Source organism: Pseudomonas sp. MEJ108, from assembly GCF_030208985.1.
GTDB lineage: Bacteria > Pseudomonadota > Gammaproteobacteria > Pseudomonadales > Pseudomonadaceae > Aquipseudomonas > Aquipseudomonas fragariae.
Genome location: NZ_JARVSW010000079.1, coordinates 1 through 57,671, shown reverse-complemented (window position 1 = coordinate 57,671; position 57,671 = coordinate 1). Strand labels below are relative to the sequence as shown.

Sequence of the window (57,671 nt, the reverse complement as noted above, 5' to 3'; positions counted from 1 at the left end):
AGGAAACGCGGTTGCCTTCGCGCTTGATCTTCTCCAGAAACAGATCCTGATTGTCGCCCTTGACGTTGCTCATGCTCCACGCCAGTTTGCCGTTGAAACCGCTGAGTACCAGTGGCATACCGGCGATGGTGACACCGGACACCTGGTATTTCGGTGCACGGATCTGCACGAAGCTCCAGGCAGAATTGAGCCCGGCGGGCAGTTGCATGTCACTGGCCAGCAGACTTTTGCCGTTGCGACTGCGTTGTGGCGCGATGGCCCAGTTGCTGGAGGCCGCGACGCCGAGCATGTTCAGGTCCGAGAGCTGCAGGGCGATCCTGTTCAGATCGCTCAGGCCGGTGACCTGATTGTTCAGGTTCAGGCCCTTGAGCTTGTCGGCTTCGGCAAATGGTAATTCTTCGTCAGGGTAGGTCGGCAGTAGCCAGGCGAGCTTGTCCGCGCTGACTTTCTGCGCCAGGACCAGCGCCGACAGCTCCTCCTGCAGGTTGACCGACAGGCTGAAGTTGAGCAGGCTGAAGATCAGCGCCGAGTCTTCCGGCTTCCAGTATTCCGGCTTGTAGCCCGAGCTGGCGATATCGGCAGGCAGCTTGTCGCGATAACGGAACAGGTAGGCGTTCACGCCGCGCGCATAGACATCGAAGAAGCGTTTCAAACGCGGCGAAGCAGCGTTGTACAGGTCGCTGGCATTCTGCTTGAGGTTGACCGAGCGCATCAGGCGGTCGACGTCCAGCGCATCCGCGCCGGCCATTTCCGACAAACGGCCCTGCGCCAGCAGGCGCATGCCGAGCATCTGACTGATTCGATCACCGGCATGAACGTAGCCCAGCGTGAACAGCGCATCGTGGTAGCTGCTGCTTTCTATCAGCGGCATGCCCATGTTGTTGCGGCGCACGGAAACGTTCTGCGCCAGCCCCTTGAGCGGGAACGTCCCGGAAACAGGCAGCACGGTCTCGGGATCGTTGCCGCCCAACTGGCAGCCGGCAAGGCTCAGGAAGCTCGCCGCAGCAGCGGCAGCGCCGAATCGGGGTAGAAAATGACGAAGGGCTGGCGAGGCCATGGGCAAGCTCCTGGAGGGGTAACGTACAAAAGTCGCTACGTTAGAGAGCAGGCAAGCCGCACGCAAGCGGCACGGGGTAGTTTATTTCAGGATTTTGCAGAGGCTGGCCAGACGCCTCTCGCTCGCCACGCTCTGCGCCACATTGCAGCCATGGCTACATGCCCTGGATCACTACCTGAAAGCATGCAGCACACTCAAATGAAAACGGCCTGCAATGCAGGCCGTCGTCAGAATGCTCCGCGCCTTACGCGCCGTGGCATTTCTTGAATTTCTTGTCGCTGCCGCACGGGCAGGGATCGTTACGACCGACATCCTTAAGGGTATTACGCACCGGCTCCTGATGGGCATGACCGCAGTTCGGGCCGTGTACATGGCCGTGCTGCTGGTCGTGGTGATCGTGATCATGGTTGCAATCGGGGCCATGCACATGGTCTTGCTGGTTCATCGGTTTTACTCCGCAATTAAATCTGGCGCGCATTATCCCGTAAATCATGGCCAAGCAGTATCGGCATATTGCGATTCGCACAGCGCCATTTTTTAAGTATGCTTAGTTTCAGTCGAGCGTTTTTCAGCGTTCTTTATTCCCCTATGCAGAGCCGACTCATGACCCGACAGGAACGTATCGCCAGGGCAATCGCCGCCAGTGGCTTGAAGAAAGGTGAAATTGCCGCCCAGTGCGGCGTGGCCAACTCTGCCGTTACCCAATGGATCAGCGGGGAAAGCAAAAGCCTGCGGCCGGAAAACCTTTACGCACTGGCGCGGGCCACGGGCTTTCGTGCCGAATGGCTGGCGATTGGCGAGGGACCGGAAAAAGCGCCTGCCTTCGACGCCAACGTTGCGCTGATCGATCAGCCGGACATGTCCTTCCGTTATCCGGTGATCAGCTGGGTGTCGGCAGGCTCTTGGGAGGAAGCGGTTCAGCCTTACCCCGACGGTTTTTCCGACCGCTATGAAATCTCCGACTATGACTCCAAGGGGCCGGCGTTCTGGCTGGAGGTCAAGGGCGATTCGATGACCGCGCCCACCGGCGTCAGTGTGCCGGAAGGAATGATGATTCTGGTGGACACGGAGGCCGATGTGCAGCCCGGCAAGCTGGTGATCGCCAAGCTGCCCGCCAGCAACGAGGCGACGTTCAAGAAGCTGGTCGAGGACGGCGGCACACGCTACCTGAAGCCCTTGAACCCGGCGTACAAAATGATCGAATGCGGTGCCGACTGTCGCATTATCGGCGTGGCGGTGAGGATGACCGGCAAGCTGTAAGCCTTGTTTGACAAGGCTTGCGGGCGTTTTCACCGAAAATGCTCGTCAGGAAGCGTCCTACGAAATGCTTGCGAGGTTCCTACAGCTGGAATACTGTATTTATATACAGTCATGCCTCGGAGGCTGTCATGGCTGGCAATGATAATGGATCGGCAGGCAGGTCTTCCTACGAGCAGATCGGCAAGCGCATTCAACGGCTGGTATCCGCGCCCAATGTTCAAAAGACCCAGTGGGTCATCGTCGCCCGTCGTGATGATGAGCCCGTGGACAGCTGGAACGTGGTGCTGCAGGAAATCGAAGAGACCGAAGGCATCGAGATTGACCGTCAGCCAGACGGTTCGGTAAGGATCGGCTGGCAGCGCTACATCGATAACTGACCTCAAGCCTCCGTTGCTCTCCCGATAGCCCGGTGGGTTGATGGTGCACGTTTGCCTGTGATTTTAAGCATGCTTAATTTTTAGTTTTTTGAACGGTGCCGGCGCCGCGGCAATCCCCCGGCAGGTCCCCCAGTGTCTGAATTTTTCTGTGTTCGTGAACGGCTGTATTTCTTGAACGGAGTCAGAAGTGATGGATATCTTGAATGGTTTGGCAGACCGAGGCGAATGGCTGGTAGCCGGTCTGGTGGGTGCGATCATTTCTGGCTGGTGGCATAAGGCAGGTCTGCTTGACTGGCGTGCCTGGCTGGTTTTTCTGGTGACCGGTGTGGCCTGTGCGGTGTTCCTCACCGGCATCGCCAGTGACTACCTTGGCATCGCAGATCCGCGCAACACCACGGGCGTGGGGTTTCTGCTGGGCTCGTTCGGTGGTGCGCTGATCAGTGCCGTCAACCGGGCATTGTGGGCCGCGGACATCTGGAAGTTTCTTCTGGAACTGATCAAGGGCAAGCTGGGCGGATAGGCTGAATGATCATCGGCGCTGGATCAGGTCTTGCGGCAGCACATCGCCTGATGTGCCGACGCGGACGTTGTGCCTGAACACGATTCCGGTCTTGAGCTTGCCGTCCAGCTGATAATGGATCAGCTCATCAGGTTTTTTCAGCAGTTGAGCGATGTACCGTGCGTAGCGCCAGAGGTTGGTGCGAATCGGCACCACGAAGGTTTTGCGGCTATTACCGTCGACGACAAACCAGTCGCTGAACGTGTCATCGACAAGGACCATGTCATTGAGGGTGATCTTGTACTTCAGGCCACGCACCAGCAAGCTGTCTTCGTTGGGGTTATCAACTTCGAAGTACAGCTTGAAATCCTGCTGTGTCAGCCTCGCCTTGACCACCTGGACCTTCAGCAAATGCACTTCCGGTTCCTGAGCGCGGTCAAAGCTCAGGAGCGAGCATCCGCTGAGCCCGAACAGGATCAACGCAAGGCTTATGATTCTTGTAATGTGCGCCTGAAAAGACATGGATGTGCTCCCTTTGACACCTGAGTCTACCAACTCGACGGTCGAGGGCAACGCGCTTGTTGCGCTGTCTGACGCTACGCCATACTTTTACTGACGTGCATATTGGTGTCTTCTTCCATGAATCTCTACGAAATTGTCTTCAGCGCCGAACTGGTCGCTGGAGCACAACCCGAGAAGGTAAGGGCTAACCTTGGCAAGCTGTTCAATGCAGATGCCGAACGTCTGGACCTGCTGTTCTCGGGGCGCCGACTGGTTCTGAAAAACAATCTCGACGCGGCAACCGCAGAGAAATACCGCGCCACCCTCGAGCGCGCAGGCGCGCTGGTGCGTGTGCTGGAAATGAACACGCCACCGCCCATGGAAGAGGTCGAACTGGCGCCACCGCCCGACGCACCGAACTGGTTGCGCAAAGCCTCGGTAAGTCCGGGGCGTTTGCAGATCAAACCGCGCGACGCTTACATGGCGGCTTTTGTGGACGTCGATGCGCCGGATTACTCGGTCGCAGAAGCGGGCGTCGAGTTGCTGCCCGGCAAGCCTCAGCCTGTTGCGCCGCTGCTGGATCTCTCGCGTTTGAGCCTGGCCCCGCTGGGCAGCGACATGGGCCAGGTCGAAAAAGCCGAGGCGCAGGAGGCGCCCGATACGTCGCACCTGAAGATCATCCCGGAATGATGCTGCCAGTCAGCTGATTCCTGAAACGGAATTATTTTCAATCAGCCCTGTTACTTTCGAGCGTTCGTCCGGCTAACAGGCATTGAGAAGTATTCCATCAGGAGTTGCCCGATGTCCCGTTCGTTAGACACCCTTCTGCGTCCCAGTCTGTTGGCCGTGGCGATCGCCCTGTGCACGCCTCTGACCAGCCCGCTGTCGATGGCGGCGCAGCAGGCCAGCGTGGTTGCCTATGATCTGCCCGCAGGCCCGATGGCCACTACGCTGAATCAGATCTCCAGCCAGGGTGGCCTGGCATTGAGTCTTGACCCGGCGCTGGTCGCCGGCAAGACCAGCTCGGCGGTGAAAGGCAATTTCGATGCGGCCACGGCCTTGCGCGAGGCTCTGCGTGGCAGCGGCCTGCAACTGGTGCAGAGCAGCGCCGGGACGTACACGCTGATGGTCATGGAACAGAACGCCTTGAACCTGTCGGACGTGAACATCAACGCCAACAGCACGCCCCTCGAAGGCTCGGAAGCCGCAGGTTATCGCAGCGAGAACGTCAGCAGTGTCGGCGCGCTGGGTGGCATGCGGCTGCAGGACGCGCCTTATTCCATCAGCGTAACGCCTCAGGCGCTGCTGAAAAACATCCAGGCCACCTCGCTGGACGATGTCATCAAGCACAACCCGTTCACCCAGATGTACTCGCCGACCAGCGCCGGTTATGCCAGTGCCGTCAACATTCGAGGCTTCAGCAGCGCGGGCAGCCTGAACATCGCCAATGATGGCCTGCGTTTCACCAACGGTGCCGACGGCAGCAACTACATGGAAGAGATGGAGCAGCTGGAAGTCATCACCGGTCTGACCGGCTTCCTGTATGGTCCGGCCTCGCCGGGCGGGCTGGTCAATTACGTGCTCAAGCGCCCGACCTATCAACGCTACAACAGCGTCACCCTGGGCAATGCCGGGGGTGAGAATTACTACCTGCATGGTGACTTCGGCGGGCCGATCGACAGCGAGGGCAAATTCGCCTATCGCCTCAATGTGCTGACTCAGGATGGCGAAACCGCTGTCGATCTGAACAAGCGTCGCCGCGAGATGATTTCCCTGGCGCTGGACTGGAACGTGTCCGACGACCTGCTGGTGCAGTTCGACGCCTCGCACAAGAAGACCGAAATTCGCGGCCTGACCAGTTACTGGTATTTCGGTGACCAATCCCTGCGCCCCGGCGCGGCATCGCTGGACAACGACAAGCTCTACAGCCAGAAGTGGTCGTTTTCCGATTACGAGTCCGACAAGGCCGGCGTGCGTGCCAAGTGGCGCTTGAACGACACGTTCACCTTGCGCGCGGCCTTCGCTGCCCAGCAGTACACCTCGGAGAACACCTACACCGGGCCGACGGTCTACAGCGCGGGCCTTTACTCGCAGCCGCTGTATGCCTTCGCGCCGATTGAAACCGAAGAAAAGACCGGTTCGCTGTTCCTCGATGCGGCGTTCGATACCGGCTTTATCGGTCACAAGGTCACTGTGGGCTATCAGGGCAATACCTCACGGCAGAAACAGTACGAGGATCACATTCCGTACACGCCCGATCAGCCAGGCCCGCAATACACCTCGCCGGTGGGCACGATACCGCTGGACCAGACGCCTCAGGTCGGTAAACCGTCTTACTCCATCGGGCATGGCGACCAGCGCCTGGCCAACAGTTCGGAAAGCAATAACGTCCTGATCGGTGACGTCATTACTTTCAATGAGCAGTGGTCGGCGATCCTGGGTGTGACCAACACACAGATCAAAACCTACGCCAACGAGTTCGTCTACGCCAAGGCGTTCGGTTCCGCCGAAACCGAGACCACCTACAACGAGAGCAAGACCTCGCCGAACATCTCGCTGGTCTATAAACCGCTGCCGTGGCTGACCACCTACGCGACGTATATAGAAGGCCTGCAATCGGGCGGCGTCGCGCCTGGCGGCACCGCCAATGCCGGCCAGGCGTTTGCGCCTGAAATCAGCGAACAATACGAAATCGGTGCCAAGGCGACACTGGGCGAAACCCTGCTGACCCTGGCGCTGTTCAACATCGAGAAGCCCAACGGCTACACCACAGGCGCGAACATCTACGTCGTGGACGGACGTCAGGAGAACAACGGCCTGGAATTCAGCGTCACCGGCAAGGTCATCCCGGAACTGACCGTGGTGGGCGGCTTTACCTTGCTCGACCCGAAAATCAAGAAAACCGGTGTCGCGGCGGATGAAGGCAACGTGCCAACCAACGTCGCCAAGCAACTGGCCAAGGTCTATGCCGAATACGACATCAACCCTGTACCAGGCCTGGCCATGACCGGCGGGGCGTTCTACACCGGCAAGCAATACACCGATCAAAGCAACGAAAACGACCTGCCGTCCTTCACCACCTTCGACGCCGGAGCCCGCTACCGCCTGCGCCTTGCAGAAAACGACCTGACCCTGCGCGTCAACGTCAGCAACCTGACCAACAAAGAATACTGGCTCAACAGCAGCTACCTGGGCGACCCACGCACCGTCGCGTTTTCGGCACAGCTGGAGTTTTGATCGCGGCATCACGCCGACCTGACTGCTGACGCGTGCGGAACGAGAATCCCGACTATCGCAGGACGCTTTGCGTCGTATGCCGTTCTGGACGCTCTGCGTCCCTACCGAGTGTGGGCAGTGCGGTTCGGATTTAGGACCCGCTCAAACGACATACCCGGAGCAACACTTCTTGAATTTCTGCTCACTGCCACACGGGCACGCATCGTTGCGGCCGGCTTTAAGGGGGACGGTGGAGTCGATGAAGTACCAGCGGCCCTGATTCTGCACGAACGACGAGCGTTCCTTGTGGCTGTGTTCGCCGTTGCCATCGTGCCAACGAGCAGTGAAGGTCACAAATGCATGCTCAGGCTTGCCGCCAAACACTTCCGCGCTTTCCACCTCCAGCCCCAGCCAGGTGCTTTGCGCGCTCCACTGAGCGATGGCTTCACGGTCCAGTGCGCTTTGCTGCACCGGCAGCGTGGATTCCACCAGATAATCGGTCAGTCCCAGCACGTAAGCGCTGTAACGTGAGCGCATCAGCTTTTCCGCACACGGCGCAGGCTGGCCAGCGTGATAATGGCCGCAACAGGCCAGCAACAGATCACCGCTGCCGCACGGGCAAATAGCACTACTCATGATTCATCACCAGTATTTTCCAAAATTCTCCGGGTTGGCCCCAGAACCGAGAGACGACTGATGGAGGCCCTGGCGTAGTGGGGTTCATAGGGGACCTCAAGGTTTCTGGTGACGACATGGTGACAGCGTTGGTGACAGTTGGCGAGTCTCTAAGGTGCCCATTGGGTCGCCTTCTTGGGGGCCTTATTAGCCCGCGCGGACCTGCGCGAGGGCACACGGGAGTAGAAGCAATTAGGTGATCACTCCCAAATATTCTGTATTTTTCGTCAAGGCCGTTTGAGGTGCCCGTAAAGCCACAAGACCAGATGGGCAACCACACAGACCAGACAGGCAGCCGGCAGGGTGTCAATTGGGGTGCTGAAAAAAAGGCGTCTTTCGGGACGCCTTTTTTGTTGCAGGACCAAAATTTCGTTATGAATTTCTGAATAAGCGAAACTGTCCAGGATTCATTCCGGATGAGTCCAGATGAATGTCAGGTCTAATCTCCAGTTGGTTCATTGCCTGTTGGAATGCTAAATACTGGCCTTTGTCTTCAGCTACCTTGACTTCGGCCGGAATCGACTCATCGTGACCACGATTAGCTCGTCTTTTAACTGTTTCTTCGAACTCACAGTCGAGGCGCACTACGACATGCGCCGCATCCTTGATCAAATGAGGTGTGCAGATGCCTTCAATTAAATAAGTGTCACAGACAGGCAATCTAATTTCTTTATAGGGTCCATCAGAATCGCGCTCCCCTCGCGGAAAGCCTCCAATCATAACCCCCTCGCGATAGGTGCTCGGCAGGCTGTAAGTGGCGCCTTTGCCACTCAATATATTGTCCATCACTCGCGTTGCCAGCTCTCTGTTGAAGGAGTCGACATGCCCGTGAACGACCGCCCAGTCTGTCACTGGACCTCGATTGCCTGGGTGCTTACTCAGCTCCGAGAAAGACTTCAAGAAGTGGTCAGTTTTGATCGACTCAAATGTCAACTCTGCTTGTTCCAGCGCTTTAGTCAGCGTTGACTTTCCGGACGCCGAAGGTCCGGAAACGAAGATGATGACTGGCTTGCCAGCTTGTCGTTTTTCCTGGACTTTTTTTAGAATCAAGCTTGCGACCTTTTCAGTGGTCACTGTTCGCTCTGTTGAAACACTCTTGTGTACTCCAGAGATAACTATCGTGTTTTGCAATGAGGTTTTTTGTGCTGCGCTAGCCTGTTTTGTCACCCCCCCGGCCATGGCCTTGGTAGCACTATTCTGTTGCTCGTCAGTTTCAAAATTCACGTAGTTTTCCGGGAAATTGAAGTGCGTCTTCAACGATGACCAGAAGTCTTTGTTTTGAGATAGATCCTGCCCCCAGATACGTTCCGATAACGACACCGCGTCGTCACGCATCAACGATGACAGCCCCTGCGCCTTACGTATTACCGCATCGACGTGACCGCGCAATCCGTTAGGGCCGGTCGCTTCAATCGTGCTTTTATTAGGACGACTGAAATACCGATCCCCTCTGAACTCATTGCCTTTCAGACGTTTGTAGTCCTCACCTATTTTATCGATAAAGTCGGAAAGCATTTTACTGCCAGGGTGTGCCGCAAGTAACGCGTTCGCAAAATAGGGGGTCGTGCTACCGGACGCCTCGCTCTTGGCTTGCGCCAAACCTACTAACATTAGGTCCGGGTGCGCGTGCAATACTCCACTTAGCGGCCGCATGCACTCCAGATCGATATCTGCATACACACCTCCGTATTCGTGCAATATCTCGTAACGAGCAATGTCGGATGCGGCTGGGTAGGCACCATTACGCCCGATGATTTCGTGCTGATAAGCGTCCTTGTTCTTGAGTCGGATGTCTTTCGAATTGCTCAAATCGCGAATCTGAACGTTTTTAATACCCTGGAATTTTTTCTGCAACTCATTCAACGTGACAACGTCACGGGTTGCATTTGTTGTCAGTCGATCCCATGACTTGACGGTTTGGTCTAGAATAATCCTCTCAGCCTGAAAAAAATTATCATCATGCCTGGCGGTGTGTTCTTTGAACGCGGCCAGTGCCAATCGTGCATTATGTAAGGTCACTTCCGCGGCGTGAGGTAGCACGTTTTGCTTCAAGGACTCATTACCTTCGGCCAGGAGTTCTTTGTTCAATTCACTCAGAGCCTGTTTTTGTGCGCTTAGATTCGACACGCTGCCGGACGTATCAAGCGTCGTCTCAAGTTGACTGAACAGACCACGCATCAGCTTCTCTGACTGATACTCCGGGAACACGTTCTCTGCTTGCTGCCGAGTGATTTTATTGGTTTCGTAAGCTTTGAACTGCGAGGCATCAACCCATAGCATGACGGTACAATCCGGATTTTTTTTTGCCCATTGGCGTACATACTCTTGCTGTTTGTCGCCGGGTTGAGAACCGACCCAGACCATATGAATATTTGACGGAACGACCTTGAAGTCTTTCTTGGGATATACGTCCATCAACGCGTTAGACGTTTGAGATTTTTCGATGCCCGAGGTTGAGGGCTGGGCAGGCGCGTACACACCCAGGTTGTTCTGGATTTTCATTCAAATTCCTTAACGTATTTTCAAAAAAGAGAGGCAATGATTTCTGACAAAAAGTTGTTGTAACGACGCGCGCGTGATTCAGCTACAGGCGCACCTCAACAAGATACTCATATGAACATACACTTCGCTGATGCGCTCACGATACAGGACGCGATTCACCCGTCTTGAGTGAGTTGGAGGAAGAAGATACTGATGGGTGTTGAATATTTTTACGAGCCAAATCATTGCTTAAACGCAAGATGATTCGCTCGACGATACAGGCTGCCACATTATAGGATTCGTCACTTGGATGTGAAGAGATCCAGCCATTGGCTTCAAATTTCCTCAAGAGGGTGTCAAGGTTGATGTGTTGACCTTCAAATTCAATCATTATATTTTTTTCAGCATCGAAGAGTGCTTTTAGAGTATTGATTCGACCCTTATCCCAGTAAGGGTTCGGCCTGTCTGCAGGCCCTTCTAGTTCCTTTTTAATAATCATTTCTTGCTGCAAAGCTACGTTACGGTGATCGTTACTCAACTTCAATTGCTTACTCATTAGCATGTCTTCTCCGCCGGCCACCATGTAAGGGGGGTAGATGCCATCTCCTTCTCGGAGGAAGGGGGCGCGAATGGACACAAACTGCTCAGCTGGGCCATCCAGATCCGAAGGTCTGGGCGTGGGTGTCTTGCTGAAGGGTGAAGGCGTTGCTTGTCGCGTCGGGTAGCCGACACCGTAGCCCACGATAGGCTGCTCTATCGTTTGGTGCAGACTTTCCACCTTGTTTTTAATGATTGGATTCGTGTGCCTGGTCTGTTCTGTCTTCACGACATCCTGGTCGATCATCATTATCCGCTCAGGGCGGTAGGGCAGCGTATCGGCAAAGGCCAAGGCCGCTGCTCGAGCGGCACCAAAACCTGTCAAACCTCCACCATCCCAGCCAATAAGATGCAGATTCGGATAGTGTTCGATCACCTCTTTCATCGTGGAAGCGTAGGTCGGGTAATCCATTTTATGAACAAGAAGATAGATAGGTTCCGCCCGCCGCCCACGCGCCCCACGCATGTTTTTGGGATGCCATGCCAAGCTATAGTCTTTGGTAAGCTCTGCCGCCAGCTTATGCGCGCTGCCGCCGCTTATAACAAAAGCAGGAACAGTAGCTTTATTAAGATGTGGCTCGTGCAGTTGAGGCCCTCTTATAAACGAGAACCAACTGCCGTCTCCCGGAATGGCTCGGTCCATGGCCAGTTTCCTGCATTCGTTTATCCGATTGTCAAGCACGGCCTGCATACTGTCCATGGTCTCCTTGCTCGTTGATTCAGAGACTTTGACAGGTGAATACTTACACGCTGGCCTTGTTTCAGGATTGGCCCATCTGGGGTTGCACTTCAGTTGAATGGGAGGGTTATTTACCTGTAGCGGGGCCCTTGCAGGGTTGACGTGATCGAGTGACATAAGAGGTGAAGCGCCAGGTTGAATAGATGTACTTATAGAGTCGTACTGATTAAGTAAGTTTTTGTACAGCTGCTCCTTAAATTCCGTAGCTTGCTTAGGGCTTATGGTATCTGTCGGTGCATCCGCCTTGACAGCAAGCATAACTCTAAAGAAAGCGTCTTCTCCCGAGCTCTCCCATTTTTTTTCCCTTTGACTTACTGTGTATGTCTCTTTGCCTTCACGGCACACCTCAATGCACTGAAATTTTTGCTCTTCTGATAGCGTATCGTAGTTTCCCCGGCTTTTTTCCTCGTCGGGTCTGAAGACCGCACACGGCGTGGTATCAGGATAATGCTTCCACACCAGAAAAGCGTTTTTGGGCCAGTCGTCATCTTTAACAATTACCAAACTGAGGAGCTCAAGAAGGCTGCCTTCCAGTTCGCAGTCTGGGTCTTTTAGCTTTTGAACCAGGTTTTCTAGCTTATTTAACATCACCCTCGAAGGGGTGTATTTAAATATGGAGTTGTCGGGTAATCGTCTTGTTTCAGAAGGGTGCTCTACGCCTGATACAGTCATTGCCGTATCGACAAGATTAAGCGCTGGCAGAGAATGACTTCGAATCAGCATCATTATGTCCGTGTTTATATCTGGTTGTACGATGGGTGGAAAAGACACGTATGGCGGTACCCATGCATTCAATGCTTCTGCCCGGCTGGGCTCCAGGCTTTGTAGGTAAAGTGGGTGTGCCTTGCTTGCCTGCTCAAAGTCAGCATGTCGCAGTGCTTGAGTGGCTCGGCGGATGGATCGGGTTCCACGCAAACGTAAAGCGGTGTCCAATCTATATTACGTTCGCCTAGACCCATGAGCTTGGTCGTAACTGGGTCTACCGCACCGTGGTCGAGCAGCCAGTTGTGCTTCGAGCGTTGACGGCCCGGTATCCGCAACTCTTCGTTGATGAGCTTCAGGATTTGGGCACGTTGCATCAGGCTATCTTGAAGTGACTCATAGACGCCGGAGCAACCGTTTCCCTTATAGGGGATGTAAACAAGAGGATGTCCTTGGAGAATGGCATGGCGGTCTGCGTCTGCCTATCGGTAGATCCAAGAGAGAGGGTAAGGCTACGGGCAGAGCAGCCCATTGGACATACCCTTAGGTAGTAGATCCCTGAGCGCCTGTAATGCCAGATGGAAAGGTGCTGATCGGGTCGTTGGTGACGAGGCTGGTGACAGTTGGCCCTGCACTGGCATATTGACGTTGCTAGTCATGTTTGGGTAAGCCCTTTATATTCAAAGGGTCACCACCAATACTTTCCAAAATTCTCCGGGTTGGCCCAGTACTTCGCGTTCAACCAGTCGGGCACCTGTTTGTACTCACGCAAGTCGTACGTAAACAGGTTCAGCACCTGCTCGTCGCGGGCGAAGCGTTCGCTGCATTGCAGCGCCAGCGAGAAAAAATCGGTCTCCTGCCAACCGCAGGCCTGCAAATCGGCAAGCACCGCGATGCGGCTGGCGTTGAGGTTGCGGATGCCACCCAGCAGTTCCAGGCCAGTGCGCTTGGGGATGTGTTCCAGACAATCGACCACCAGCGCCAGATCGAAACGTTGCGCCGCCAGATGGGCAGGCAGCGCACCGGGTTCGGCCAGCGCCACCTCGGTCTGCGGGTGGGCCTCCTGAAAGGCTTGCAACGCCGGGAACGCCTGAGCGCCGATCAACAGCAGGCGTTGCGGCGCATAGCGATCGAGCAGGGCGGCCAGCGCTTGTTGGGGCGTACGGTTCGAGTAGCCGACGGTCATTGAAAGTCCTCTGGTTGACGAACAAGACTAGCCTGCCGGGCCGGCTCTGAACAGCCGTCAGTCCAAGGCCGGTGTCCACAGATGCACGACAACGATCTATGCTTGATCTTTTTCAACACACCGCTGGCATATTCGGCGTACAGCACGTCTACTGTGCGGCGACGAAAAGCATGCGAAGACTGCAATTTCGTAACGGATCATGACAAGGGGTGGGCAGGCAATGAAGGTGTTTTGGGGGCTGGGAAAGATATTGATGCTGGGCTTCTGGCTGGTGGTGCTGGTCAACGCGGCGATTGAGGCGCCCAGCCCGCTTGGCGTGATGATCGACATGGCCGGCGCGGTACTGCTGTTGACTCATTTGCTGGAACTGATCCTGTTCAACGGCAGCCTGCGCGGTCGCCGGCATCCGTGGCGCGACCGGGGCAAAATCATCCTGTTCGGCATCTTTCACGTTCAATCCATCGGCCGTCCGGTCAGGGGACACACTCATGCGTAAGCTCGTTCTGCTGGCAGCATTGTTCAGCCCTCTGGCCATGGCCCAGGCAATTATCGTTGCACCGCACTCGCTGATGCGTCTGCCTGGCAACAGCAGCGTTCTGCAGGTCGAGCGCCTTGAAGTGGCCGATTACGGCACTCTGCTGATCCCGGCCGGTATCGATGATGTGAAGATTGGCGAGCTGGTGCTGGGGCACGAAGCGCGAATTGCCATCGTCCCTGGCGTGCAGGCGTTCAATATGGTGGTGCTGCATGGTGAGTTCGGCACCGGCAGCCAGATCACCGCACGGGGCGCGCCGGGTACGTTCGAGAAACCGGCACGGCCTGGACGCAACCTGACCCTGCGCCTGCAGAGCCTGGATGCCGAAGAACTGTCGATTGACGCCCGCGGTGGTGCAGGCAGCCCAGGCTATGCCGGGCTGGACGGCGGCACGGGCGAAGACCCTGGTTGCACCTGGGGCCAGGCCGGGCGTGGTTATAACGGCGACAGCGGCGGCAATGGCCACGATGGTGCTGCGGGCGCGCAGGTTCGTCTCGAATTGCCACAGAGCTATCCGGCCGAACGCATCAAGGTGAATGTCGCGGGTGGCGCAGCGGGCAAGGCTGGCGAAGGCGGCAAGGCAGGCAAGGGCGGTGCGTCCAAGGGCTGTATCGTCTACCGCGCTGAAGGCGGCAAGGCTGGCAGACAGGGTGAGCCCGGTCTGCCAGGTGCTCCGGGACCGGCAGGCGCGTTGATCCTGCAACGTCTGTAATCTGCGAGATGTCCGGATCAGGTGCAAGGCCATGATCCGGACAGTCGCGAATCGCTTCACATCATATTATTGCGGTACGCCTTTTTCCCAATTCTTCCAGTCGCCGACAATCGCCTGCACCAGCGGGTTACCGGTGCGGTAGAGGTTTTCCAGCGCCGGGACGAAGGCACCCTGATCGGCGTACTTGAGCAGGTTGTCCACCTCGCTGTAACCCGGATACGGACGATCGAAGTCGGAGCCCGCACGCACGACAGCCAGGCGATTGACATCGACCTTGCCGGCCTTGCTGGCTCGCAACAGAGCCTCGTAGGTGGAGTTATCCTCCTGCTGGGTGGTGCAATACTCGCCTTTACCGTCGGTCAGCAGCTTGGTCCAGACTTCCGCACGCTCGCTCAGACGCGTCCCGGAAAACCAGGTATTGCCTGCCAGCGTGTCGCACTGCGTGACCTGCGGCGGCTGGTTGGCCGGCGCATAAGGGTATTTGACGCGCCAGGCCGCGGATTCCTTGCTCTCGCTGAGCGTCACCTTGTGCGACAGGGCAAACGCCTTGGCCTGCAGCTTGGGGTTGAGCTCGAAGACTTCGGTCTTGTAGTCCAGCGGCGGCTTCTCGTTCGGGCCCTTGGTGTTGATGCCCAGATAACCGGTCGGCCAGTCCTTGGGCACATCGCGGGAGTCGATTTCCCACTGCGTGCCGAACTCCACCAGATAATGCGCCCAGGCCGTGGTGCCGAGTGTACCGCGGTGCGGGTTGATGCCGGCAATGCCCGCGACAATGAAGTACGTCTTGCGCAGGTCGAATTGCGGCGACAGGGCCAGCGCCAGGGTCGATGCCGCAGCGTTGGTCTGGCCCATGCCGGTGACCAGCAGGCACACGTCCTGATCATTGCAGCGTATGGCCGGGTACTCGGCGGCAAGGCCGGGCACCTGGATTTCCTTGGTCAGGTGCAGCCGGTCGATCCAGTTCTGTGCTTCGGGCGCAAACATCGCGATCAGCATGACCTTGGGTGTGACCGGTGCCACCGGTGCGGTAGCCGCCCAGACATCAGAGCTGAGCAATGCCAGCGTGGCGCAGAGCGTGTTGCGAGTGGTGTGTTTCATGAAAACTCCTGTCGTCATAATAAGGTTCAGAACTGGTAACCCACGCCTGCGTAATAGCCCCAGCCGTCGGAGCGCGCGCGGAAGTTGCCATCGCCGAAGTTCAGCTCGCTGCCGTCCTGCCAGTTGCCGCCGTTGTGGAAGTAACGGCCAACCAGGGTGAAGCGCAGGTGCGTGAAGGCATAAAGCAGCACATTGGTGGCGACCGTGGAGTTGCCGGTGCGTGCCGGATCGTTCTTGAGGTCCGAGCCGAAATCGAAGTTGGTGAAGCCGATGTAGGTCAGCGACGCACCGTTGTCGAAGGTGCTGATCGGTACGATGTATTTGAGCTGCGCGCGGTAGCCGTCCCACGAGTACTCGTTGCTGGCGCCGTAGTTCTCCCACTGGTAGCGGCCATAGAAGTTGGCCGACAGATTGACCCGCGAGTGGGTATCGATGTCAGTGCCCAGGCCGCTGTACAGGGTGTTGGCCCGGTTGGCCGTATTGCTGCCGTGGTCATAGATCCAGTCGAAGGCGACGTACCATTCTTTGAATGGGCCGATGGCCAGGCTGCGTCCGGCGAGGTAGTCGATCGAGACGCGTGGCTCGTGCTCCATGAACAGCGGCGAGCCATGGTCCCAGACGCCTTTGTCATTATCATTGCCGATGCCGAGGATCTTCGGCACGTCGACATAGCCATACAGCTCGAACGGCCCTTTGCGGCCGAAGTATTCGTACTCCAGATAGATGTCATCGTTGGGCTTGGGGCCGAAGCTGATGTCCTTGCTGCCGATCAGCGTCAGGTCCTGGTTGAACCAGTCTGAAAAATACGCGCCTTTACCTTCCTTGGGCGAGGCGGGCGGGCTGAGTGCTTCGCCTTGCGCCGAGTCTTCGGCGGTGGCGGGTGCTGCCAGGACGCTGGTACAGGGCAGCGCCGCGGCGGCGGCGAACAGCAGAGGCATGAGAAATCTTGAGGGCGTTGCGGGTCGAGTGAATGGCGGCTGTGGCATTGAAGCTCCTTTTCGTGGGCGCGTACTGCTGATCGCAAGCGTTTGCACAGCCCATGCCAAACTGTTTCAAGATGTTGAATGCCTTGGATATCAGGTGCAGAAGATGACCGATCGGGCAGGAAAACGCCCGCAAGCTGTGCGCGGTGTCACCGCCAGTGCCCCGTGATGTTCCGTTTTACCTCAAAGGCCCGGACGAGCAGCGGCGAGTATGACCACGGCCAGACCGATCATCAGGTTGATGCCGACCAGGCGGCGGATATTGCCCAATGCTGCCGCGCCCTCGGCCCACTGTTCGGCTTCCACGGCGCGACGCAGCTCAGGCAGTTGCAATGACTGGATACGCAAAAACAGCGCAACCATGACGACGTACAGGCCCATCATGATCTGCACATAACGCGGCGCGGTTTCAAAGCCGGTGAAGTTGAGCTGAATCATGCCGATGCCGGTTATCGGCAGCAGCACCACCGCAGCCCAGACCCAGGCGAAGAAGCGCGGAAACACCTGGACCCACACTTTCAAGCGAGAAGGGCCTTCAAGTGCTGCAATGACTGCCGGGCGCAACACCATCCAGGCGAAAAACATGCCGCCAACCCACACCAGGGCAGCCAGCAGATGCAACGTATAGACAGTAGAAAAAGCGGTCATCGGACACTCCGTTCTGCGCGGATGGATTTAGCGCGCTATGATAGCGCCCACTCAGAACTACTGAAAATTTATCCAGCCTTTTTAGCCGTGCCCCCGAACCGAAGCCAATGATCAGTACCGAACTCAAAACCCAGATCCAGGGCGCTTACTCGCGTTTCCTCGAAGCCAAGAGCCTCAAGCCACGCTATGGCCAGCGATTGATGATCGCTGAAGTCGCCAAGGTGCTGGGGGACATTGACACCGATGAAGAGGGCCGTCGTTCGGGCGATCCTGCGGTAGTGGCCGTCGAAGCCGGAACGGGTACCGGCAAGACCGTGGCTTACGCCATCGCCTCGATCCCCACCGCCAAGGCGGCAGGCAAGCGGCTGGTGATCGCCACCGCGACCGTCGCCCTGCAGGAGCAGATCGTCTACAAGGACCTGCCGGACCTGATGCGCAACAGCGGTCTGAATTTTACCTTCGCCCTGGCCAAGGGGCGCGGGCGTTACATGTGCCTGTCCAAGCTCGACGCATTGCTGCAGGAAAGTGACGCGACCAACGCGACCGCGCAACTGTTCGAGGAAGAGGGCTTCAAGATCGAAGTCGATGAGGCCAGCCAGAAGCTTTTCACCAGCATGTTGCAGAAGCTGGCGGGCAACAAGTGGGACGGCGATCGCGACAGCTGGCCGCAGGAACTCGCCGATCAGGACTGGGCGCGTCTGACCACCGATCACAGCCAGTGCACCAACCGGCACTGCCCCAACTTTCAGCAGTGCGCCTTCTATAAGGCGCGTGAAGGCATGGGCAAGGTCGATGTGATTGTCACCAACCACGACATGGTGCTGGCCGACCTGGCACTGGGCGGCGGTGCGGTGCTGCCGGACCCGCGTGACACCCTGTATGTCTTCGACGAAGGTCATCACCTGCCGGACAAGGCCATCGGCCACTTTGCCCACTACACCCGATTGAAATCGACCGCCGACTGGCTGGAACAGACCGCCAAGAACCTCGCCAAGCTGCTGGCCCAGCATCCGCTGCCCGGCGATCTGGGCAAGCTGATCGAGCAGGTGCCGGAGCTGGCCCGCGAGATCAAGGGCCATCAGCAGTTCATGTTCGGTGCCTGCGAGCAACTGGCGGATTTCCGCGCCGGTGAGGACATGCAGGGCCGCGAGCGTCCACGTCACCGCTTTGTCGGCGGCGTGATTCCCGAGCACATTCGCGAGATGGGCATCGAGCTCAAGAAGGGCTTCGCGCGCCTCGACGACCTGTTCACGCGCCTGACCGAGCTGCTCAAGGAAGGCATGGACGGTGAGGTCAACATCGGCATCGCCAGCCATCAGGCCGAAGAATGGTATCCGCTGTTCGGCAGCCTGCTGGCTCGCGCGCATGGCAACTGGGAATTGTGGACAGCCTTCACCGCGGAAGACCCGGAAGACAGCCCGCCAATGGCGCGCTGGCTGACCCTGGCCGACAGCGGTGCAATGTTCGATATCGAGGTCAATGCCAGCCCGATCCTGGCGGCGGAAATGCTGCGTCGCAACTTGTGGAACATCGCCTACGGAGCGCTGGTCACCTCGGCGACCCTGACCGCGCTGGGCAAGTTCGACCGCTATCGCATGCGCGCCGGCCTGCCCAAGGGGGCGGTGACCGCGGTGGTGCCAAGCCCGTTCCATCACGCTGATGCCGGCGTGCTGCGCGTACCCGACCTCAAGGCCGACCCGCGTGACTCGGTGGCGCATACCGCCGCGATCATTCGCGACCTGCCCGGTCTGGTGGAAGGTTCGCGAGGCACGCTGGTGCTGTATTCGTCGCGCAAGCAGATGCAGGATGTGTTCGACGGCCTGGACCGTGACTGGCGCAAGCAGGTGTTCATTCAGGGCAACCTGTCCAAACAGGAAACCCTCAACAAGCACAAGGCACGCGTCGACAGCGGCGAGTCCAGCGTACTGTTCGGGCTGGCCAGCTTCGCCGAGGGTGTGGATTTGCCCGGCGCCTACTGCGAACACGTGGTCATCGCCAAGATCCCGTTCGCGGTGCCGGATGACCCGGTCGAGGCTGCGCTGGCCGAGTGGATCGAAGCGCGTGGTGGCAACCCGTTCATGGAGATCGCCGTGCCCGATGCCTCGTTGCGTCTGGTGCAGGCCTGTGGCCGCTTGCTGCGCACCGAAGAGGACCGCGGCACCATCACGCTGCTGGACCGGCGGGTGGTCACCCAGCGCTATGGCAAGGCGATTCTCAATGCGCTGCCACCGTTCCGCCGGGAAATAACGTGAGCCAAAGATGAAGAGCGTTTCACATCTGTTCCCAAAGCGCTCGATCACTGAAACAATACGGGCCGTTTAGCCTGTCGTCGGGCTCATGTTGCAGTCAGGAGTCAGCCGTTGCAGATCCAGGGTCATTACGAACTTCAATTCGAAGCAGTACGTGAAGCCTTTGCGGCGCTCTTTGACGACCCCCAGGAGCGCGGCGCTGCCTTGTGCATTCAGGTCGGCGGCCAGACCGTCATCGATCTGTGGGCGGGCACTGCCGACAAGGACGGTGCCGAGGCGTGGCACACCGACACTATTCTCAATCTGTTTTCCTGCACCAAGACCTTCACCAGCGTGGCGGTTCTGCAACTGGTCGAAGAGGGCAAGTTGCAGCTGGACGAACCCGTGGCCAGGCTCTGGCCCGAATTCGCTGCGGCGGGCAAGGCTTCCATCACTCTGCGCCAATTGCTCTGCCATCAGGCCGGCCTGCCCGCGTTGCGTGAACCGTTGCCTGCCGAAGCGCTTTACCAGTGGGACACCATGACCGCCGCCCTGGCAGCCGAAGAACCCTGGTGGACCCCGGGCCAGGGGCATGGTTATGCGGCGATCACCTATGGCTGGCTGGTGGGCGAGATGCTGCGCCGCGCCGATGGCCGGGGCCCGGGGGAGTCCATTGCGGCGCGTATTGCCCGCCCGCTGGGGCTGGATTTTCATGTGGGCCTGGCCGATGACCAGTTTCATCGCGTTGCCCACATCGCGCGTGGCAAAGGCAATGCCGGTGACGACGCTGCCCAGCGCGTGCTGCAGGCGACGATGCGCGAGCCGGCTTCGATCACCGCCAAGGCGTTTACCAACCCGCCGTCGATCATGACCAGCACCAACAAGCCGGAGTGGCGGCGCATGCAGCAACCGGCGGCCAACGGCCACGGCAATGCGCGCAGTCTTGCCGGTTTCTATAACGGTTTGCTCGATGGCAGCCTGCTTGAAGCAGACATGCTCAGCGAGCTGACCCGTGAACACAGCCTCGGTCAGGACAAGACATTACTGACCTCGACCCGTCTGGGACTGGGCTGCATGCTCGATCAGCCGGGCGTTGCCAATGCGACTTACGGCCTGGGGCCCAAGGCCTTTGGCCATCCGGGGGCGGGCGGTTCGGTAGGGTTTGCCGATCCCGATCACGAGGTTGCCTTTGGCTTCGTTACCAATACGTTGGGGCCCTACATTCTGATGGACCCACGCGCTCAGAAACTGGTCGGGGTTCTGCGTGAGTGTTTGCAGTAAGTATCGGCTATAAGTGCTTGTTTCATACCGACTGTCAGTTAAATGGCTGTAACAGGAACCGTACGACGGTTTCTTTTTCCAACTGCATCTTTATGCATGTTATACCGGCGTAGTTACGTCCTTCTGTCTGATCAAAACCGTTGCGGGTTACCCATGTCGTCTAATAAAAGCCTCGTTCTCGCCCTGTGCATCGCCGTGACCGGCTGTGCCCAAACCCCACAATCCGACTCTGCTGCAACCGGAGGCCATTGGTGGCAGTTCGGTTCCGGCAGCGAGTCCGCTGACGCAGGCACCGCTGCCAAGGCTCCGGCACCGAGCCCGGCGCCCGCTCCGGTTGCCAAGGCTGCTGCAACGCCGCCGCCTGCGACGGGTGCTGAAAACAGCGCGCCGTGGTACTGGCCGTTCGGCTCCAGCGACAGTGCTCAGGCCAAACCTGATGCCGTTGCCGACAAACCGGCAGCCAAGCCAGCGGCGCCTTCGATGGTCGCCAAGTCGGAAACCGACACCAAGTGGTGGTGGCCGTTTGGCAACGACTCCGCCAAGGACGAGCCTAAAGCGCTGCCGATGCCTGATCCGAAAGTGACCCAGGCGTGGCTGGACGAGTACGAGCCGCGCCTGCGCGCTGCAATCAAGGACAGCCCGTTCCAGCTGGAGCGCCGCGAAGACCTGCTGGCAATCACCGCGCCAGTCGACAGCTCGTTCAACCCCGACCGTCCAGCCATGCTGCTGCCCAACACGCTGGGTCCGATCACCCGTCTGGCCAAGGTGGTCGAAGGCGATCAGAAAACTGCCGTGTTGATTCTCGGTCATGCCGACACGTCGGGTCCTACCGACGCCAACCAGAAGATCAGCCAGGAACGCGCGCAGTCGGTTGCCGCGATTTTCCGTCTCAGTGGCCTGGAGCGTAACCGCCTCAGCCAGCGTGGCATGGGTGCGGTGATGCCGCGCGCCGCCAACGACAGCCTGCAGGGTCGTGCGCTCAACCGCCGGGTCGAGATTCTCATGACGCCGCAGGACACCATGCGCGCGCTGATGAGCCGCTATGCACTGCCGCCAGTGGCGCCGACCATGGTTGCTACCCAGGACGTCAAGCCGGTTGCTCCGGCACCTGCCGCCGCACCGGCGAAGAAAGCCGCTGCGAAGAAAGACACCGCCAAGAAAGCTGCACCGGCCAAGGCCAGCACCGCCAAGAAGGCCGCGCCAGCCAAGACCACGGCAGCGGCCAAGAAGCCGGCAGCGACCAAAGCGGCGGCCAAGGCTCCGGCCAAGAGCACAACGCCCGCCAAGAAGGATGACAGCCAGGCCAGTAACTAAGCCTGTCAGCACCCACGCGGATCGTCACTGACGCTTCGCGTGGAGTCGATCCGTGACCTCGCAGGAACCAGACCATGACCCAGACCCTGGCCGATATGCGCCGTGATTACACGCGCGACGGGTTGACCGAAGCGCAATCGCCGGACGAGCCCTTTGCACTCTTTCATGCATGGTTTGCCGACGCGGTGAACACCGAGCAGCCGCCTGTCGAGGCTAACGCCATGACATTGGCGACGGTTGATGAGGAAGGACGTCCACATTGCCGCGTCTTGCTGCTCAAGGGCCTCGACACTCAGGGTTTCACGTTTTTCACCAACTACGAAAGCGCCAAGGGCCAGCAACTGGCTGACCGTCCATTTGCCGCGATGACTTTCTTCTGGCCGACACTGGAGCGCCAGGTGCGTATCGAGGGGCGGGTCGAGAAAGTCTCTGCGCAAGAGTCCGACGCTTATTACCAGGTGCGCCCCCTAGGCAGTCGTCTGGGGGCATGGGCCTCGCCACAGAGTCGTGTAATCGCGGATCGCGACGAACTGGAAGGCCTGATCAGACAGACGGAACAACGCTTCGCAGACACCCAGCCACACTGCCCCGAGCACTGGGGTGGCTATCGTCTTTTGCCCGAGCGAATCGAGTTCTGGCAGGGTCGCTCCAGTCGACTTCACGACCGTTTGAACTATCGTTTGATAGACGACAGATGGACACGTGAGCGCCTTGCACCCTGATTGAATTATTCGTTTGGCCAATCGTCTGAGCGTTATACGGGCTATGGCTGTATGAGGCCTGAATCAATTTAATTTGCAGGCTCGGGGCCGTGACAGCACCTTTGTCGGGTAGTCTAATGGCCACTGATTCCTCTGGAGATTCCTTTTATGCGCAAGTCTGCTCTTCTGGTTGCTTCGTTCACTGCCATGGCTCTGATGCTGGGCGGCTGTACCTCGAATCTGACCGGTGATTCCTATTCCCGTGACGAGGCCAGGACCGTACAGACAGTTCGCATGGGGACGATCGAATCCTTGCGTCCGGTCAAGATCGAGGGCACCAAGACCCCGATCGGCGGCGCGGCGGGTGCAGTCGTTGGTGGTGTGGGCGGTAGCGCCATCGGCGGTGGTCGCGGCAGTATCGTGGCAGCGGTGATCGGCGCAGTGGCCGGTGGTTTGCTGGGTTCGGCGACCGAGGAAGGCCTGACCCGTACGCAAGGTGTTGAAATCACCGTGCGTGAGGATGACGGCAGCATGCGTGCCTACGTGCAGCAGGTTCAGGAAAACGAGATTTTCCGGGTCGGCGAGCGCGTGCGCATCATGAGCGTCAACGGCACCAGCCGCGTTACCCACTGATCTGCAATACCGCACAGCAAAACCCCGAGCCGCAATGCTCGGGGTTTTTTATTGGTGCGCCACGCATGCGCGTGAATATCGTGCCAATGCTCTGCGTTGGCATGCAGTTCTGGACGCTCCGCGTCCGATCCTGACGGTGAACCGCAGCTTTTATGTGTGACGCGGCGCGTCATGAAATACATTCCCGCACGGATCGCGGGAACGATAGTCACCCTGGGCTCAGCCCTCGATCCCCAGCATGTCGCGCACCAGCGCTTCGGCCACCCGAATGCCGTCTACGCCAGCCGAAAGAATCCCGCCCGCATAGCCAGCGCCTTCACCGGCCGGGTATAGGCCTTTGGTGTTCAGGCTCTGCATAGTCGGCCCGCGGGTAATGCGCAGCGGTGCCGAGGTGCGGGTTTCGATGCCGGTCAGCACGGCGTCGTGCAGCGAGAAGCCTTTGATCTGCTTGTCGAACGCCGGCAGGGCTTCACGAATGGCTTCGATGGCAAAGGCGGGTAGGGCCTCGGCAAGGTCCACCAGCTTCACGCCCGGCTTGTAGGACGGTTCAACGCTGCCCAGGGCTGTCGAGGCCCTGCCGGCAATGAAGTCGCCGACCAGTTGCGCAGGGGCCTCGTAACTGCTGCCGCCGAGCAGATAGGCGTGAGACTCCAGACGCTCCTGCAATTCGATACCGGCCAGCGGGCTGCCCGGGTAGTCCTGTTCCGGCGAGATACCGACCACGATGCCCGAGTTGGCATTGCGCTCGTTGCGCGAGTATTGGCTCATGCCGTTGGTGACCACTCGGCCGGGCTCTGACGTGGCTGCCACGACCGTGCCGCCAGGGCACATGCAGAAGCTGTAGACCGAGCGGCCGTTGCTGGCGTGGTGCACCAGTTTGTAATCGGCTGCGCCGAGCTTCGGGTGACCGGCATATTTGCCCAGTCGCGCGCGGTCGATCAACGATTGCGGGTGTTCGATGCGGAAGCCCACCGAGAACGGCTTGGCTTCCATGAACACGCCACGGCCGTGCAGCATGCGGAAGGTGTCACGGGCACTGTGGCCCAGCGCCAGAATCACGTGCCGGGACTCGAGCTGTTCGCCGCTGTCCAGCTGCACGCCCAGCAATTGGCCGTCCTCGATCATCACGTCGGTCACGCGCTGCTGAAAGCGCACTTCGCCGCCCAGCGCTTCGATCTGATGGCGCATGTTCTCGACCACACCGGTCAGGCGGAACGTGCCGATATGCGGTTTGCTGACATAGAGGATTTCTTCCGGCGCGCCGGCCTTCACGAACTCGTGCAGCACCTTGCGGCCGATGAATTTCGGGTCCTTGATCTGGCTGTAAAGCTTGCCGTCGGAAAAGGTCCCGGCACCGCCCTCGCCAAACTGCACGTTGGACTCGGGGTTGAGTACGTTTTTGCGCCACAGCGCCCAGGTGTCCTTGGTGCGCTGACGAACTTCGGTGCCGCGCTCGAGGATGATCGGCTTGAAGCCCATCTGCGCCAGCAGCAGCCCGGCAAAGATACCGCAGGGCCCGAAACCTACGACGATCGGGCGCTCTGTCAGCCCCTCGGGAGCGTGACCGACGACTTTGTAGCTGACATCAGGTGCCGGGCCGACGTGGCGGTCGTTGGCCAGCTTGCGCAACAGTGCCTCTTCATCCTTGACCTGGAAGTCGATGGTGTAGATGAAGCACAGCTCGGAAGACTTTTTGCGCGCGTCGTAACTGCGTTTGAAGAGGGTAAAGTCCAGCAGTTCGCCGCTGTCGATACCCAGGTGCTTCAAGAGCGCAACGCGCAGGTCTTCTTCCGGATGATCGATCGGCAGCTTGAGTTCGGTGATTCGTAACATTAAGGGGTCCAGTTTTCGGGCCGCAGGTTCAGCCCGACAGCACTACAAGAACCGGCGATTATAAGCGCTGAACCCCTTTGGCGGCGAGCCTGGGCGATCAGTCGTCGCGTGAACCGCCGTAATAACCGCAGCCACGCTGGGCCTGGCCGTTGATGCGCAGCTCTGCGGTGAGGTGTTGCACCGAGCCGTCGACACTGTCGACGCAGCGCTGTGGTGCGACCCAGATCTCGATACGCTGGTTGTTGGCTTCGCTGCTGACGCTGAAACTGCCGTCCGGCAGCTTCTCTTCCACGTAGGGCAACGCCAGTGGCGCGACGCCCTCGCGCTCCAGAACCATGCCCTTGCCGCTGACATTGACGTTCCAGGCGGGTTTGTTGCCATTGACGTGCAATGTCAGGCGTTTGAAGTTGAGGTCTTCACAGGCCTGGCCTGGACGTTCGACGCGGTACAGCTGATGCAGGTCCAGCTGACCGTCACTGTTGGCCGCCTTGCTCGCGGCAAAGCTGCCGCGCAGATCGGCAAACACCGTGCCCTTGCTGTCCGCCAGCGAGGCCGCTTCCTGCAGAATGCCGGTGTTGCCGCGATCCTTGACCACGTAGCGACGCTGCTCGTTACACGGCTTGAACAGCAACTGGCCGTTCTCCCCGGTCAGATCGCCCTGCATGCGGAGCATGCCCGCCGTGGAAACCTTCGGTTCCTCGGTCTGTTTACCGAGCAACTGACACCCGGCAAACAGCGGTAGAAGAGCAAATACGAGGACGGAACGGGCAGCAAACATGATGTGGTCTCCAGACAAGTGCCGCCACGTTACTCAGACTGGAGGTGCATCACAAGGGTCTGGATGCTTATCGCGCGAGCAGTGGCTTTGACTATCGTGCAGGCCTGACTCTGACAGTAGGAGCGAACGTGTTCGCGAAAGGGGCGTTTTGTTCGACGAAAATACATCGTTTAAACGAACGCCTTCTCGAACAGGCGAAGCATCGCCCGATTCGCTCCTGCAAAACCGTTTCGGCCTCTCGGGACGTGGCGTGCGCTTAGCCGCCCAGATACGCGTCCCGCACTTTCGGATCGACCAGCAGTTCTTCGCCTGTGCCTTGCATGACCACGCGGCCGTTTTCCAGTACGTAGGCGCGATCAGCGACTTTCAGGGCCTGGTTGGCGTTCTGTTCGACCAGAAACACCGTCACGCCATCGCGGCGTAGCTGTTCGACGATCTCGAAAATCTGCTGGATGATGATCGGCGCCAGACCCAGTGAAGGCTCGTCCAGCAACAGCAGCTTGGGCTTGCTCATCAGTGCGCGACCGATGGCCAGCATCTGCTGTTCGCCACCGGACATGGTGCCGCCGCGCTGATTGAAGCGTTCCTTGAGGCGGGGAAAAAGCTGCAGGACCTTGTCCATCTGTTCCTGATAATCCTCCTTTTGCGTGAAGAAACCGCCCATTGCCAGGTTCTCTTCAACGGTCAGGCGCGCAAATACCCGGCGGCCTTCCGGCACCACGGCAATGCTCTTGCGCATGATGATCGACGACTCCAGCCCGACCAGTTCCTCGCCCATGTAGCAAATACTGCCGCTGTTGGCGCGCGGCGAGCCGCACAGGGTCATCAGCAGGGTGGACTTGCCCGCGCCGTTGGCGCCGATCAGGGTGACAATTTCACCCTGGCGTACTTCCACGTTGACGCTGTGCAGCGCCTGGATCTTGCCGTAGAAGGTGGAAACGTTTTCGAACTGCAGCATTTACGCTTCCCCCAGGTAGGCTTTGATCACATCGGGATTGTCACGAATCTGTTCCGGCGTGCCATCGGCCAGAGGCGTGCCCTGGTTGATCACCACAATGTGGTCGGAAATGCTCATCACCAGTTTCATGTCATGCTCGATCAGCAGGACCGTCGCGTTGTGCTCGCTGCGCAACACGCCGATCAGCGCTTTCAGATCATCAGTTTCCCTGGGGTTCAGACCCGCTGCCGGTTCGTCGAGCATCAGAATGCGCGGACGCGTCATCATGCAGCGGGCGATTTCCAGGCGGCGTTGCTGACCATAGGCCAGCGTCCCGGCAGGGCGATTGGCGAATTCACGCAGGTTGACCGCCTCAAGCCAGTGCTCGGCGTAGTCCATGGCTTCACGTTCGCTGCGGCGAAACGCGGGCGTCTTGAACAGGCCGGACAGGAAGTTGGTGTTCAAATGCCGGTGCTGGGCAACCAGCAGGTTTTCCACGGCGGTCATGTCCTTGAACAGGCGCACGTTCTGGAAGGTACGCACCACGCCCTTGCGCGCGATCTGGTGACCAGCCAGGCCCTGGATCGGCTCACCGTCGAGCAGAATCGTGCCCGCGCTCGGCCGGTAGAACCCGGTCAGGCAGTTGAAAACTGTCGTCTTGCCTGCGCCATTGGGGCCGATCATCGATACGACCTGCCCTTGATTGACGGTCAGGGCAACGCCATTGACCGCCAGCAGGCCGCCAAAACGCATGCTCAAGCCGGTGGCTTGCAGTAATGGGCGGCTCATTTCGGCAGCTCCGCTTTCAATTTCATTTCGGGGCGTTGCATCGGCAGGAAGCCTTGTGGACGCCAGATCATCATCAGCACCATCAGCGCGCCGAACATCAGCATGCGGTAGTCACTGAACTCACGCATCAGCTCAGGCAACAGGATCATCACGATGGCCGCCAGGATCACGCCCAGTTGCGAGCCCATGCCACCCAGCACCACGATGGCCAGGATGATTGCCGACTCGATGAAGGTGAACGACTCCGGGGTGATCAGACCCTGGCGTGCAGCAAAGAAGCTGCCTGCGAAACCTGCGAACGCAGCGCCAAGGGTGAAGGCCGAGAGCTTGATCACGGTCGGGTTCAGACCCAGTGCGCGGCAGGCGATTTCGTCTTCGCGCAGGGCTTCCCAGGCCCGGCCGATCGGCATGCGCAGCAGGCGATTGATGACGAACAACGCCGCCAGTGCCAGCAGCAGGGCGATCAGGTAGAGGAAGATGACCTTGTTGATCGAGTTGTACGGCAGGCCGAAGAACTCGTGGAAGGTCTGCATGCCTTCAGCAGCCTTGCGCTCGAAAGTCAGGCCGAAGAAGGTCGGCTTTTCGATGTTGCTGATGCCGTTCGGACCGCCGGTGATATCGGTCAGGTTGCGCAGGAAGATGCGGATGATCTCGCCGAACCCCAGCGTCACGATGGCCAGATAGTCGCCGCGCAGACGCAACACCGGAAAGCCCAGCAGGAACCCGAACAGCGCCGCCATCAGCCCCGCGATCGGCAGGCAGATCCAGAAGCCGAGCCCGTAATAGTGCGACAGCAGGGCATAGCTGTAGGCGCCGACCGCATAGAAACCGACATAGCCCAGGTCAAGCAGACCTGCCAGGCCGACCACGATATTCAGGCCGAGGCCGAGCATCACGTAGATCAGGATCAGCGTGGCAATGTCCACCGCGCCGCGCGACCCGAAGAATGGCCAGATGAAGGCTAGCACGATGAGCGCCGCGAGGCCCCAGCGCTGGGTTTTCGGCTGGGTCAGGAAGTCGCTGGTTTTTTGCGGGATCAGCGGTTTGTCGGAGCCGCGACGCAGGCCGCTGATCTGCTCGGCAAACAATACGCGCAGAAACAGCAGGACCGAACACACGGCAATGATGGTCAGGGTCAGCGGGCTGGCGTTCTGCACTTGCAGGGTGACGCCGGAAAAGGCCAGTTTCAGGCCGAACACCGGGTAGGCTACAGCCCAGACCAGTGCGGCGCTGAACAGCGCCTGTTTGAAAGACTTGCTCATACTTTCTCAACCTCCGGACGACCCAGAATGCCGGTCGGTCGGAACAGCAGCACCAGGACCAGCAGGCCGAAAGCCACGACGTCCTTGTACTGATCACCAAAAATGTCGGCACCGAAGGCTTCGGCGACGCCCAGCACCAGACCACCGAGCACGGCACCCGGGATCGAACCGATACCGCCCAATACCGCAGCCGTGAAGGCTTTCAGGCCGACGAGGAAACCGGCGTTGGGGTTGATCACGCCGTATTGCATGCTCAGTAGCATGGCGGCGACGGCGGCCAGTGCAGCACCGACCACGAAGGTCAGGGCGATGATGTTGTTGGTGTTGATCCCCAGCAGATTGGCCATCTTCATGTCCTCGGCGCAGGCGCGGCAGGCGCGACCCATTCGCGAGCGGGAGATGAACAGGGTCAGGCCGGTCATGGCCAGCAGGGTGACGACGAACACCACGATCTGCATGTAGGAAATCAGCACTTCCTGCGCGCCACCGGGCCCGAACGAGAGGCTGCCGGGCAGCAGGTTGGGGATGGCAAAGTTGCCGGAGCCCTGAGAAAGCTGGACCGAGTTCTGCAGAAAGATCGACATGCCGATCGCAGAAATCAGCGGAATCAGACGGTTGCTGTTGCGCAACGGACGGTAGGCCACACGCTCGATGCTGTATCCGTAGGCACTGGTCACGATGATCGCAGCGGCAAATCCGGCAATCATCAGCAGCGGCAGGCTGTGAATACCCAGCATCGCCAGACCGGCGAGTGCCATGAAGGCGACATAGGAACCGATCATGTACACCTCGCCATGGGCGAAGTTGATCATTCCGATGATGCCGTACACCATCGTGTAACCGATGGCGATCAATGCATACGTACTGCCAATGGTCAGGCCATTGACCAGCTGCTGCATGTAGTGGAATAACTCGGGCATTTACCGCGCTCCTAAAAACCTGATCTGCATTTCTCTGACGTGCGCCGGGGTGGCATTCTGTCGATGCGTAGCCTGTTGCGCTGTCAAGGAACCGCTATTGACGGTTTTAAGATTTTCAGGGGGCCTCGTGCATACAGTTCGGGTCGCCGAAACCTGCGTACGGGCCTGGATTCGTAAAACAAAGCCCACTGCGCTGGCAGTGGGCTTTGAGGGTTAACGCAAGCAGCTTATTTGGCGGCTTCGGTCTTGGGCTTGCCGAAGTGCCACTCGTAGACCACGAACTGGAAGTTCTTCAGGTCACCTTTTTCGTCGTAGCTCAGCTCGCCCATTGGCGTCTTGAAGGTACCGGCGTGGATGGCAGCAGCCACCTTGGTGGTGTCTTCGGACTTGGCGGCAGCGATGCCGTCAGCAATGACCTGTACGGCGGAGTAGGACGGGTACACGAACGGGCCGCTCGGGTCCTGACTCTTGGCCTTGAAGGCCTCGGTCAGCGCCTGGTTGGCCGGGTCCTGGTCGAAGGATTTTGGCAGGGTAACCAGCAGGCCTTCCGAAGCATCACCCGCGATTTGCGAGATCGACTCGTTGCCGACGCCTTCAGGGCCCATGAACTTGGCGTTCAGGCCTTTTTCCTTGGACTGGCGCAGGATCTGGCCCAGTTCAGGGTGGTAGCCGCCGTAGTAGACGAAGTCGACGTTGGCCTGCTTGAGCTTGGCGATCAGCGACGAGAAGTCCTTGTCGCCAGCGTTGATGCCTTCGAACAGTGCAACCTTGACGCCTTTTTTCTCCAGCGTTTGCTTGACGGCTGTCGCGATACCTTCGCCGTACTGCTGCTTGTCATGGATCACTGCAACGATTTTCGGCTTGGCGACGTCGGCAATGTAGTTGCCAGCGGCCGGACCCTGGGCGCTGTCGAGACCGATGGTGCGGAACACCAGTTTGTAGCCGCGCGCGGTGATTTCCGGGCTGGTGGCAGCCGGGGTCACCATGATGATGCCTTCGTCTTCGTAAACGTCGGAGGCTGGCTGGGCGGAGCTGGAGCAGAGGTGGCCGACCACGTATTTCACGCCGTCGTTGACCACCTTGTTGGCGACCGCAACGGCCTGTTTCGGATCGCAGGCGTCATCATATTCGACGGCTTCAAGCTTTTTGCCATCTACGCCGCCTTTGGCGTTGATCTGCTCGATGGCCATCCTGGCACCATTGAACTGCATGGTGCCGTATTCGGCGACAGGGCCGGTCTTGGGGCCGGCGATGCCGATCTTGATGGTGTCAGCTGCGAACGAATGGCTGGCAACCCCCGCCATAACCAGTGCGGCAAACAGCCTTGAAAGCTTATTGGTACCCTTAGTCATGATGCTCCACTCTTGCGTTGTAGTTTTTATAATCCTGATGGCCAAGGCTCCAGGACCGATTCGATCACCGGTTGTCCCGCACCGCCAACTGTACCGGAACAGTTTAGAGCGCCGTTCGCGGGCTTGGAAAGCCGGGCGTCCGGGGACAAACCTGTGCGTGTCGCCTAATCGAAAGAAAGTTACAGAATCGAACCGCTTGAGTGTCTGAAATCACTTCAGATCCATAAGGTTATCTGCACTTCCCTGCGATAAATCGCCTGCTTCTGGGCTTGCCGGTGGGAAACTCGGCGCTATCATTGCGCCGATTTTCTTTTTGGTGAAACCCATGACGCAAGAACCTAGCACCCTCTATGCCAAACTGCTTGGCGAAACGGCCTCAATCACCTGGACTGAATTGCAACCATTCTTTGCCAAGGGTGCCCTGTTGTGGGTCGAGCTGCCTCTGGATTTGATCGAAGTCGCCGAGGCAGTGGCCGAAAATGATGCAGCCAGGGTGTCTGCATGGCTGGCTGAGGGGCAGGTTGGCAAGGTGTCTGAAACCAAGGCGCTTGAGCTGGTGGAGACAGATCCAGTGCTGTGGGCTGTAGTAGTGGCACCCTGGGTATTGATTCAAAACAGGGCGCAGGAATGATTTGCGCACCAGTTAAGTGCCTTGCGGTTTTCCCGGGTGAGTTGGAAGGTAACTCTTTGGCAGCCCGCGTAGCGTAAAACCACACCTTTCGAGGTGGCGGTTTCAGCGGGCTGTGCTGGCTTTTCGGCGATGGTTCCGTGCAGCGCCGCTTCAGGTGCGAACAGGTCTGTGACTGGCGAAATCGTCACTGTCAGACAGTTCGGCGAACACATCCGATGCTTCTGGTATCCCGATGTCAGGTCCGTGGGCATACGGTGGTGGCAGGGCAGACCACTGCAAGCTGGCCTCACGCTCATTCATCTGTCTGGCGAGGGGCAGGATTCGCTCCAGCGGCTGAGGCCTGCTGAACATATAACCTTGTACGTAATCACTGCCAAACTGCCTGAGAAACTCCAGCTGAGCCTGGGTTTCGACGCCCTCCGTCACGACTTTCAAGCGCAGGGTATGCGCCATGACGAGGATTGCCTGAACGATTTCCATATCCTGCGGTGACTGGGGAATGTCGATAATGAACGAACGGTCGATCTTCAGCGTGTCCAGTGGCAGCCGCTTGAGATAGGCGAGCGACGAGTAACCCGTGCCGAAGTCGTCGATCGACAGGGAAACACCCAGGCTGCGAATGTGCTTGAGCATCAGGATGGTGTTGCTGATGTTGCCCATCAAGGCATTTTCGGTGACCTCCAGTTCCAGCCGTCCAGGCGCTGCGTCAGCATCGGCCAGCGCCCGTTCAACCTCTTCGACCAACTCGTTGCGGCCCAGCGTCAGCGCTGAGCAGTTGACCGAGATGATCAGCTGTTCCAGCCCTTCCTGATGCAGAGTGCGCAGGTCGTGACAGGCGCGGCGCAGCACCCAGTTATCCAGCTCTGCAATCAGGCCGTTGGCTTCGGCAATGCCGATGAAGCGGGCGGGTACCAGCAGGCCGTGGTGCGGATGATTCCAGCGCACCAGCGCCTCGAGCTTGGCAACGTGGCCGGTGCGCATGTCGACGATAGGCTGGTAGTACACCTGCAGCCCCGTGCCTTCGCGCAGGGCATTGCGCAGTTCTTCTTCCAGTTGCAGCTCCAGACTGGCCTTGGTCTTGAGCGCCGGGTTGAAGAAGTTGACGCCGTTGCGCCCTTTGTCCTTGGACTGGTAGAGCGCGAGGTCCGCGTGCTTGAGCAGCTCATCGCAGGTCGAACCGTCACGCGGGAACACGGCAATACCGATACTGGTGGTCATGACCATGCGTCTTCCTGCCAGCGCGATGGTCTCTTTCATTTTTTGCATGACTCGATGGGCCAGGTGTCGTGCCTCTTCGTAGTCCGGAATGCTCAGCAGGATGCAGAATTCATCGCCGCCGAAGCGCGCTACCACGTCCTGAACCCGGGTAGCACCACGGATGCGGTCGGCTATCACTTTGAGCAGCTCGTCACCCGCATCATGGCCCAGGCTGTCATTGATGCGCTTGAAGTGGTCGATGTCGAGGAACATCACTGCGAGCATGCCGTTGTTGTAAGTGTGCTCCTGCAGCTTCTCGGCGAAGATCTGATTGAAACCGCGGCGGTTGATCAGATTGGTCAGCGGGTCGTAATGCGCAACCTGCTGAAGCGAGACGCGTGCCTGATCCAGCTGGGTAAGCAGTGCATTGACCCGCTGCAGGTCATGCTCCTTGCCTTGCAGTTTCTTGTCAGCCATTGCCGCACTGATGCTGCCGGCGATGATCAGCAGGGCGATGGCCGCGATGGTCAGCCCCAGCTGTTGGCTGTTTTCGGTGGCGGGCCCGTGCAGCTCAGTGCCTTCCGGGATCACCAGCCGCAGCGCCTTCATGCCCATCAGGTGCATGGTCAACAGGCCCGCGCCCAGCAGAAGGCTGACCGCATATCGGAACATCTGATGAAACATGCCGTTGTACTGGCGCAAGTGCCGCGGCAGTGTCAGGAGCGCAATGCTGGAGAGGACTGCGACCAGAATCGACAGGGCGAACATCCGCGGCTCGTAGTACTGCGTGGCAGTGGAGCGCATGGCCGACATGCCCAGGTAGTGCATGACGCTGATGCCGACCCCCATCACCACCGCGCTGATCAGGCAGCGTCTCAGAGTCAGTTCCGGGACGGTCAGTGCTCGCATGGCCACCAATGCGGTAATCAATACGATCAGCAGGGAAATCAGCGTGATGGAGAGGTCGTAAGCGATTTTGAGCGGTGCCTGAAAGGCCAGCATGCTGATGAAGTGCATCGCCCACACGCCACCGGCCAGGCACAACGCGCCCAGCGCTTTCCAGAGGCGACGGCTTTTGAGGGCGTCGACCTGGATGACACGGTCCGCAATATCCAGCGTGGCAAAGCACGCAGCACAGGCCACGCCGTAAGCCAGCGCGACCAGAAACAGGTTGTGACTACAGTCGATCAATAATTTCACGTCCGCTGGTGGGTCAGCGAATACGTTCAAACCCAGCCAATCCATAGCTTGCCCTATTCTCACTGCAAGGGCGCCAGGGCTGAAAGCCTGGCGTTGTAAGCTGAGTATAGAAGCTGTTTACAACCTGCCAATACACGAGGTGCCAATTTGGCATCAAAGTGATGGCTGGCGCGTTTGGACGCTATGATTGGGAGGACGCAGAGCGTCCGGAAAGACATACCCACGCGGAGCATGGGCACGATAGGGGGTGTTGCGGATATCGGGAACAGGCGCACGATAGGGGGTGTTGCGGATATCGCGGAGCATGGGCTTGGTTACGGTACACATCGTTCCTCACGCTCCAGCGTGGGAATGCCTTTCATGACGCTCTGCGTCATAGCCTGAGCAGGAGCGCCATGCCCATGCGGCGCATGGGCGTGGCAGGCGGGTGTGTAACCGGCCTCAGCCTGCGACCAGTACCCGGATCGCTTCCAGACGCAGGGCCGCTTTTTCAAGCATGGCCAGACCCTGTTCACGTTGAGTGCGCAGAGCCACCAGTTCACTGTCGCGCACGGTCGGGTTGACCGCTTGCAATGCCGTCAGGCGGGCCAGTTCTTCTTCGGTGTCGGCTGCCAGGCGACGCTGCGCTTCGGCGACGCGCTCGGCGTGTTTCGGCATGATTTTCTCTTCGCCCGCGTTGATCCTCGGGGTCAGTTGGTCACGTTGGGCCTGGATGAACTTGTTGGCGCTGGCACGGGGCACGCTTTCGAGCTGATCATTGAGCGTGTTGAACGACACACGGCTGGCCAGATCGTTGCCATTCGGGTCGAGCAGGCAGCGCAGCGCGGCAGGCGGCAGATAACGTCCCAGCTGCAGTGAACGGGGCGCAACCACTTCGCTGACGTAGATCAGTTCGAGCAGAACGGTGCCCGGCTTGAGCGCCTTGTTCTTGATCAGTGCCACGGCGGTGTTGCCCATCGAACCGGACAGCACCAGGTCCATGCCGCCTTGCACCATCGGGTGTTCCCAGGTGATGAACTGCATATCCTCGCGGGACAGCGCCTGATTGCGGTCGTAGGTAATGGTCACGCCTTCGTCGTCGCCCAGCGGGAAGCTGGCGTCGAGCATCTTTTCACTCGGTTTGAGGATCAGGGCGTTTTCCGAATGGTCCTCGCTGTCGATGCCAAACGCGTCGAACAGGGTTTCCATGTAGATCGGCAGGCTGAACTGATCGTCCTGATCGAGGATTGCTTCGACCAGCGCTTCACCTTCGCCAGCGCCGCCGGAATTGAGCTCCAGCAAGCGGTCGCGACCGGTGTGCAGTTCGCTTTCCAGACGCTCGCGTTCGCTGCGGGCTTCATTGATCAGGGTTTGCCACTCGTCGTCGTCACCGCTTTCCAGCAGCGGCAGCAGGCGCGGGCCGAACTGATGCTGCAGGGCGTTGCCGGTCGGGCAGGTATTGAGGAACGCGTTGAGCGCTTCGTGATACCACTGGAACAGGCGGGCCTGCGGACTGGTTTCCAGGAAAGGCACGTGCAGCTCGATGGTGTGCTTCTGGCCGATCCGGTCCAGACGCCCGATACGCTGCTCCAGCAAGTCCGGGTGCGACGGCAGATCGAACAGGACCAGATGGTGGGAGAACTGGAAGTTGCGGCCTTCGCTGCCGATTTCCGAACAGATCAGCACCTGGGCGCCGAACTCTTCGTCTGCAAAATAGGCCGCCGCACGGTCGCGCTCGAGAATGTTCATGCCTTCGTGGAACACCGTGGCAGGAATGCCGGAACGCACACGCAGCGCGTCTTCCAGGTCCATGGCGGTTTCGGCGTGGGCACAGATCACCAGCACCTTGACGCGCTTGAGCATTTTCAGGGTATCGATCAGCCAGTCGACGCGTGGGTCGAAGCGCCACCAGCGCTCTTCTTCACTGACGTCCGAATGCGACTGGAAGCTGACTTCCGGGTAAAGATCGGCGTGCTCGCCGACCGGCAATTCGAGGTATTCGACGGGGCAGGGCAGCGGGTATTGATGCAGCTTGCGCTCCGGGAAGCCCTGCACCGCGGCGCGGGTGTTGCGGAACAGAACGCGGCCGGTGCCATGACGGTCGAGCAGTTCGCGAATCAGACGCGATTTGGCTTCTTCGTCGCCGGTATTCACCGCGGCCAGCAGCGAATCGCCTTCGGCACCCAGGAAGCCGTGAATGGTCTCTTGTGCTGCTGCGGACAGCTTGCCCTTGTCGAGCAGCTCCTGAACGGCCTGAGCCACCGGGCGATAGTTCTCGCTCTCGGCACGGAAGGCCTTGAGGTCGTGGAAACGGTTCGGGTCCAGCAGGCGCAGACGGGCAAAGTGGCTGTCCTGGCCCAGTTGTTCCGGCGTCGCGGTCAGCAGCAGTACGCCAGCAATGACTTCGGCCAGTTGTTCGACCAGCGAATATTCGCGACTGGCCTTGTCTTCGTGCCAGACCAGGTGGTGCGCTTCGTCAACCACCATCAGGTCCCAGCCTGCCGCAAACAGGGCGTCCTGGGCTTTTTCGTCTTCGACCAGCCATTCCAGGGCAACCAGCGCGAGCTGGGTGTCTTCGAACGGGTTGCCGGCATCGCTTTCCATGAAGCGCTCGGCGTCGAACAGTGCGACCTGCAGGTTGAAGCGGCGACGCATTTCCACCAGCCACTGGTGCTGGAGGTTTTCCGGGACCAGGATCAGTACGCGGCTGGCGCGGCCCGACAGCAGTTGGCGATGGATCACCAGGCCGGCTTCGATGGTTTTACCCAGGCCCACTTCGTCGGCCAGCAGAACGCGTGGCGCGATGCGGTCTGCAACTTCACGAGCGATGTGCAACTGGTGGGCGATAGGCTGTGCGCGCACGCCACCCAGGCCCCAGAGCGAGGACTGCAATTGGCGGCTGGTATGCTCGAGCGTGTTGTAGCGCAGCGAGAACCACGACAACTGGTCGATCTGGCCGGCGAACAGACGGTCGGTCGCCAGGCGGAACTGGATGAAGTTCGACAACTGGGTTTCCGGCAGCGTGACCAGTTCGTTCTGTGCGTTCAGGCCGTGGTAGACCAGCAGGCCATCGACATCGTCGACTTCGCGAACGGTCATTTTCCAGTTTTCGAAGTGCGTGATCACGTCGCCAGGGGAGAAGCGCACGCGGGTCAGCGGCGCGTTACGCAGTGCGTACTGACGTGTTTCGCCAGTGGCCGGATAGAGCACGGTCAACAAGCGGCCGTCCTGTGCCAGAACGGTGCCCAAACCCAGCTCGGCTTCGCTGTCACTAATCCAGCGTTGCCCCGGTTGATACTGCTGCGCCATGCTGCCTGTCTCCCGCTTGAAAAAGCTGAGTATGTTAACGGAACGCGCCCCGAAGGCCAAAGGCGGCGTGAAAAAACTCATGGTCAGCGCCGGAACCTATCGAATTTTTGGTTCCATGACACTTATTTCACTGAGAGGGGTCAAAAAAGATCTTATAAACCACTACTGGCTATTTCAGCCCGGTTCAAGTTGCCTCGTGCACGGCCGACACCCCGGTAAGAGGAGATAAAACCATGCTGCAACCTATGCTTCCGTTAAGTGTGGTGCCTGTGACATCACAGCTGGATCCGGCCAAACGCATGCCGGACATTCCGCCTGTAGCGCCGGTTCAGCAGAGCTCCAGCGAGACCTCCATCGATCTGCGCAATGAAGATACTGAGCGCAGCGCGTTGCTGTTGCGTGAAGAGCAACAGCGCCAGCAGCAACAGCAACAGGCTCATGGCGGTGCAGAAGCCGAGGAATACCAGGGGCTGGTGGTTCCGGGTGACTCGCTGAACGCCGACAACACCGTACCCGTCGTACCGCTCATCGACGATGAGCCGCGCCAGGGGCTTTGGGTGGATATTCAGATCTGATCGCTGCACTGCCCATGTCTGTGCGGGTCACGGGACTGGTCAGGGCTGCCGCGATTGAGCATTATTGGTCCTGATTCCCCGTGTTCGAGAACCGCAAGCCATGAGCGACGATGCACAACTGATCGACCTGGGTGCCGAGCGCGCCAAGCGTATCCACGATCTGAATGACAAGCGCCTCAATGAAGTACGCAATGCCTTCGAGCAGGCCATGCCGTTGGGCAAGCAGAAAAAGTCCGGCAAAAAGCCTAAAAAGCGCTGATCCCGCCGCCGCACCCTTGATCTGATCAGTTTGGTTTTACAACAGCTGATCTGGATCAACTCGTCTTTATGCACGCTGCCTTAATCTTGCTCCATCGAATGCGCTGTGGGCGGACACGCGCCTGCACGCATTCAATGAGCACGCAAGGCACTTGGGGCGACTTCGGTCGCCCTTTTTTTCGTCTGCATGCCGCGCCCTGCATCGAGCGCCGCGCGCTATCAGCTCACGGTTTTGGCGCCGGCATTGGCCTGGTCATAGGCTCTGGCGGCTTCGGCGGTCTTGATGTCGCGCTGATAGCTCGGCGTCCACGCGGTCACCGCTGACTTCTGGGTGAAGCTGACATTGCTGCCGATGTCCTTGAAGTGCGCATCGCCATAGTCATCCAGCACGCCGGAGTTGCTGGCCTTGTCGGAAACATCCACGCCTTTCGCGAAATAGTTGTCCTGCGAAAGGATGGTCGCATCCCCCGTCGCGGTGAAGCCAAGATGGAAGTTGTCGATCGAGTTGTTGAGCACATCAAATTGCCCATGACGCATCAGGCCGGGTGCGCGAACATCAAGGTTGCTGAACACATTGTTGGCGATGGTCATGCGCGGGTAGCCCTTGTACTCGGCCTTGGCTTGAGCGGAGTCGTCCGGCTGACCAAGAATCACGCCGTATTCGTTGTTCTGGAATTTAGAGTTGGTCAGGCTGACGTTGTCTGCCGTCCCGCCGACATACAGCAGCTTGTCCAGGCCTTTGGCGTTCTGATCCTTGGTGCCTGAATAGGTGTTGTGGTCGATCCAGTATTTCTGACCGCTGCTGATGAACATCTGCATGTCACCGTTTTCGCGATAACGGCTGTCGTGGTCGAAGTTCAGGTTCTGGAAGATGTCATTGCTGGCGGTCTTGCCGCTGGCCAGGTAGATGTTGTGCAGGCTGTTGCCCTTGTCGGTGCCCAGCAGGGTCTTGTTGGCGCCAAAGTTGATGGTCACCTTGCTGTCGGCAGACAGGTTGGCCCCCAGTTTGACGGTGCGGGCTTTGTCGTCCTCCATGTACTTCTTGAGGTCCGCCACGGTATTGACCGTGACGACTTCGCCGCCGTTACCGCCGGTGGTGTTGGCCTCTTTGGCGAAACCCATGATGCCGGACATGTCCGCGCCCTGGCCATGCGCGGCCGGGGTCGCGGTTTTGGCTGCGTTAACCGTGTTATCGGGTTTGGCGGTGGTGTCCGTCGAAGTTTTCGGCAGCGCAAGGTCATGGACCACTGCCGGGTTTACCGCATCGGGTCTGGCGGGTGTCTTGTCTGGGGTGGCACTGCTTCGCTCGGTCGTCCGGGGTGCTGTTTGTGACGGCGCAGCGGGCGTCGGCTCTGTATTCTTTTGCAGTGATACAGGTTTTTCTGAAGGGTGATCGTTCTGCACCACAAAGGGTTTTTCTGCGTTGCCCTGAGGTGTTGAAGGCGGCGACGAGGAAGGGGAGGAGGAAGAGGGCGATTGAGCGAGCGTCGGCGTCTGATCGCGTTGAGGCTGTGCAGGCCCAGAGCCGTTGTGTAGATTTCCTTCCAGCAGCGAGAGCAGGTTGTTGAGGATGTTGCGGATCGCTTGCACAAGTTTGTTCAGTACCTGCTCACCGTTGCCACCCAGCATGTTTGAAGACGTGTTCGTGTCAGTCGGCTGGACTCTGGAGCCCAGGGTATTCAGCGAGGAGTGCGGGCCATTGGCCTGCTGTGTCAGGCCGAAGTCGATCAGGTTGCTATTGTGGCCCGGCTTGATGCCCTGGCCTTGGGGCTGCAGTTGATCGGTCTGTGCCGGGGCGTCCTGCGCAGGAACCCCGGAGACGGGGTAGTAGTTTCTGTTGATCGTATTCATGGCTGATTTCCCCGCCTGTGGGATGAACAATTCGTGACCCGGATAAGGGAGCGCTACTGGTTCCCTGAGTGGAAAGCGCAGGAAAGCAGTTCCGGGTGCATCATGAATTTTTTGTTCAGGCCACTGGCGAGTCGGGCATGCGCGCTGCGTGGCGCACGCCCGTGCGCGGTATCAGCCGAAAGTGATCTCGGGCAATACGGTCAGGTCGACGGTCTGCTGCTTGCGCGGGGCGAGAATCTCGGCTTCGCCGTCTACAACCAGCTCATCGTTCTGATTGAAAACGCGGGTGGCGATGCGCACGCGGAACTTCGGCAGTTTTTCCAGGATTTCCAGGCGCACAGTCAGGGTATCGCCCAGTTTTACCGGCTTGAGGAAGGTCATCTGCTGACCGATATAGATGGTGCCGGGGCCAGGCAACTCGCACGCAACCGCCGCACTGATCAGCGCGCCACTGAACATGCCGTGGGCAATACGCTCCTTGAACATGGTCTTGGCGGCGTATTCGGCGTCCAGGTGGACCGGGTTGTGGTCACCGGACATGGCGGCGAACAGTTGAATATCACGCTCTTCCACTGTCTTGCTGTAGCTGGCGGTCTGACCGACTTCAAGGGCTTCGTAAGGCGTGTTGGTGACTTGAGTCATGTGGCTGTCCTGACAATAAAAATGAATTGAAGCGCGCCGGTTCGTGCAATCCGACCTGGCCTCGATTTGTAACACTTGATGACCTGTCGCCGCCAATGCGCGGACAAGATCATTCAGACGCTTGCTGGCGCTCCCCGGATCACATTCAAGGCAAATAATAAGCAAACGTTGTGTGAATACAGCTATTGCGCTATCGGGCAAGTGTCTTTGCCAGCCCGATTGCCTTGGGCAGTGTATCGCCGGCGACGGATTTCAGTCTGAACAGAGACAAGATTCATGCTGCTGATGAGGCCCGGACGATTATTTGCCTGCGGCACTTTAACTGCTAACGTCCGCCCAGACCTATGCAGGGAAAAAGGATAAAAATAATGCAAGCTGACTTCTGGGATGACAAGCGTCCGGCGGGTGTCGACGCCGAGGTGGATCTGCAGACCTACCAATCGGTCGTCGATGTGTTCGAGCGCTGCTGCAGGAAATTCGCCGACCGACCTGCGTTCAGCAACATGGGCGTGACGCTGACCTACGCGGAGCTCGAGCGTCACTCTGCCGCCTTCGCCGCGTATTTGCAGCAGCACACGCAACTGGTGCCGGGTGACCGCATTGCCGTACAGATGCCCAATATCCTGCAGTATCCGATCGCCGTATTCGGTGCGATGCGTGCCGGTCTGACGGTGGTCAATACCAACCCGCTGTACACCGCGCGCGAGATGCGCCATCAATTCAAGGACTCCGGTGCCCGGGCGCTGGTTTACCTCAACCTGTTCGGCAAGCTGGTGCAGGAAGTGCTGCCGGACACGGCCATCGAATACCTGATCGAAGTGAAAATGGGCGACATGCAGTCGGCGGCCAAGGGCTGGCTGGTCAATACCATCGTCGACAAGGTCAAGAAGATGGTCCCTGAATTCCATCTGCCTCAGGCCGTCGGCTTCAAGCGGGCGCTGCGCCTGGGGCGTGACAGCCGCATGCAGGTCGTACCGCGAGGTCTGCAGGATGTTGCCGTTCTGCAGTACACCGGTGGCACCACGGGGCTGGCCAAGGGCGCGATGCTCACCCATGGCAATCTGGTCGCCAACATGCAGCAGGTCTACGCCTGCATGCGTCAGCAAGGGCCGCAAGGCGGATCGCTGTTTGAAGAAGGCAAAGAGGTGATGATCGCGCCGCTGCCGCTCTATCACATCTACGCGTTCACGGCGAACTGCATGTGCATGATGATCAGCGGCAATCACAACATCCTGATCACCAATCCTCGCGATATCGGCGGCTTCATCAAGGAACTGGGCAAGTGGCAGTTCACTGCCATGATCGGCCTCAACACACTGTTCGTGGCGCTCATGAACCATCCGGAATTCAAAAAACTGGATTTCTCGGCGCTGAAAAGCACCAACTCCGGCGGCACTGCACTGGTCAAGGCCACGGCCGAGCGCTGGGCGCAGATCACCGGCTGCACGATCGTCGAAGGTTACGGCCTGACCGAGACGTCGCCTGTTGCCAGTGCCAATCCCTACGGCGCGCTGGCGCGTCTGGGAACCGTGGGCATTCCCGTGCCCGGCACCGCCATGAAAGTCATCGATGACAATGGCGTCGAGTTGCCTTTCGGCGAGCGTGGCGAGCTGTGCATCAAGGGGCCGCAGGTCATGAAAGGCTACTGGAACCAGCCTGATGCCACGGCCGAGTGCCTGGATGCCGAAGGCTGGTTCAAGACCGGTGATATTGCCGTGATTGGCGCTGACGGGTTTGTCAGTATCGTCGACCGCAAGAAAGACCTGATCATCGTGTCCGGTTTCAACGTCTACCCCAACGAAATCGAAGACGTGGTCATGGCTCATCCGAAAGTCGCCAACTGCGCCTGTATCGGCGTGCCGGACGAGCGCTCGGGGGAGGCTGTGAAGCTGTTCGTGGTGGCGCGAGACCCGGGGCTGAGCATTGAAGAGCTCAAGGCCTTCTGCAAAGAGAATTTCACCGGCTACAAGGTGCCCAGGCAGATCGTTCTGCGTGATTCATTGCCGATGACCCCGGTGGGCAAGATTCTGCGCCGCGAGCTTCGTGACATCGCCTGACCCTTTAATCGTCTCCATCTGTGTACCTGGCCCCGTTCGCAGACCGCTGCAAACGGGGTCGATTTTTTTCGGAAACAGGCGATTATGCTGACTGGCCGCTCTGGTCCGGTGCTTTTGAGGCAGTGATGAGGTTTTTATTAAATGCATTAAAAGTGACCAGATGTGATTTTCTGGTCTTATTGGTGACTGTGCGGCCTGCTTCTGCCTCTAGTCGACGTTTGGCAAAGCTGCTACTCTCGGCGCGCTTTTTGATCAGTCATAAAGCGGAAAAAGCGTCTACTGCATAATTCCAAGCACAAGAAAATCATCGCTTCAGGCGATGTGAAGAATTCGCTATCGCTACGGAGCCGACTGAATGATTGATAACTTCTGGAAGGACAAGTACCCGTCCGGTATCCCTGCCGATATCAACCCCGACGAGTACCCTAACGTCCAGGCGGTCCTGAAGCAGTCCTGCCAGCGCTTCGCCGACAAGCCGGCGTTCAGCAATCTGGGCAAGACCATCACCTACGGTGAGCTGTATGAGCTGTCCGGCGCGTTTGCCGCCTGGATTCAGCAACATACCGACCTGCAGCCGGGCGACCGTATCGCCGTGCAGCTCCCCAACGTATTGCAGTACCCGATTGCCGTCTTCGGTGCGATTCGCGCCGGGCTGATCGTGGTCAACACCAACCCGCTGTACACCGCGCGGGAAATGGAACACCAGTTCAATGACTCCGGTGCCAAGGCGCTGGTGTGTCTGGCAAACATGGCCCATCTGGCCGAGAAGGTCGTACCCAGGACGCAGATCAGGCAGGTGATTGTCACCGAAGTGGCCGACATGCTGTCACCGTTCAAGCGCTTGCTGATCAACAGCGTCATCAAGTACGTGAAGAAAATGGTTCCGGCCTATCACTTGCCCAAGGCCATCAAATTCAACGATGTGCTGGGCAAGGGCCGTGGTCAGCCAGTGACCGACGTGTCGCCCGGCAGCGTCGACGTTGCCGTGCTGCAGTACACCGGCGGCACCACCGGGGTGGCCAAGGGGGCAATGCTGACGCACCGCAACCTGATCGCCAACATGCTGCAATGCCGGGCGCTGATGGCGTCCAACCTGGACGAAGGCTGTGAAATCATCATCACGCCGCTGCCGCTGTATCACATCTACGCCTTCACCTTTCATTGCATGGCGATGATGCTGCTTGGCAATCACAACATCCTGATCAGCAACCCGCGTGACCTGCCGGCCATGGTCAAGGAACTTTCGAAATGGAAGTTCAGCGGCTTTGTCGGTCTTAACACGCTGTTCGTGGCCCTGTGCAATAGCGACGGCTTCCGCAACCTCGATTTCTCGGCGTTGAAAGTCACCTTGTCCGGCGGCATGGCCTTGCAGCAGGCCGCCGCCGAGCGCTGGAAGCAGGTGACGGGCTGCCAGGTCTGCGAAGGCTATGGCATGACCGAGACCAGTCCGGTGGCCACGGTCAATCCTTCTCAGTACGTGCAGATGGGCAGCATCGGCATTCCCGTGCCGTCGACCCTGTGCAAGGTCATCGACGATGCGGGCAATGAGCTGGCATTCGGTGAAACCGGCGAGCTGTGCATCAAGGGGCCGCAGGTCATGAAAGGCTACTGGCAGCGCCAGGAAGCGACCGATGAAATGATCGACAGCGAAGGCTGGCTGAAGACCGGCGACATCGCGATCATCCAGCCTGACGGCTACATCCGGATTGTCGATCGCAAGAAAGATATGATCCTGATCTCCGGTTTCAATGTGTACCCCAACGAACTGGAAGACGTACTGGCGACACTTCCCGGCGTGCTTCAGTGCGCGGCGATCGGCGTCCCGGACGAGAAGTCGGGCGAGACCATCAAGGTCTTCGTGGTGGCCAAACCCGGCGTTACCCTGACCAAGGAACAGGTCATGGCGCACATGCGCGCCAACCTGACCGGCTACAAAGTGCCGCGCAGCGTCGAATTCCGCGACGTGCTGCCAACCACCAACGTCGGCAAGATCCTGCGTCGCGAGCTGCGTGATGAGGAATTGAAGAAACTGGGTGTGAAGAAGTAAGAGCAGGCCCGAAACCGGATTGACGTTCATTCTCACGCCAGGCGCTCATCGTTATATAAAAATCTCGATGAGTGCAGAGCAGGGCTTTTGTAGGAGCGAACTTGTTCGCGAAGACGGTGCGTCCATGCGATGCATTTTCAGCGATTGGACTGACCCTTTCAGATCGCGATAGCGCTCGCCCCATGCATAGCCACGAGAAGTGTTCTCCCGGACACCTCTCGTTCCTCACGCTCCGCATGTGAATGCCTTTCCTGACGCTCTGCGTCCTGTCCGAGCGTGTTGCAGGATGCCGATGTGTAATGCAGATGCACTGCACCTCAAGGGCCAAGCCTGCCTTTGGCCGAATCATAAATATTCCCGCGCTCGCGCTTGCCTACCGCAACGACGGTTACCACTACCCTATCTTCCTCGACTCGATAGACGAGTCGGTATCCTGCACTGCGCAGTTTGATTTTGTAATGATCTGGCATGCCATGAAGCGCATCGCCTGGAATTCTTGGTAGTCCGAGTCGTTCGAGAAGCTTTTCTTGAGCTGAGCACGGATGGTATGGCCCAGTTTTTCCCACTCCTTCAAGGCCGAGGGCAGAAATTCAAGCTTAAAGGTCATCTATATCTACCGACACCGGCTTTTCATGTTGGCGAGATTTGATCAGCTCGGCCAGATCAAGGTCATCAAGCCTCTCCATCATTGCTTCAAACACCTCGGCAGGGACCATGTAGCCCATGACTTTATTGTGATTAAGGACGGCCACAGGTAAACCATGAGCGCCACTCAGGACCGCTGACGGATTTTTCTTGAGTTCAGAGACGCTGACCGCGACATCTGCAAGGATGCTTTGCATGATTTAGGACTCCAGTTAGTGCTCTATTTTGGTCTTTTTTGATGCGCTGGTGCAAGAGAGAAGATGCTGCGTCGTTGCCGTCATAGACCGCCCAATCCTCAGACCATCGTCACGACCCACCGCAATCTGCGACAATCCGCATCTGCCATTTGAAAAAAGACCCTGCGCGCCTGATGACCGACGAATCGCCCTCTATCGACCAACTTCTGAAAAACCTCGACCACGCGATGATCAGCGAACGTCATCGTCTGCGCCGTCAGTTGCACGATCTGCGCAAAAAACCCGACGAGGCGAAGCTGGCGCAGTGGGTTGCGCGGGTGCAGGCATCCTGCGCGCAGGTCACGGCGCGGCGCGAGAGTGTGCCGGCGATCCGTTATGACGATAACCTGCCCATCGCGGCCAAGCGTGACGAGATCAAGGAGGCGCTGCTCAAGCACCAGGTGCTGATCATTGCCGGCGAGACCGGCTCCGGGAAAACCACCCAGTTGCCGAAGATCTGCCTGGAAATCGGTCGCGGTCAGCACGGTCTGATCGGTCATACCCAGCCGCGCCGGATCGCTGCGCGCAGCGTGGCCAGCCGGGTTGCCGAGGAAATCGGCACGCCCCTCGGTGCGCTGGTCGGCTATCAAGTGCGTTTCGAGGACCAGAGCGACAGCAACACCCTGATCAAGCTGATGACCGACGGGATTCTGCTGGCCGAAACCCAGCACGACCGCTTTCTTGAGCGCTACGACACGATCATCGTCGACGAAGCCCACGAACGCAGCCTGAACATCGATTTCCTGCTGGGTTACCTGAAAACCCTGCTGCCGCGCCGTCCGGACCTGAAGGTCATCATCACCTCCGCGACCATCGACCTGCAGCGCTTTTCCGAGCACTTCAACGATGCGCCAGTGATCGAAGTGTCCGGGCGTACCTTCCCCGTGGACGTCTGGTATCGACCGCTGACCAGCGAGCAGGACGAAGACGGCAACAGCGTCGAAGAGGACCTGACCGTCGATCAGGCGATTCTGGCCACGCTGGACGAACTGGCGGCCTTTGAGCGCAGCGAGCGCAAGAGCCCGGGTGATGTGTTGGTGTTCCTGCCCGGCGAGCGCGAGATCCGTGATGCCGCCGAGGTGCTGCGCAAGGCGCAACTCAAGCACACCGAGATTCTGCCGCTCTACGCGCGCCTCTCGCCGGCCGAGCAGCAGCGTATCTTTCAATCGCATCCCGGTCGGCGTGTGGTGCTGGCTACCAACGTCGCTGAAACTTCGCTGACCGTGCCGGGCATCCGCTATGTGATCGACACCGGTACGGCGCGCATCAGTCGCTACAGCTATCGCGCCAAGGTCCAGCGCCTGCCGATCGAGGCGGTGTCGCAGGCCAGTGCCAACCAGCGCAAGGGCCGTTGCGGGCGGGTCGAGCCCGGCCTGTGTGTGCGTCTCTATAGCGAAGAGGATTTCAACGGTCGGCCGGAGTTTACCGACCCCGAGATCCTGCGCACCAACCTGGCCGCAGTCATCCTGCAGATGCTGCACTTGCGCCTGGGCGAGATCACCGACTTCCCGTTCATCGAGCCGCCGGACGGCAAGGCAATCAGCGACGGCTTCAACCTGTTGCAGGAGCTTTCGGCGGTCAATCGCGAAAATCAGCTGACCCCGCTGGGCCGCCAACTGGCGCGTCTGCCGGTTGACCCGCGTATGGGTCGCATGCTGCTGGAAGCGGCGAAGCAGGGCAGTCTGCAGGAAGTGCTGATCTTCGCCAGCGCCATGTCGGTACAGGACGTGCGCGAGCGCCCGCCCGAGCGTCAGCAGGCTGCGGATCAGGCCCACGCGCAATGGAAGGACGCCGACTCGGACTTCGCCGGGATGGTCAATCTATGGCGCGGCTTCGAAGAGCAGCGCCAGACCCTGACCGCCAGCCCGCTGCGTAACTGGTGCCGGCGCAATTTTCTGAATTACCTGCGCCTGCGTGAATGGCGCGATTCCCATCGGCAATTGAGCCTGATCTGTCGCGACCTGCAACTGACGGTCAACAAGGAGCCGGCCGATTACCCGAAATTCCACAAGGCCATTCTTTCCGGCCTGTTGAGCCAGATCGGGCAAAAGACTGACGAGGGCGATTACCTGGGCGCACGGCAACGGCGCTTCTGGATTCACCCGTCCTCCGGGTTGGGCAAGAAGCGTCCGCAGTGGTTGATGACCGCCGAATTGGTAGAGACCACCAAACTGTACGCGCGCATGGTTGCCAAGATCGATTCGGACTGGATCGAGCCGCTGGCCGGCCATCTGATCAAGAAAAATCACTTCGAGCCGCACTGGGAGAAGAAGCGCGGACAGGTCGTGGCGTTCGAACAGATCACGCTGTTCGGCCTGATCGTGGTGGGCCGTCGCCCGGTGCATTTCGGGCCGATCGACCCGGTGGTTTCGCGCGAGCTGTTCATTCGTGAAGGCCTGGTGCGTGGCGATATCCTGTCGCGGGCCAAGTGCCTGAGCGCCAATACCCGTTTGCTGGAACAGCTCGACGAACTGGAAGCCAAGGCTCGGCGTCGCGATATTCTGGCTGACGAAGACACCTTGTACAGCTTCTATGAAGCACGTATTCCGGCCGAGATTCATCAGACGGCCACGTTCGACAGCTGGTACAAGACCGAAAGCCAGAAGAATCCGCAGCTGCTGATCATGCGCGAAGAGGACGTGCTGGCCCGTGAGGCCAGCGAAGTCACCGCCGCGCAATATCCGGACACCTTGCGTCTGGGCGACCTGAGCCTGTCGCTGAGCTACCACTTCGAACCCAATCACCCGCGTGACGGCGTGACCTTGCGTGTTCCCGCGCCGTTGTTGCTGTCGCTGCCTGCCGAGCGTCTTGAGTGGCTGGTGCCGGGGTTGCTCGAGAGCAAATGCATCGCGCTGGTCCGCAACCTGCCCAAGGCGGTGCGCAAGAACTTCGTGCCGGTCCCGGATTTCATCAAGGCGGCGTTGCAGCGCATCACCTTCGGCGAGGGCTCGTTGCCTCAGGCGCTGGGCCGTGAACTGCTGCGCATGACCGGCGTGCGGGTCAGCGACGAGGCCTGGACCGAGGCGGCGCAGCAGCTTGAAGGCCACCTGAAGATGAACCTGGAAATCGTCGATGGCGGCGGCAAGTTTCTCGGTGAGGGACGTGATCTGGCCGAGCTGACCGCGCGCTTCGCCGAGGCGAGCCAGGCCGCGCTGGCCGTGCCGCAAACCGCGAAGAGCCAGCAACCGGTGCAGGCCAAGGCCTTTGCAGCAGTGGCGCAGAAAACCCAGCAGAACATCGCCGGGCTGTCGATGACGGTTTATCCGGCGCTGGTCGAAGAGGGCGGCGCGGTCAAGGAAGGCCGCTTCTCGACCCAGGCCGAGGCCGAGTATCAGCATCGTCGTGCCTTGCAGCGTTTGCTGTTGCAGCAGCTGGCCGAACCCGCCAGGTTTCTGCGCAACAAATTGCCGGGGCAGACCGAGCTGGCCTTGCTGCATCGCGAACTGGGGCGCATCGATGCGTTGATCGAAGACATCCTGCTGGCCAGTCTCGACAGTTGCGTGCTGGAAGGTGAGGCCGAATTGCCGCGCGACGGTGCCGGTCTGCTGTCACTGGCTGAACGCAAGCGCGCCGACTGGACCGAGCATGCCGAGCGGCTCGCGAAGCTGACGCTGGAAATCCTCAAGCTGTGGCACGGTCTGCAAAAGCGCTTCAAAGGCAAGATCGACCTGTCCCAGGCCGTTGCACTCAACGACATCAAGGCGCAACTGAGCAAGCTGGTGTACCCCGGATTCGTTCGCGAGACCCCGGCGGTATGGCTCAAGGAACTGCCGCGTTACCTCAAGGCCATCGAGATGCGTCTGGAAAAACTCCCGGCTCAGGTGCAGAAGGATCGGGTGTGGAGCATCGAGCTTGCAGGTCTGTGGGCGCAATACCAGGCGCGCGCCGACAAGCACGCTCAAGAGGGCAAGCGCGACCCGGAACTGGCCCTGTACCGCTGGTGGATGGAGGAATACCGCGTCTCGCTGTTCGCCCAGCAACTGGGCACAAAAATGCCGGTGTCGGACAAACGGTTGAGCAAGCAGTGGAGTCAGGTGGAGAGCTGATCCGCGGCTTCACGCCGCGAAGTAAAGGGCGCCTGTCGTGCCTATATTCATTGGCCCGATAGCGCCAAAACCGGGCTCTGTGGCACACTCCGCGCCTGTCTTCACCGTGTCATGAAATGCTGCTGCCTGTTGCGGGCAGCTTTTACAGTCGCACGGGTACGTCGGTCCGGAAAACAGTGGGCCTTCAGTTGCCGTGCCTGAGCAGGTCATTACCTGCAACCAATAAGAGAGGAACGACCGTGCACAACGTCGTCATCAGCGGCACAGGCCTGTTTACCCCGGCCAACAGCATCTCCAACGAAGAGCTGGTGCAGTCTTTCAATGCCTATGTTGCACAGTTCAACAGCGATAACGCCGCCGCTATCGAACGTGGCGAAGTGCAGGCACTGAGTGAATCCAGCGCCGCTTTCATCGAGAAGGCTTCGGGTATCAAAAGCCGTTTCGTCATGGACAAGCAGGGCATTCTCGATCCGCAGCGCATGAAGCCCAACCTGCCGGAGCGCAGCAATGACGAGTGGTCGATCCTCTGTGAGATGGGTGTAGCTGCCGCCAGACAGGCGCTGCAACGCGCCGGCAAAACCGCAGCCGACATCGACGGTGTAATCGTTGCCTGCTCCAACCTGCAGCGGGCCTACCCGGCGGTCTCCATCGAGATTCAGCAGGCGCTGGGTGTCGCCGGATACGGGTTTGACATGAACGTGGCCTGTTCCTCGGCCACCTTCGGCATTCAGGCAGCCTGTAACAGCGTGCAACTGGGGCAGGCCCGCGCCTTGCTGGTGATCAGCCCGGAAATCTGCACCGCGCACCTTAATTTCCGGGATCGTGACAGCCACTTCATCTTTGGTGACGGCGCCACGGCGGTGGTGGTCGAGCGCGCCGACCTTGCCACGTCGCCTTATCAGTTCGATATCGTCAGCACCCGTTTGCTGACCCAGTTTTCCAACAACATCCGCAACAATTTCGGCTTCCTCAACCGTACCTCGGACGAGGGCCAGAACGCGCCGGACAAGCTGTTCGTGCAGGAAGGCCGCAAGGTCTTCCGCGAAGTGTGCCCGATGGTCGCCGAACTGGTCGCTGCGCATTTGCAGGACAACAGCATCAACATCACCGACGTCAAACGCTTCTGGCTGCATCAGGCCAACCTGAGCATGAACCATCTGATCGTCAAGAAGCTGCTGGGCCGCGACGCCACGGTCGAAGAAGCGCCGGTGATTCTCGACACCTACGGCAATACCAGCTCCGCGGGTTCGGTGATTGCGTTTCACACCTACCAGGATGACTTGCCGCAAGGCGCGCTGGCGGTACTCAGTTCGTTCGGCGCCGGTTACTCGATCGGCAGCGTGATCCTGCGCAAGCGCTGATCGCGTTCGACGGGTAGCGCTCTCGAGACGGGCGCTACCTGTCATATCCCGTTATGTCATGTGCAGGCCGTTGGGTCTTTATCGTATTGGCTATTCACAAAGCCATTAGCGGTATCGACCATGTTCACCTTCAGATACAACCCTTTTGAAACCATAGAATCGTCCGTTGCACACGCCTCTGTAACGCCCCGACCACAGGATTGCGCCCCGTTCGAAGCGGAGCACGTCAACAGCGAATTCATCAGGCTCAACTTGCCAGACTGGTATGTGGGTGCGCCCACGGTATTGCGCCAGACACTGCATGCCAGCCAGCAAAGCGCACGGCGTTACGCGCAGGCGCTGGAGCCAGTGCGCGCCCGCCTGTTATCGGCGCAGCAATTTGCAGCCCCCTTGCTGTCGAAAGCGTTTGTCGAACGTTTCCAGCTCGACCTCGACGTTGAAGCCTTTCAACTGATGACCTGGCGCTACGACAGCACCTGGAACCCGGCTCCGCTCGAGCAGACTTTGCTTCAGGCAGCCTTGCAGAACTTCGCTCCGAGCAACAGAAGCCGCTTCGATCCCTACTCGGCAATCCTGCGTACAGGGGGCCTGCGTTACTGGCTGATCGACAGCGCCGAACGCCGCTACAAGGTCGAATACCGGGACCGTCAGGCGATCGATCTTGAGCAGTTCGCTGATTTTTGCCATGAACTGGATCTGGGCCGTCAGTATCAGACCCACCTGGACAGCGTGTTCAAGCCGCCAGGCCCGGCTGCGCAAGCGGTTGCCAGCGCGTTCATGGACAGCGAGCGGGCCGCCGTCGAGGTGCTTGCGCATATCGCCATGATGAAAGGCGATATCACTGACGCGGCGTACCAGACCCTGCTGGACATGGTGAAGTCCGTTGACCAGCCACGCTGGGATGGCAAGGGCGTGCGCTATTGCCAGTTGCACATGCTCGATACCTACACGTTTTCAGGCTCGCTGTTACAGGGTGCCTTATTGATACAGCAGGACGGCGCCAAGCCCGATGACGGTCCTTGTCTGGTCTACCTGCCTGCCGAGCCTGCGCATCCGGTCAAGCAGTTTGCGTCGCTGCGGGCCTTCAACGCCTGGCTGGTGACGGCGTTGGACAGCAGGCACTATCGACGCTACTTCAGTCGTTTCGTCAGTCTCGGCCAGGCTCCGGTATTTTTTGCCAAACTGGATGCGCGGCTGTATCCCGCCGGGGACCGCACGCTGGACCCCGACGCCGACCTGGTCGTGCAGGCACAGCCATTCTCGAAGCCACCGTTCGAGCGGCTGTACGAGCAGTTGCTGGCCAAAACCTATGACGACTCAAAAGTAATCGCGGTGCCATCCGCACAGGTCGACCAGCAGGCTCACGATGCACTGATCGAAAGCCTTGAAAACAACGGCATGAACCTGCTCAACGTGGCCGGGTTCTTTGTGCCGGTGCTGGGTGAAATCATGTCCGTGGTCGCCCTTTATCAGCTTGCCAGCGAAGCGTTCGTTGCTTACGAAGACTGGACGCACGATGAAGTCGAAGACGCCATGCAACATGTCTACGACATCGGCGAAAACGTTGCACAGATGCTGGTGGCAGGCGGCGTCGTGGCTGCGGTGAACGGGCTGCAACCCTCGATGTTCATCGAAAGTCTGGTGCAAAGGCGTGTCGATGGGGCGGTGCGCCTCGGCAAGCCGAGCATCGATGCCTATGCCCATACGGTCTCCCTGCCCGACAACCTGAGCAGCAACGCCCTTGGGCTTTATGAGCACGACGGCAAGACCTGGCTGCCACTGGACGGCAAACTGTATTGCGTCGAGTCCGATGCAGACGGCAGCCAATGGCGCGTCAGGCATCCGGTGAATGAGCGTTCGTACGCGCCAAGGCTCAAGCACAACGGTGCTGGCGCATGGCGCCATGAATGGGAAAACCCCATGGGGTGGGACGAGGTAACGGCGTTCAGGCGCCTGAACCCGACGTGTCATGCGCTGCCGGAAGAAGACATTCACAAAGTCCTGCACATTACCGGCGCCAACGAGGCCTTGCTGCGTCAGATACATGTCGAAAACCTCCGGCCTCCGGCCTTGCTGAAAGACGCCATTCAGCGCGTTGCAACAGAACGGCAGTTGCACGTCTGTATCGAAGCCCTGAAGGCCGATGATGTGCCGCAGGTTCATGTTGCTCATCTTGGGCCGTGGCTGAAACTGCTGGTGTCGTCACCACGCTGGCATGAGACCCGCGGCCTGTTACTGCTCGACGCGCAAGGGGCGCTGCTGGAAGCGTGGAACGCGGGATCGCAGATGACGCTGTCGTCCCATGTCGCCGGGCCGACCGGGCACCTCAGTCAGGTGCTTGGCCAATTGCTGGAAAGTCTGCCCGCCGATGAAGTCACTCGCCTGACCGGGAGCGACAGTGCCGACAAGGTCGTTCAACTGCGCGGCTTCAAACGCTATCTGGCCGGTTACGCTCAGACGCATGTGGGACGCCTGCTGGATGACGTTCAACTGCTCGAAGGTCGCAGCGACGACCCGCATGTGCAACTGATACAGCGCGACTTCGGCAGCTTGCCGAGCAGCGTGGCGCTCGAACTTATCGGCATGGCCAGCGATGCAGACAAAGCGCGAATGACCACGGAAAAACGCATTCCTCTGGCGCTGGCCGAGCATGCCCGCGAGTATCAGCAGCAACTGCGGATAAACCGCGCCACCGAAGGCTTCTATCGGGCGGTAACCGACAATCTGGACACGCAGGCTGCGGCGCTGGGCATGCTGCAGTACCTGCCAGGCTGGCGGGGTGAGGTTTCGATCGATCTGTTGAAGGACTCGCTGGAGGGCGACGAAATCGCCAGTCTCGACAGCGATCAGGCCTCAATGCATCGGCTGCTGGTCAGCACCGAAGCGGGGATCCAGTGTTTCGAACCGTCAGGTGAGCCGCTCGGCGAGGTCGATCAGCAGTTTTTCAGGGCGTTGTTGCAGGCGCTTCCCGAACAGGTACGGCTCGACATTCAGTTACCAGCTGGCGCGGATGAGCCGCAACTGCGCAGTCTGTTGCGCAATACGGCGGTTCAGCGACGTGAGCGGATGGCTGCCGTTCTGCAATTGCAGCCGATCAAGCCGGGTATCAAATGGCCGCAACGCCTGCCCCATGGCCGCATTGGCTATCCCTTGAGTGGACGGTTGCGCGGCTTGTTTCGTCGCCTGGGTATTGGCGCGTCCAGCCACTCGCCGGAGCTTGCCGTGAAAAGTTTATACCCGGACTTTTCCGATGCTCAGGTGGCGAGCTTCCTTGACGAGTTGCGCGCCGAACACACCGGGTCGGCCAGGCAACTGCCCCGGTTCGTCAAGCGAAGGCTGCGCGGTCTTGCTGATGAATTACGCACCCTGCAAAACACTCTGGATGCCTGGATAGCGCAAGCGACGTCCTCGTTGCAGCGCAGGTCAAGGGAGGTCGCGGCGAGGCGCCTTCATGGCTGCTGGAGAAGACTCAGCGTTCACAGCATCAGTCTTCAGGGGGAGTTTTTAGGCTACACGCTTGATCTGGATAACCTGCGAGTAGAGCAAATACCGGATATAACCGCCAGCTTTGGCCATGTGGCTGAGTTGAAAGCGCGGAACATGCAGCTTACCCCTGCACATGTCGATGCATTGCTGAACAACTTCCCTAACCTGCGGTCGTTGGGCCTGGGCTTCAATGAACTGCAATCCCTGCCAGAGTCGATAGGAAGAATGACACTGCTTACAGAGCTGTCGCTCAACCATAACCCCTTGAACTGGACAGCCGCCTGCAACGCCATTTTGCTGAATCTGCGCCGACTGGAGGTTCTTGATCTCAACTATTGTTCGCTTGGATCGCAGGCGCGTCTCACAGCGCTCAACTCGTTACGTATGCTGTTTTTGCGTTCTACAGGCATTGAAACGTTGCCAGTGTGGAATTGGCGCAGGTCTGACTTGATTCGTCTGGATGTGCGCGATAATCGCATCTCGGAAATATCGATCGAGGAGCTTGATAATATCGAGCGCTCGCTCAGTTCCACCCGCCTTCACCTGCATTTGAGTGGCAACCCGTTGACTCCGCCAACGCTGGCTAGCATCAGACTGTTTCTCGAGGGCAGGACGCGGCCGCGGCTGGGTGTCAGCCAGAACCGTTCTCCACTTGAAGCCGGACCTGGCAGTGCCGCCTGGCTTGCAGGTCTGAGCAGTGAGCAGGCGGCTGTGCGTACCAGGCTTTGGCAGGATCTGCGAGCCTGCGCTGGTTCTACGGACTTTTTTCAGATGCTGGGCGACCTGACGTACTCGGCTGATTTTTCAAGTCACCATGAAGCACTGGCCGCAAGAGTCTGGGCAATGATAGACGCGGCCTCGGCAAGTACAGAGTTGCGTCTCCAGTTATTCGATATTGCCGCCCACCCTCAGACCTGTGGCGATGGACTTGCATTGATCTTTGGCGACATGGAAGTACGCGTGCGGGTGTTCTCGATCATGTCGTCCACGCCACACGCCGCGCAGCCACTGGAGTTGTTCAAGATGAGCCGGAGCCTGGACCGTCTGGATCAGGTGGAAAAAATTGCACTGCGCGAGATTGCTCTTCGCCAGCAGCACGGCTACAGGGTAGATGAGGCTGAAGTACGCCTGGCCTACCGTATCGGCCTGCAAGCTCGGCTTGAGCTGCCCGGTCAGCCCCAAACCATGCTGTTCAGCAATATCGCGAAGGTGACCGACGCTGATTTGCAGGATGCGCACAGCGAAATAATCACGCGTGAAAGTACGCGGGCATTTTTCGAGTCGCTGGTCGCCAGGGAATTCTGGATGAGTTATCTGGAAACTCGTTACGCCTCTGATTTCGAACGGGTAAAGAAGCCCTTCAGCGAGCGTCTGACCCTCCTGGATGAGTTGCCGCCAAACCGGCAATCCGATCAACAGTACCTCGAGCAGATTGGCTTGATCTCCAGTGAGCGTGAGCAGGCGCTCAATGATTTCGCGATCACTCTTTCCAGGCAGATTGCCGAGGCGGTGAACATGACGCCTCAATAAGGGATATTCTTCACCCTGTCAGCCTATCGGGGAACCTGCATGCCTGTTCACGTAATCGACAGCCTCGCCACCGTTGCGCCTGCCCAGTGGGATGCGCTGGTACCTGGCAATCAGCCATTCCTGCGGCATGCGTTTCTCAGCTCGCTGGAGGACAGCGGCAGTCTCGGGCCACGATCGGGCTGGCGTGCCGAACATGTGCTGCACTACGAAAACGATCAGTTGGTGGCGGCATTGCCAGCCTACCGAAAGTGGCATTCGTATGGCGAGTACGTGTTCGATCACGCCTGGGCAGACGCCTGCCGTCGCGCCGGCATCGCCTATTACCCCAAGCTGCTGATCGCCGTGCCGTTCAGCCCGGTCGGCGGTTCGCGGATTCTGTCCGCGACGCCTCAGGGTGGCATCGAGTTGCTCGGCGAGCTGCCGGCATACCTGCAACGTGAGGGGCTGTCGAGCGCACACGTGAACTTTACCGATCCGGCGGCCGATGCCTTGCTTGAAACCCAGCCGGGCTGGTTGCAGCGCATCGGTTGCCAGTTTCACTGGCATAACCGGGGTTACCGGGACTTTCAGGACTTTCTTGACGCATTGAGTTCACGCAAGCGCAAACAGATGCGCAAGGAACGTGAACAAGTGGCGGGGCAGGGCATCGAGTTTGAATGGCTCGAGGGCGCGCAGATGAGCGAAGTGCTGTGGGACTTCGTTTATGCGTGCTACTCCAATACCTACGAGGTGCGTGGGCAGGCGCCTTACCTGACGCGTGAGTTCTTCAGCCTGTTGGCCGAGCGCATGCCCGAATCGATCCGTGTGGTCATCGCGCTGCAGGGCTCACGGCCTGTGGCGATGGCCTTCAGCCTGATTGGCGATGACAGTTTCTATGGGCGCTACTGGGGCTGCCTGGCCGAGTTTGACCGGCTGCATTTCGAAACCTGTTTCTATCAAGGTATGGACTATGCCATCGCCCACGGTCTGCAACGATTCGACGCCGGCGCGCAGGGCGAACACAAACTGATCCGCGGCTTCGAACCGCAGATCACCCGTTCGTGGCACTACCTGATGCACCCAGGCCTGAAAGACGCGGTCAGCGAGTTTCTGGAGCAGGAGCGAGTCGGCGTACTGGCCTATGCCGAGGAAGCGCGCAGCGCGCTGCCGTATCGGCAGACGGAGTAACGGCCAGAAGACATTCAGCGACTGCACTGGCCTCTTCGCGAGCAAGCTCGCTCCCACAAGTGCGGTGTACACCTGACCGACAGGTGAGTAGCTACCCAGAAGACATCCAGCGACTGCACTGGCACCTTCGTGAGCAAGCTCACACAACTTCTGTGTACAC

Annotated in this window: 44 protein-coding genes and 2 pseudogenes (1 of these 46 running past the window's edge); 21 read left to right on the top strand and 25 right to left on the bottom strand. The window is 59.1% G+C overall.

Going from position 1 to position 57,671, the window contains the following annotated elements; translation table 11 throughout:
• Positions 1-1,057, bottom strand: the 5' end (the start) of a protein-coding gene (locus QRN50_RS24975; RefSeq protein WP_096127402.1) for a penicillin acylase family protein. Its footprint begins 1,418 nt before the window's first position; the window shows 1,057 of its 2,475 coding nt (coding positions 1-1,057); the start codon lies at positions 1,055-1,057; the stop codon falls past the left edge of the window.
• Between the two features lie 244 nt (positions 1,058-1,301).
• Positions 1,302-1,502, bottom strand: a complete 201-nt coding sequence (locus tag QRN50_RS24970) for an SEC-C metal-binding domain-containing protein (RefSeq protein WP_032607517.1) — start codon at positions 1,500-1,502, stop codon at positions 1,302-1,304.
• Positions 1,503-1,660: 158 nt separating this feature from the next.
• Between QRN50_RS24970 and QRN50_RS24965 the strand changes: the two genes are divergently transcribed.
• From QRN50_RS24965 to QRN50_RS24955, 3 genes are all read left to right on the top strand, one after another.
• The gene (locus QRN50_RS24965; protein WP_003402307.1) at positions 1,661-2,317 is read left to right on the top strand and encodes a LexA family protein; all 657 of its coding nucleotides are present in this window, start codon (positions 1,661-1,663) and stop codon (positions 2,315-2,317) included.
• Positions 2,318-2,445: 128 nt separating this feature from the next.
• Positions 2,446-2,694, top strand: coding sequence for a DUF1654 domain-containing protein (locus QRN50_RS24960; protein WP_003402309.1), 249 nt, complete (start codon positions 2,446-2,448; stop codon positions 2,692-2,694).
• A gap of 190 nt (positions 2,695-2,884) precedes the next feature.
• A complete protein-coding gene (locus tag QRN50_RS24955; protein ID WP_003402310.1) occupies positions 2,885-3,214 on the top strand; it encodes a hypothetical protein in 330 nt (109 codons plus the stop codon).
• 9 nt (positions 3,215-3,223) lie between these two features.
• Here QRN50_RS24955 and QRN50_RS24950 read toward each other — a convergent pair whose 3' ends face one another.
• Positions 3,224-3,715 carry an LEA/WHy family protein gene (locus QRN50_RS24950; protein ID WP_003402312.1) on the bottom strand — a complete coding sequence of 164 codons (492 nt, stop codon included), beginning with the start codon at positions 3,713-3,715 and terminating at the stop codon, positions 3,224-3,226.
• Between the two features lie 117 nt (positions 3,716-3,832).
• Here QRN50_RS24950 and QRN50_RS24945 point away from each other — a divergent pair, with 117 nt between their 5' ends.
• Together QRN50_RS24945 and QRN50_RS24940 are read left to right on the top strand one after the other, a co-directional pair.
• Positions 3,833-4,384 (top strand): hypothetical protein, encoded by a 552-nt coding sequence (locus QRN50_RS24945; RefSeq protein WP_003402313.1) that lies wholly within the window; start codon positions 3,833-3,835, stop codon positions 4,382-4,384.
• Between the two features lie 111 nt (positions 4,385-4,495).
• Positions 4,496-6,931, top strand: a complete 2,436-nt coding sequence (locus tag QRN50_RS24940) for a TonB-dependent receptor (RefSeq protein ID WP_003402314.1) — start codon at positions 4,496-4,498, stop codon at positions 6,929-6,931.
• Between the two features lie 141 nt (positions 6,932-7,072).
• Here the strand turns inward: QRN50_RS24940 and QRN50_RS24935 are convergent, their stop codons facing one another.
• The 5 genes from QRN50_RS24935 to QRN50_RS24915 all read right to left on the bottom strand — a co-directional run bounded on the left by QRN50_RS24935 (position 7,073) and on the right by QRN50_RS24915 (position 13,290).
• Positions 7,073-7,546, bottom strand: coding sequence for a YchJ family protein (locus QRN50_RS24935; protein WP_003402315.1), 474 nt, complete (start codon positions 7,544-7,546; stop codon positions 7,073-7,075).
• Between the two features lie 411 nt (positions 7,547-7,957).
• Positions 7,958-10,087, bottom strand: coding sequence for a TcdA/TcdB catalytic glycosyltransferase domain-containing protein (locus tag QRN50_RS24930; RefSeq protein ID WP_024661134.1), 2,130 nt, complete (start codon positions 10,085-10,087; stop codon positions 7,958-7,960).
• A 136-nt stretch (positions 10,088-10,223) separates the two neighbouring features.
• A complete protein-coding gene (locus tag QRN50_RS24925) occupies positions 10,224-12,125 on the bottom strand; it encodes a hypothetical protein (protein WP_239986856.1) in 1,902 nt (633 codons plus the stop codon).
• Between the two features lie 68 nt (positions 12,126-12,193).
• The gene (locus QRN50_RS24920) at positions 12,194-12,481 is read right to left on the bottom strand and encodes a hypothetical protein (protein ID WP_024661132.1); all 288 of its coding nucleotides are present in this window, start codon (positions 12,479-12,481) and stop codon (positions 12,194-12,196) included.
• A 311-nt stretch (positions 12,482-12,792) separates the two neighbouring features.
• On the bottom strand, positions 12,793-13,290 hold the full coding sequence (locus tag QRN50_RS24915) for a DUF6231 family protein (protein ID WP_024661131.1): 498 nt from the start codon (positions 13,288-13,290) through the stop codon (positions 12,793-12,795).
• 220 nt (positions 13,291-13,510) lie between these two features.
• Here QRN50_RS24915 and QRN50_RS24910 point away from each other — a divergent pair, with 220 nt between their 5' ends.
• Both QRN50_RS24910 and QRN50_RS24905 read left to right on the top strand, forming a co-directional pair.
• Positions 13,511-13,786, top strand: coding sequence for a DUF1145 domain-containing protein (locus tag QRN50_RS24910; RefSeq protein ID WP_024661130.1), 276 nt, complete (start codon positions 13,511-13,513; stop codon positions 13,784-13,786).
• Positions 13,779-14,537, top strand: coding sequence for a hypothetical protein (locus tag QRN50_RS24905; protein WP_003418460.1), 759 nt, complete (start codon positions 13,779-13,781; stop codon positions 14,535-14,537). The genes QRN50_RS24910 and QRN50_RS24905 overlap by 8 nt, the downstream gene beginning before the upstream one ends.
• Positions 14,538-14,603: 66 nt before the next feature.
• Here QRN50_RS24905 and QRN50_RS24900 read toward each other — a convergent pair whose 3' ends face one another.
• The 3 genes from QRN50_RS24900 to QRN50_RS24890 form a co-directional block, all read right to left on the bottom strand.
• Positions 14,604-15,635 carry a purine-nucleoside phosphorylase gene (locus QRN50_RS24900; protein ID WP_058822839.1) on the bottom strand — a complete coding sequence of 344 codons (1,032 nt, stop codon included), beginning with the start codon at positions 15,633-15,635 and terminating at the stop codon, positions 14,604-14,606.
• A gap of 26 nt (positions 15,636-15,661) precedes the next feature.
• Positions 15,662-16,621, bottom strand: a complete 960-nt coding sequence (locus QRN50_RS24895) for a nucleoside-specific channel-forming protein Tsx (RefSeq protein ID WP_024640009.1) — start codon at positions 16,619-16,621, stop codon at positions 15,662-15,664.
• A gap of 180 nt (positions 16,622-16,801) precedes the next feature.
• Positions 16,802-17,266, bottom strand: coding sequence for a CopD family protein (locus QRN50_RS24890; protein ID WP_024640010.1), 465 nt, complete (start codon positions 17,264-17,266; stop codon positions 16,802-16,804).
• 107 nt (positions 17,267-17,373) lie between these two features.
• Here QRN50_RS24890 and dinG point away from each other — a divergent pair, with 107 nt between their 5' ends.
• From dinG to QRN50_RS24865, 5 genes are all read left to right on the top strand, one after another.
• The gene (gene dinG, locus QRN50_RS24885; RefSeq protein ID WP_003402334.1) at positions 17,374-19,518 is read left to right on the top strand and encodes an ATP-dependent DNA helicase DinG; all 2,145 of its coding nucleotides are present in this window, start codon (positions 17,374-17,376) and stop codon (positions 19,516-19,518) included.
• 108 nt (positions 19,519-19,626) lie between these two features.
• Positions 19,627-20,775: an EstA family serine hydrolase gene (locus QRN50_RS24880; RefSeq protein WP_032656741.1), complete on the top strand. Its 1,149-nt coding sequence runs from the start codon at positions 19,627-19,629 to the stop codon at positions 20,773-20,775.
• A gap of 153 nt (positions 20,776-20,928) precedes the next feature.
• Positions 20,929-22,089 (top strand): OmpA family protein, encoded by a 1,161-nt coding sequence (locus tag QRN50_RS24875; protein WP_011268698.1) that lies wholly within the window; start codon positions 20,929-20,931, stop codon positions 22,087-22,089.
• A 74-nt stretch (positions 22,090-22,163) separates the two neighbouring features.
• Positions 22,164-22,811, top strand: a complete 648-nt coding sequence (gene pdxH, locus QRN50_RS24870; protein WP_096127400.1) for a pyridoxamine 5'-phosphate oxidase — start codon at positions 22,164-22,166, stop codon at positions 22,809-22,811.
• A gap of 147 nt (positions 22,812-22,958) precedes the next feature.
• Positions 22,959-23,423, top strand: coding sequence for an outer membrane lipoprotein (locus QRN50_RS24865; protein WP_003412844.1), 465 nt, complete (start codon positions 22,959-22,961; stop codon positions 23,421-23,423).
• 219 nt (positions 23,424-23,642) lie between these two features.
• On the opposite strand, the gene QRN50_RS24860 is transcribed toward QRN50_RS24865, so the two are convergent.
• The 8 genes and pseudogenes from QRN50_RS24860 to QRN50_RS24825 form a co-directional block, all read right to left on the bottom strand.
• Positions 23,643-25,256: an NAD(P)/FAD-dependent oxidoreductase gene (locus tag QRN50_RS24860; protein WP_003402342.1), complete on the bottom strand. Its 1,614-nt coding sequence runs from the start codon at positions 25,254-25,256 to the stop codon at positions 23,643-23,645.
• A gap of 97 nt (positions 25,257-25,353) precedes the next feature.
• Positions 25,354-26,034 (bottom strand): COG3650 family protein, encoded by a 681-nt coding sequence (locus QRN50_RS24855; RefSeq protein WP_003314432.1) that lies wholly within the window; start codon positions 26,032-26,034, stop codon positions 25,354-25,356.
• 256 nt (positions 26,035-26,290) lie between these two features.
• Positions 26,291-26,992 carry an ABC transporter ATP-binding protein gene (locus QRN50_RS24850; protein ID WP_060409748.1) on the bottom strand — a complete coding sequence of 234 codons (702 nt, stop codon included), beginning with the start codon at positions 26,990-26,992 and terminating at the stop codon, positions 26,291-26,293.
• A complete protein-coding gene (gene livG / locus QRN50_RS24845; RefSeq protein WP_011268695.1) occupies positions 26,993-27,760 on the bottom strand; it encodes a high-affinity branched-chain amino acid ABC transporter ATP-binding protein LivG in 768 nt (255 codons plus the stop codon). It lies immediately after the preceding gene.
• Complete coding sequence (locus tag QRN50_RS24840) at positions 27,757-29,022, bottom strand: high-affinity branched-chain amino acid ABC transporter permease LivM (RefSeq protein WP_011268694.1); 1,266 nt, start codon at positions 29,020-29,022, stop codon at positions 27,757-27,759. The genes livG and QRN50_RS24840 overlap by 4 nt, the downstream gene beginning before the upstream one ends.
• Positions 29,019-29,942, bottom strand: coding sequence for a high-affinity branched-chain amino acid ABC transporter permease LivH (livH, locus tag QRN50_RS24835; protein WP_010432468.1), 924 nt, complete (start codon positions 29,940-29,942; stop codon positions 29,019-29,021). The genes QRN50_RS24840 and livH overlap by 4 nt, the downstream gene beginning before the upstream one ends.
• Before the next feature lie 227 nt (positions 29,943-30,169).
• The gene (locus QRN50_RS24830; RefSeq protein WP_096104125.1) at positions 30,170-31,294 is read right to left on the bottom strand and encodes a branched-chain amino acid ABC transporter substrate-binding protein; all 1,125 of its coding nucleotides are present in this window, start codon (positions 31,292-31,294) and stop codon (positions 30,170-30,172) included.
• 75 nt (positions 31,295-31,369) lie between these two features.
• Positions 31,370-31,621, bottom strand: a pseudogene (locus tag QRN50_RS24825) (hypothetical protein); the annotation flags it as partial.
• Between QRN50_RS24825 and QRN50_RS24820 the strand changes: the two are divergent.
• Positions 31,620-31,925 (top strand): DUF2288 domain-containing protein, encoded by a 306-nt coding sequence (locus tag QRN50_RS24820; RefSeq protein WP_011268691.1) that lies wholly within the window; start codon positions 31,620-31,622, stop codon positions 31,923-31,925. The pseudogene QRN50_RS24825 and the gene QRN50_RS24820 overlap by 2 nt on opposite strands.
• 150 nt (positions 31,926-32,075) lie before the next feature.
• Here the strand turns inward: QRN50_RS24820 and QRN50_RS24815 are convergent, their stop codons facing one another.
• Complete coding sequence (locus tag QRN50_RS24815) at positions 32,076-34,367, bottom strand: putative bifunctional diguanylate cyclase/phosphodiesterase (RefSeq protein ID WP_096127399.1); 2,292 nt, start codon at positions 34,365-34,367, stop codon at positions 32,076-32,078.
• 396 nt (positions 34,368-34,763) lie between these two features.
• Positions 34,764-37,610, bottom strand: a complete 2,847-nt coding sequence (gene rapA, locus QRN50_RS24810) for an RNA polymerase-associated protein RapA (RefSeq protein ID WP_024640262.1) — start codon at positions 37,608-37,610, stop codon at positions 34,764-34,766.
• Between the two features lie 233 nt (positions 37,611-37,843).
• Here rapA and QRN50_RS24805 point away from each other — a divergent pair, with 233 nt between their 5' ends.
• Positions 37,844-38,185, top strand: a complete 342-nt coding sequence (locus QRN50_RS24805; RefSeq protein WP_011268688.1) for a hypothetical protein — start codon at positions 37,844-37,846, stop codon at positions 38,183-38,185.
• A 100-nt stretch (positions 38,186-38,285) separates the two neighbouring features.
• A complete protein-coding gene (locus QRN50_RS24800; protein ID WP_011268687.1) occupies positions 38,286-38,444 on the top strand; it encodes a hypothetical protein in 159 nt (52 codons plus the stop codon).
• Positions 38,445-38,662: 218 nt separating this feature from the next.
• On the opposite strand, the gene QRN50_RS24795 is transcribed toward QRN50_RS24800, so the two are convergent.
• A complete protein-coding gene (locus tag QRN50_RS24795) occupies positions 38,663-40,294 on the bottom strand; it encodes a pectate lyase family protein (RefSeq protein WP_096127398.1) in 1,632 nt (543 codons plus the stop codon).
• Between the two features lie 171 nt (positions 40,295-40,465).
• Positions 40,466-40,936: a MaoC family dehydratase gene (locus QRN50_RS24790; RefSeq protein WP_003402365.1), complete on the bottom strand. Its 471-nt coding sequence runs from the start codon at positions 40,934-40,936 to the stop codon at positions 40,466-40,468.
• 368 nt (positions 40,937-41,304) lie between these two features.
• On the opposite strand from QRN50_RS24790, the gene fadD2 reads away from it, so the two are divergent.
• Both fadD2 and fadD1 read left to right on the top strand, forming a co-directional pair.
• Positions 41,305-42,993 (top strand): long-chain-fatty-acid--CoA ligase FadD2, encoded by a 1,689-nt coding sequence (gene fadD2 / locus QRN50_RS24785; protein ID WP_024640260.1) that lies wholly within the window; start codon positions 41,305-41,307, stop codon positions 42,991-42,993.
• A 355-nt stretch (positions 42,994-43,348) separates the two neighbouring features.
• A complete protein-coding gene (gene fadD1 / locus QRN50_RS24780) occupies positions 43,349-45,040 on the top strand; it encodes a long-chain-fatty-acid--CoA ligase FadD1 (protein ID WP_011268682.1) in 1,692 nt (563 codons plus the stop codon).
• Between the two features lie 317 nt (positions 45,041-45,357).
• Here fadD1 and QRN50_RS24775 read toward each other — a convergent pair.
• Positions 45,358-45,647, bottom strand: a pseudogene (locus QRN50_RS24775) (type II toxin-antitoxin system RelE family toxin).
• Positions 45,637-45,882 carry a type II toxin-antitoxin system Phd/YefM family antitoxin gene (locus tag QRN50_RS24770; RefSeq protein ID WP_003402372.1) on the bottom strand — a complete coding sequence of 82 codons (246 nt, stop codon included), beginning with the start codon at positions 45,880-45,882 and terminating at the stop codon, positions 45,637-45,639. Before QRN50_RS24770 ends, QRN50_RS24775 begins: the two are co-directional and overlap by 11 nt.
• Before the next feature lie 173 nt (positions 45,883-46,055).
• On the opposite strand from QRN50_RS24770, the gene hrpA reads away from it, so the two are divergent.
• From hrpA to QRN50_RS24750, 4 genes are all read left to right on the top strand, one after another.
• A complete protein-coding gene (gene hrpA / locus QRN50_RS24765) occupies positions 46,056-49,967 on the top strand; it encodes an ATP-dependent RNA helicase HrpA (protein ID WP_096127403.1) in 3,912 nt (1,303 codons plus the stop codon).
• Positions 49,968-50,206: 239 nt separating this feature from the next.
• On the top strand, positions 50,207-51,328 hold the full coding sequence (locus QRN50_RS24760) for a beta-ketoacyl-ACP synthase III (RefSeq protein WP_011268679.1): 1,122 nt from the start codon (positions 50,207-50,209) through the stop codon (positions 51,326-51,328).
• A 120-nt stretch (positions 51,329-51,448) separates the two neighbouring features.
• Positions 51,449-56,344, top strand: a complete 4,896-nt coding sequence (locus QRN50_RS24755) for an NEL-type E3 ubiquitin ligase domain-containing protein (RefSeq protein WP_096127397.1) — start codon at positions 51,449-51,451, stop codon at positions 56,342-56,344.
• Between the two features lie 39 nt (positions 56,345-56,383).
• Entirely contained in the window at positions 56,384-57,511 is a 1,128-nt protein-coding gene (locus QRN50_RS24750) for a GNAT family N-acetyltransferase (protein WP_024651910.1), read from the top strand.
• Positions 57,512-57,671: the final 160 nt, after the last annotated feature.

Bases quoted from the DNA above. Each gene is read 5' to 3' on its own strand.
- QRN50_RS24970 (WP_032607517.1), bottom strand. From the start codon at position 1,502: ATGAACCAGCAAGACCATGTGCATGGCCCCGATTGCAACCATGATCAC.
- QRN50_RS24965 (WP_003402307.1), top strand. From the start codon at position 1,661: ATGACCCGACAGGAACGTATCGCCAGGGCAATCGCCGCCAGTGGCTTG.
- QRN50_RS24960 (WP_003402309.1), top strand. From the start codon at position 2,446: ATGGCTGGCAATGATAATGGATCGGCAGGCAGGTCTTCCTACGAGCAG.
- QRN50_RS24955 (WP_003402310.1), top strand. From the start codon at position 2,885: ATGGATATCTTGAATGGTTTGGCAGACCGAGGCGAATGGCTGGTAGCC.
- QRN50_RS24950 (WP_003402312.1), bottom strand. From the start codon at position 3,715: ATGTCTTTTCAGGCGCACATTACAAGAATCATAAGCCTTGCGTTGATC.
- QRN50_RS24945 (WP_003402313.1), top strand. From the start codon at position 3,833: ATGAATCTCTACGAAATTGTCTTCAGCGCCGAACTGGTCGCTGGAGCA.
- QRN50_RS24940 (WP_003402314.1), top strand. From the start codon at position 4,496: ATGTCCCGTTCGTTAGACACCCTTCTGCGTCCCAGTCTGTTGGCCGTG.
- QRN50_RS24935 (WP_003402315.1), bottom strand. From the start codon at position 7,546: ATGAGTAGTGCTATTTGCCCGTGCGGCAGCGGTGATCTGTTGCTGGCC.
- QRN50_RS24930 (WP_024661134.1), bottom strand. From the start codon at position 10,087: ATGAAAATCCAGAACAACCTGGGTGTGTACGCGCCTGCCCAGCCCTCA.
- QRN50_RS24925 (WP_239986856.1), bottom strand. From the start codon at position 12,125: ATGCTGATTCGAAGTCATTCTCTGCCAGCGCTTAATCTTGTCGATACG.
- QRN50_RS24920 (WP_024661132.1), bottom strand. From the start codon at position 12,481: ATGCAACGTGCCCAAATCCTGAAGCTCATCAACGAAGAGTTGCGGATA.
- QRN50_RS24915 (WP_024661131.1), bottom strand. From the start codon at position 13,290: ATGACCGTCGGCTACTCGAACCGTACGCCCCAACAAGCGCTGGCCGCC.
- QRN50_RS24910 (WP_024661130.1), top strand. From the start codon at position 13,511: ATGAAGGTGTTTTGGGGGCTGGGAAAGATATTGATGCTGGGCTTCTGG.
- QRN50_RS24905 (WP_003418460.1), top strand. From the start codon at position 13,779: ATGCGTAAGCTCGTTCTGCTGGCAGCATTGTTCAGCCCTCTGGCCATG.
- QRN50_RS24900 (WP_058822839.1), bottom strand. From the start codon at position 15,635: ATGAAACACACCACTCGCAACACGCTCTGCGCCACGCTGGCATTGCTC.
- QRN50_RS24895 (WP_024640009.1), bottom strand. From the start codon at position 16,621: ATGCCACAGCCGCCATTCACTCGACCCGCAACGCCCTCAAGATTTCTC.
- QRN50_RS24890 (WP_024640010.1), bottom strand. From the start codon at position 17,266: ATGACCGCTTTTTCTACTGTCTATACGTTGCATCTGCTGGCTGCCCTG.
- dinG (WP_003402334.1), top strand. From the start codon at position 17,374: ATGATCAGTACCGAACTCAAAACCCAGATCCAGGGCGCTTACTCGCGT.
- QRN50_RS24875 (WP_011268698.1), top strand. From the start codon at position 20,929: ATGTCGTCTAATAAAAGCCTCGTTCTCGCCCTGTGCATCGCCGTGACC.
- pdxH (WP_096127400.1), top strand. From the start codon at position 22,164: ATGACCCAGACCCTGGCCGATATGCGCCGTGATTACACGCGCGACGGG.
- QRN50_RS24865 (WP_003412844.1), top strand. From the start codon at position 22,959: ATGCGCAAGTCTGCTCTTCTGGTTGCTTCGTTCACTGCCATGGCTCTG.
- QRN50_RS24860 (WP_003402342.1), bottom strand. From the start codon at position 25,256: ATGTTACGAATCACCGAACTCAAGCTGCCGATCGATCATCCGGAAGAA.
- QRN50_RS24855 (WP_003314432.1), bottom strand. From the start codon at position 26,034: ATGTTTGCTGCCCGTTCCGTCCTCGTATTTGCTCTTCTACCGCTGTTT.
- QRN50_RS24850 (WP_060409748.1), bottom strand. From the start codon at position 26,992: ATGCTGCAGTTCGAAAACGTTTCCACCTTCTACGGCAAGATCCAGGCG.
- livG (WP_011268695.1), bottom strand. From the start codon at position 27,760: ATGAGCCGCCCATTACTGCAAGCCACCGGCTTGAGCATGCGTTTTGGC.
- QRN50_RS24840 (WP_011268694.1), bottom strand. From the start codon at position 29,022: ATGAGCAAGTCTTTCAAACAGGCGCTGTTCAGCGCCGCACTGGTCTGG.
- livH (WP_010432468.1), bottom strand. From the start codon at position 29,942: ATGCCCGAGTTATTCCACTACATGCAGCAGCTGGTCAATGGCCTGACC.
- QRN50_RS24830 (WP_096104125.1), bottom strand. From the start codon at position 31,294: ATGACTAAGGGTACCAATAAGCTTTCAAGGCTGTTTGCCGCACTGGTT.
- QRN50_RS24820 (WP_011268691.1), top strand. From the start codon at position 31,620: ATGACGCAAGAACCTAGCACCCTCTATGCCAAACTGCTTGGCGAAACG.
- QRN50_RS24815 (WP_096127399.1), bottom strand. From the start codon at position 34,367: ATGGATTGGCTGGGTTTGAACGTATTCGCTGACCCACCAGCGGACGTG.
- rapA (WP_024640262.1), bottom strand. From the start codon at position 37,610: ATGGCGCAGCAGTATCAACCGGGGCAACGCTGGATTAGTGACAGCGAA.
- QRN50_RS24805 (WP_011268688.1), top strand. From the start codon at position 37,844: ATGCTGCAACCTATGCTTCCGTTAAGTGTGGTGCCTGTGACATCACAG.
- QRN50_RS24800 (WP_011268687.1), top strand. From the start codon at position 38,286: ATGAGCGACGATGCACAACTGATCGACCTGGGTGCCGAGCGCGCCAAG.
- QRN50_RS24795 (WP_096127398.1), bottom strand. From the start codon at position 40,294: ATGAATACGATCAACAGAAACTACTACCCCGTCTCCGGGGTTCCTGCG.
- QRN50_RS24790 (WP_003402365.1), bottom strand. From the start codon at position 40,936: ATGACTCAAGTCACCAACACGCCTTACGAAGCCCTTGAAGTCGGTCAG.
- fadD2 (WP_024640260.1), top strand. From the start codon at position 41,305: ATGCAAGCTGACTTCTGGGATGACAAGCGTCCGGCGGGTGTCGACGCC.
- fadD1 (WP_011268682.1), top strand. From the start codon at position 43,349: ATGATTGATAACTTCTGGAAGGACAAGTACCCGTCCGGTATCCCTGCC.
- QRN50_RS24770 (WP_003402372.1), bottom strand. From the start codon at position 45,882: ATGCAAAGCATCCTTGCAGATGTCGCGGTCAGCGTCTCTGAACTCAAG.
- hrpA (WP_096127403.1), top strand. From the start codon at position 46,056: ATGACCGACGAATCGCCCTCTATCGACCAACTTCTGAAAAACCTCGAC.
- QRN50_RS24755 (WP_096127397.1), top strand. From the start codon at position 51,449: ATGTTCACCTTCAGATACAACCCTTTTGAAACCATAGAATCGTCCGTT.
- QRN50_RS24750 (WP_024651910.1), top strand. From the start codon at position 56,384: ATGCCTGTTCACGTAATCGACAGCCTCGCCACCGTTGCGCCTGCCCAG.